Source organism: Actinosynnema sp. NPDC023587, from assembly GCF_040640215.1.
Classification (GTDB): domain Bacteria; phylum Actinomycetota; class Actinomycetes; order Mycobacteriales; family Pseudonocardiaceae; genus Actinosynnema.
In genome coordinates this window covers 57,672-101,717 of record NZ_JBFABG010000018.1, presented here as the reverse complement: position 1 = coordinate 101,717, position 44,046 = coordinate 57,672, and the positions used below count along the sequence as shown (strand labels likewise).

Genomic DNA, 44,046 nt, shown 5'->3' with positions numbered 1-44,046 from the left:
ACTACAACACCCGACGAGCCCACAGCGCCCTCGGCGGCCAGCCACCCATCACCCGACTGACCACCTAAGTGTCAACAACGTCACGAGTCAGTACATCTAGAGCGAGGAGATCAGCCGCTCCACCCGCTCGTCCACCGCGCGGAACGGGTCCTTGCACAGCACGGTGCGCTGCGCCTGGTCGTTCAGCTTGAGGTGGACCCAGTCGACGGTGAAGTCCCGGCCGGCGGCCTGCGCGGCGGCGATGAAGTCACCGCGCAGCTTGGCCCGGGTGGTCTGCGGCGGGGTGTCCTTCGCGGCCTCGATCTCGCCGTCGTCGGTCACCCGGTCCACCTGCCCCTTGCGCTGGAGCAGGTCGAAGATGCCCCGGCCGCGCCGGATGTCGTGGTAGGCGAGGTCGAGCTGGGCGATCCGCGGGTTCGACAGGTCCATGTCGTGCTTGGCCTGGTACCGCTGCATCAGCCGGTACTTGATGGCCCAGTCGATCTCGCGGTCGATCTTGGACAGGTCCTCGGCCTCGACCGCGTCCAGCGTGCGGCCCCACAGCTCCAGCACCCGCTCCGCCATCGGGTCGGGTGCCCGCTTGGCCACGTGCTCCACGGCCCGCTCGAAGTACTCGCGCTGGATGTCCAGCGCGGAGGCCTCCTTGCCGCCCGCGAGGCGCACCGTGCGCCGGCCGGTCAGGTCGTGGCTGATCTCGCGGATCGCGCGGATCGGGTTGTCCAGGCTGAAGTCCCGGAACTGGACGCCCTGCTCGATCATCTCCAGCACCAGGTTCGCGCTGCCCACCTTGAGCAGCGTGGTCACCTCGGACATGTTCGAGTCGCCGACGATGACGTGCAGCCTGCGGTAGCGCTCGGCATCGGCGTGCGGTTCGTCGCGGGTGTTGATGATCGGGCGTGAGCGGGTGGTGGCGCTCGACACGCCCTCCCAGATGTGCTCGGCCCGCTGGGACAGGCAGTACACCGCGCCGCGCGGGGTCTGGAGGACCTTGCCCGCGCCGCAGATCAACTGCCTGGTCACCAGGAACGGCAGCAGCACGTCCGCGATCCGGGAGAACTCCCCGGCGCGCGCGACCAGGTAGTTCTCGTGGCAACCGTAGGAGTTGCCCGCGGAGTCGGTGTTGTTCTTGAACAGGAAGATGTCCCCCCCGATGCCCTCGTCGGCGAGCCTGCGCTCGGCGTCGACGAGCAGGTCTTCGAGGATCCGCTCACCAGCCTTGTCGTGCGTGACGAGCTGGACGAGGTCGTCGCACTCCGCGGTCGCGTACTCGGGGTGCGACCCCACGTCCAGGTAGAGCCGAGAGCCGTTGCGCAGGAAGACGTTCGAGGAACGGCCCCACGACACGACCCGGCGGAACAGATAACGCGCGACCTCATCCGGGGACAGCCTGCGCTGCCCGTGGAAGGTGCAGGTCACCCCGAACTCAGTCTCAATGCCGAAGATCCGCCGCTGCATCCCTCAACAGTAGGCGCATTCGGTGATTTCCTCAGTGATCCAATCGGGCGGCACGCGGATTTCGCGGATAACGTTCCAGTGTGCTCCGACGAGTGAACCGCCTGGACCAAGCCCTGATGGAGCGTTGCGGGATGCTGCCCGCCACGCCCGTCGACCAGGGCATGAAGAGTTTGTCGAAGGCCGCGAACCACAGCGTGCTGTGGCTGGGGGTGGCGGGCGTGCTGGCCCTGCGCAAGGGCCGACCGCGACGCGCCGGCCTGCGCGGCCTCGCGGCCATCGCCGGTGCGAGCGCCAGCGCCAGCCTGGTCGCGAAACGCCTGTTCCCCCGCCGCCGACCAGCGGCGGAACTGCTGGCCGTGCCCCGCCGGCTGACCAAGCGGCCGACGTCGTCGTCGTTCCCGTCCGGGCACGCCGCGTCGGCCGCCGCGTTCACCACGGCGGTCGCGATGGAGTCGCCCGCGCTGGCGGCGGTCGTCGCGCCGATCGCGGCGGCGGTGGCGTACTCGCGGGTGCACACCGGCGTGCACTGGCCGTCGGACGTGGCCGCCGGAGCCCTGATCGGGGTGGGTGCCGGCCTCCTGACCAGGCGTTGGTGGCCGCTCGGGCGGGACGAGCCGGCGTCCGCGCGGGAGTACGCCGCGCTGGAGGCGCTGGAGGACGGCGAGGGCCTCGCGGTCGTCGTCAACCCCAACTCGGGGGTGGGCGGCGACCCGACCGAGGACATCACCCGGGAGTGGCCGAAGGCCCGGATCGTGTCGATCGAGGACCTGGACACGATCGTCGAGGACCACCACCCGAAGGCGATCGGCGTGGCCGGTGGCGACGGCTCGGTGGCCGCCGTCGCGGCGGTGGCGGCGGCGAACCGGCTGCCGCTGGTGCTGGTCCCGTCCGGGACGCTGAACCACTTCGCCCGCGACGTCGGCCTGACCGGCCTGGACGACACGGCCAGGGCCGTCGCGGCGGGTGAGGGGGTGCTGGTGGACCTGTCGGCGGTGACCGTCGACGGCGAGGGACCGCGCTGGTTCGTCAACACCGCGTCGCTGGGCGGCTACCCCGACATGGTCCGGCTCCGCGAGAAGCTCCAGAACCGGTGGGGCAAGTGGCCGGCGGCGGCGATCGCGATGGCCGAGGTGCTGCGCACCTCCCAGCCGTTGCGGGTGGAGCTCAACGGCGAGGAGCACCTGGTGTGGATGCTGTTCGTCGGCAACGGCCCGTACCGGCCGAAGGGCTTCGCGCCCACCATGCGCCCGGCCCTGGACCGGGGGTTGATGGACGTGCGGTACATCCGCGCGGACACCCGCTTCTCGCGGGCGCGGTTCTTCATCGGCGCGTTGCTGGGCTCGCTGAACCAGAGCCGCACCTACCAGCACCTGGAGACCCGCAGCCTGGACGTGAAGGTCCGGGACGGTCGCGGGGTGGCGATCGCGACGGACGGCGAGGTGGGCCCGACCGGCTCCACCTTCGCGTTCCGCGCCCGACCGGCGGCCCTCGCGATCTACCGGCCGTAACCCGCGCCTGACGACCGGCGACGCGGCGAGACAGGCATATGGTTGACCCGGTCAACGGTTCAGTTGAGGGAGTCAACCATGTCGGTCGCGGAGATCAGGGCGTTCAACCGCTTCTACACCGGGGTCATCGGTCTGCTCGACGGCGCGTACCTCAGCTCGCCGTATTCCCTCACCGAGGTCCGCGTCCTGCTGGAACTGGTCTCGGGCACCCCGGACGTCAAGGGCGCGCTCGGCCTGGACGCCGGCTACCTCAGCCGCATCCTGGGCCGCTTCGAGCGCGAGGGCCTGATCACCCGCTCCCCCTCCCCCGAGGACGCCCGGCGGCACGTCGTCGCGGTGACCGGTCGCGGCCACCAGGTGTACGCCGAACTGGATGAACGCTCGAACGCCGAGATCGGCGCGCTGCTCGACCGCGTCCCCGAGTCCGACCGGGCCGCCCTGGTGGCCGCGATGACCCGCATCCGCCGCATCCTGACCGACACCCCGCGCGCCTACCGGCTGCGCCCGGTGCGCCCCGGTGACCTCGGCTGGGTCGTGCACCGGCACGGCGTCCGCTACGCCGAGGAGTACGCCTACGACGGCACGTTCGAAGCGATGGTCGCCCGGATCGCCGCCGACTACGTCCTGAGCCACGACCCCGAGCGCGAGGCGGCGTGGATCGCGGAGGTCGACGGTGAACCGGTCGGCTCGATCTTCTGCGTGCGCGGCGACGCGGAGACCGCGCAACTGCGCATGCTCCTGGTCGAACCGCAGGCACGCGGCCTGGGCATCGGCAAGCGCCTGGTCGAGGAGTGCGTCCGGTTCGCCACCCGGGTCGGTTACCGGCGGATGACGCTCGCGACGGTGGCCGAGGTCGAGGTCGCGCGGGGTATCTACCGGCGTGCCGGGTTCGAACTCGTCCGGAGCGCCCCGGTGCGCAAGTGGGGCAAGGACGTCGTGGAAGAGACGTGGGCGCGCGAGCTCGGACCGACGAGTCCGGCGTAGTCGCGGGTGCCGGCGCACGAGAGCGGCCGGACCACGTCCCGGCGGCGGTGCGCGTGCCCGACGTGCGGTGAGGCCCGGCTCCGGGGGACACCGGGCCTCACGTCATCCCGCTCGCCTGGCGATCAGCGCCACGAGCCCGAGCAGGCACAACTGCCCGGCGATCAGGCCGACCACCGCCCACGCCGGGAAGTCCGGCGGGACCAGTCGCAGCGTGAGACCGGGGCCGACCAGCACCCCGACCGCCGCTGCGGCGTGCGCCGCGGTGGTGAGGAGCCGGGCCGTGTGGCGGGCGGGTACTGCCACCTCCACCGAGAACCCGGTCTTCACCACGCGGATTCGTGCGGCGGGCGTGGGGTCGTCCCCGCCCGCGATGCTCCCGGAGGCGGGTTCGCCCCGATCCGGTTCTGCCGCAGTGCTCATCTCGAACGTCCTCTCGCTGTTGCCGGCCGGTCCCCCGGACCGGTCCGACAGCGACAGCGCGTTCGACGACCACCTAATCGTGCACGCTGGGCACGTCTACCGCAAGGTTCTGACACATTTTCACCACCGAATCGGTGGCTCCTCCGCACCTGCCCTGGCATACTCGGGTCATCGCGGACGAGAGGAACACCCATGTCGACCGAGCGGAGCGCCGAGCGACCGGCGGTCGTGGACCGGGTGAACGTCGCGCTCATCGCCGAGGCGGTGGAGGCGATCGGGAAGCTCCAGGAGCGCACCGGGCTGAAGAAGGTCGACCTGGTCAACCGGGCGCTGCTGATCTACGAGTTCGTCGACGCCGAGCTGCGCGCGGGCAACCAGGTCGTGCTGCGCGACCCCGAGGGGCGCGACCAGCTCGTCAAGATCTTCCTCTGAGCACGCGACAGGCCCCCGGTGAGCGAGAACCGGGGGCCTGTCGCGTGCTCGGGACGGCTACTTCTGGTCGTTCGGCGGGAGGTCCACGTCCGTCACGGCCTTCTTCTTGCCGCCCTTGGCCGGGGCGTCCGCAGGCACGTCGGCGGCAGGTACGTCGGCTGCGGGCACTTCGGCTGGGGGCGCGTCGGCCGGGGCCACGGCGGGCAGCAGCGAGGTCAGCGCCGCGCCGTGGATGCGGCGGAACGCGCGGTGGGGGCGGTCGCGCTCCAGCACGGCCACCTCAAGCTTGGGCTGGTCGAGCAGGTCCGGCTTGCCGTTGCCGGTGCTGGTGCTGCCCGCGCTGAGCGCCTTGACGGCCACCCGCAGCGCCTCGGCCAGCGGCAGGTTCTCGGCGTAGGCGTCCTTCAACGCGGTGCCGGTCGCCTCGGCCTGGCCACCCATCACGACGTACTGCGGCTCCTCCACGATGGAGCCGTCGTAGGTCAGCCGGTACAGCGTGTCCTGCTCCGGGGTACGGCCCACCTCGGCGACGCAGATCTCCACCTCCAGCGGCTTGATCTGCTCGCTGAACACCGAGCCGAGGGTCTGCGCGTACACGTTGGCCAGGGAACGACCCGTCACGTCGCGCGGGTCGTTCTGGTAGCCGCGGATGTCGGAGAACCGGATGCCCGCCTGCCGCAGGTTCTCGAACTCGCTGTAGCGGCCGACCGCGGCGAACCCGATGCGGTCGTAGATCTCCGAGACCTTGTGCAAGGTCGCGGAGGGGTTTTCCGCCACGAACAGCACGCCATCCGCGTAGCGCAGCACGACGACGCTGCGCCCGCGCGCGATGCCCTTCCTGGCGTACTCCGAGCGGTCCCGGAGGACCTGCTCGGGTGAGGCGTACAACGGCATCGTCACTGGTGCGACTCCTGGTGTCGACGGGTGGGGAGAAGTCAGCCCGCGGGGCTGGAGCGACGGGATGCGACCACGGCTTCGGCGATCGCGGCGGTCCGCTCGTCGGGCAGGTGCGCCGCGCCGGCGGCGGCCGTGATCGTGACCACGGTGGGGTAGATCTTCCGGACGATGTCCGGCCCACCGGTACCCGTGTCGTCGTCCGCCGCGTCGTAGAGCGACTCGATCGCCGCCCGCACGGCCGCGTCGGCGTCCGCGTCGGGGTTGTAGAGCTTCTTCAGCGCCGACTTCGCGAACAGCGAGCCCGAGCCCACGGCCTGGTAGCCGAGCGACTCCTCGTACCGGCCGCCGGTCACGTCGTAGGACACGATCCGCCCGGCGCGGTCCGGGTCGGCCGCCTCGGTGTCGAAGCCCGCGAACAGCGGGACCACGGCCAGACCGGCGAGCGCGGCGTCCAGGTTGCCCTTGATCATCGCGGACAGCCGGTTGGCCTTGCCGTCCAGGGACAGCGACACGCCCTCGATCTTCTCGTAGTGCCGCAGCTCGACCGCGAACAGCCGGACGATCTCGATCGCGATGCCCGCGGTGCCCGCGATGCCCACCGCCGAGTAGTCGTCGGTGACGAAGACCTTCTTCATGTCGCGCTGGGCGATGGTGTTGCCCATGGTGGCCCGCCGGTCGCCCGCGAGCACCACGCCGCCCTTGTAGGTCAGCGCGACGACGGTGGTGCCGTGCGGGGCCTGCACCACGGAGCCCTCCGGGTAGCGCCGCGCGGACGGCAGCAGCTCGGGGGCCTGGGCGCGGAGGAAATCGGTGAACGACGACGACCCCGGCCGCAGGTAGGCCGGGGGCAGCGACGCGGCCGGGTGGTGCCCGGTCGAGCTGTGGTCCATGGGTGTGCTTTTCTCCCTACTCCAGCCGGAGGCTGCTACTCGCCGCCCTTTTGCACGTACGCGCGGACGAAGTCCTCGGCGTTCTCCTCCAGGACGTCGTCGATCTCGTCGAGGATCGCGTCCACGTCCTCGCCGAGCTTCTCCCGACGTTCCTGGCCGGCGGCGGTCGCGCCGTCACCGCCGTCGTCGCCGTCACCGCCGCCTTGCCGCTGGACCTGTTCCTGGGCCATGTCGACCTCCCCGCTCATCCGGTCCTCGTGACCAACCCTACCCATCGGGCACGACATCGTGCGCCTGCCACTCGCGTGGCGTTGATCAGCCGCGGGTGAGCGCCTCGACCAGTTGCTCCGCGGTGTCCGAGGCCTCCAGCAGCGCGCCGACGTGCGCCTTCGTGCCGCGCAGGGGCTCCAGCGTGGGGATTCGGACCAGCGATTCACGGCCCAGGTCGAAGATCACCGAGTCCCACGACGCGGCGGCCACCGAGGTCGGGTACCGCTCCAGGCACCGGCCCCGGAAGTACGCGCGGGTGTCCTCCGGCGGCGCGAGGACGGCGGCGCGCACCTCTTCCTCGGCGACCAGGCGCTTCATCGAGCCGCGCGCGACCAGCCGGTTGTACAGGCCCTTGTCCAGCCGCACGTCGGAGTACTGGAGGTCGACCAGGTGCAGCCGGGGCGAGCCCCAGGCCAGGCCGTCCCGGGCCCGGTAGCCCTCCAGCAGGCGCAGCTTGGCGGGCCAGTCGAGCCGGTCGGCGCACTCCTGCGGGTCGCGGCCCAGCGCGTCGAGCACCTCGCCCCACACCCGGAGCACGTCGCGGTCCCCGGTGCCCTCCTGCTCCACGAACCGCGTGGCGCGCTCGTGGTAGGCGTGCTGGAGGTCCAGGCCGGTGAACTTCCGGCCGCCGGCCAGCTCGACCTTGGTCTTGAGGGTCGGGTCGTGGCTGATCTGGTGCACCGCGCGGACCGGTTCGAGCAGCCGCAGGTCGTCGAACCGGCGGCCCGCCTCGATCATGTCCAGCACCAGCGAGGCGGTGCCGACCTTGAGGTAGGTGGAGTACTCGGCCAGGTTCGCGTCACCGATGATGACGTGCAGCCGGCGGTACTTGTCCGCGTCGGCGTGGGGCTCGTCGCGGGTGTTGATGATGCCGCGCTTGAGCGTGGTCTCCAGGCCGACCTCGACCTCGATGTAGTCCGAGCGCTGGGAGAGCTGGAAGCCCGCCTCCTCGCCGGACGGGCCGACGCCGACCCGGCCGGAGCCCACCACGACCTGGCGGGACGCGAAGAACGGCGTCAGGCCGGAGATCACCGCGGTGAACGGGGTGCTGCGCTGCATCAGGTAGTTCTCGTGGGTGCCGTAGCTGGCACCCTTGCCGTCGACGTTGTTCTTGTAGAGCTGGAGCCGGGGCTGGCCGGGGACGGTGGCGGCGCGCATGGCCGCCTCCTCCATGATCCGCTCCCCCGCCTTGTCCCAGATCACCGCGTCCCGCGCGTTGGTGACCTCGGGCGCGGAGTACTCCGGGTGCGCGTGGTCGACGTAGAGCCGCGCGCCGTTGGTCAGGATGACGTTCGCCGCGCCCAGGTCCTCGACGTCGCCGTCGCCGGGGTGGCTGCCGGGAGCGCCCAGGTCGAAGCCGCGCGCGTCGCGCAGCGGCGATTCGACCTCGTAGTCCCAGCGCGCGCGCCGCGATCGCGGTATGTCGGCGGCGGCCGCGTAGGCGAGCACCACCTGTGTCGAGGTGAGCACCGGGTTGGCCGTCGCGTCACCCGGCACCGCGATGCCGTACTCGACCTCGGTTCCCATGATCCGCCGCATAGTGGGCAGCCTACGGCGTGACACCGACATTTCGCGGGGGTCGCGGTCACGTTTCACCCAGCGGCCAGTCCCGCCGCCGGCCGGATGCGGGACGCGCCGCGGGCGGGCCCGAACGCCGCGAGCACCGCCAGCACGACCACGCCCGCCCCGCCGACCAGCAGCGGGACCAAAGCCGCGCCGGGCAGCGCGTACACGCCCACCGCGAGCAACGTCAGCTCGGCGTAGACCAGCCCGAACAACCCGCCGCCGAGCACGCCCACCAGCGACAACAGCACCGCTTCGGCGATCACCCCGCCTTGCAGGCCGCCCTTGGTGACGCCCAGCGCGCGCCGGAGCGCCATCTCCTTGCGCCGTTCCTGCACGGAGATCGTCAGCGCGGTGCCGATCCCCGTCACGGCGACCGCGACGGACAGCCCCAGCAGCACCATCAGCATCGTGATCCCCAGGTCGAGGTACCGCTGGTTCTGCGCGTTCGTGTCGACCTTGGTCCGCACCAGCACGGTCGGCGCGGAGCTCAGCGAGGCGCGCACGGCGTTCTGGAACGTCGCGGGGTCCGCGCCCGGTTTGAACGCGACCAGGATCTTCGACGCGGGAGCCAGTTCCGGGTCGGGCAGGATCACGTCGGCGTGGTCCACCAGCGTGTCCGGTACGGAACCGGCGTAGGTCGCGGTGCGCGACCCGCCGGGCAGGCCCTCCACCGTGACCGGCTGCCCGACCGCCGCACCCAGGGATTGCGCGGTGTGCTCCTCCAGCAGCACCGCGCCGGCGCGGAAGTCGGGCCGGTCAACGCCCTGCGCAGCCAGCCAGTCGCGCATCCGGTCGGCGTCCACGCCGGCCACCCGCGTGGTGTACCGCCCGCCGAGGGCGTCGGCCTGGCTGCCCGTGGTGGTGTGCATGACGACGCTGCCCGCCACCTCGGGCCGCGCGGTGGCGGCGGAGGCGGTCCCGTCGAGCGCGCGACCTCCCGCGTCGGAGATCACCGCGTCGGGCCGGGGCGCGTTGCTGTACTCGTCCTCCAGGTTCTGCGCCGAGCCGACGGTGACCGCGAAGTAGGTGACCATCGCGGCGGCCAGCAGCAGCGGCATGGCGACCGACGCGGAGCGCTGCGGCACCCGCCGCACCTCGGCTGCGGCCAGCTTCCACTGCGCGCCGCCGAACCGGCTCGCCGCCGAGCCGAAGACCCGGCTGAGCGCGGGCACCACGACCGGCCCGAGCACGCCGAACAGGCCCGCGACGGCGGTGATGCCGGAGAACAGGATCAGGAAGATCGCCAGGACCGAACCCTTGGCGAGCACGCCGAGCACCGCCACGACCGCCGCCGCGACGACCAGGACCAGCCCGAACACCCGGCGGCGGCGGACCACCGAGCTGTCCGGCGTCGCGCCTTCGGACGTGCGCAGCGCGGCGAGCGGCGAGATGCGGGCGGCGGCGAGCGAGGGCCGGACCGCGGCGAAGGCGCTGAGCAGCGCGGCCACCAGGACCCCGAGCAGCAGGTAGCCGGCGGAGGGCAGCAGCGACGGGCTCAGCTCGACCGCGCCCATCATCGTGGACAGCCCGGTCGCGTCGAACAGGCGCGCGAGCAGCCACCCGACGGACCCGCCGAGCAGCGAGCCGACCAGTCCCGCGACCGCGCCGGTGAGCAGGGCCTCCAGCAGGTTCGCCCAGACCAGCGGGCCCCGGTGCGCGCCCAGGCAGCGCAGCAGGGCGGTGTGCTTCTGGCGTTGCGCGTACACCGCCCGGAACGTCGCCGACGCCACGAACACGGAGGTGGCCAGCGCGAGGATGCTGAACGGCAGCAGCACGAGGGCCAGGTCGTCGCTCGCCGGCTCGTTCCGCACCGCGTTCGCCGCGTCGACCCGCGTGGTCGTGCCCGCCGCCTGCGCGACGGCCGCCGCGTCACCGCCCAGGACGTGCAGGGCCCGGTAGACGGGCTCGCCGCCGAGCTTGGCGGCGAGCCCCTCCCCCACCACGAGCGAGGACTGTTCGCCCTGCGCGCCGCGCTTGGTGATCCCCCGGACCACGACGTCGAGCGGCTTGCCGGCCGCGTCGGCGATCCGGATGCCCGCGCCGGGGTGCAGGTTGTGCCGGTAGGCGGTGACCCGGTCGAGCGCGACCTCGCCATCGCGGGAAGGCGGGCGGCCCTCCTCGATCGGTACCCGGCGCAGCCCGTCGCGGTCCGGCTCGACGTCGGCCACCGCGCGGGAGCGCGCGTCCACCCGGCCGTCGGTGAGCAACAGGTCGACCTCGACCGTCCGGACCGGCACGACCTCGCGCACACCGGGCACGGCGGCCACCCGGTCGGCGGTCGCCTGGTCGAGGGTCGGCGCGGTGCGCGGCAGCACGCGCACGACGTGGTCCACGCCGGAGGGGACGACCGGCGCGCCGTCGTTGGTCGCCTCGACCATGGCGTCGCTGAGCATCAGCGCGGCCAGGAGGCAGGCGACGCCGACCACCAGGGCGACGCCGGGCAGCACGGCCCGGCCGGGTCGGTTGCGGAACTCGGCCACCGCGAGCCGCAGGGATGTGGGCACAACTCCTCCTCGTGACGCGAACGACGAAACGGTAGGAAAAGAGGTCGTCGGCGTGCGTCGCCCCGAGGTATCACTGGTGGATACGACCTGGGGAGGATCTCGTGGAGCATGTGCTGGTAGTGACCCCGGACGGCGCGCCGGTGGGTTCCGCGACCCGCGCCAGGATGCGCGCGGAGGGCTTGTGGCACGCGTGTTCGGTGATCGTCGTGCGCTCGCGGGACGGCGAGCGGTTGTTCGTGCACCGCCGCACGGAGACCAAGGACGTCTACCCCGGCCTGTACGACCCGACGTGCGGTGGGGTGGTCGCGGCCGACGAGACGCCCGACGAGTGCGCGGTGCGTGAACTGGCCGAGGAGCTGGGTGTCGCGGAACCGCTGGAATTCTGCTTCACGACGCCCTTCGTCGACGGAACCATCCGCTACGTCGCCCACGTTTACCAGGTGCGCTGCGACGGTCCGTTCACCCTGCAACCCGAAGAGGTCGCGTGGGGCGGGTGGATGGACGTGGCCGAGGTCCGCGCGAAGGCGGAGGACCCCGAGTGGCCGGTGGTACCGGACGGTCGGGCACTGATCAGGGAGTGGTTCTCGTGGGAGTGATCTTCGCGATGTCGGTCCCCGGCCTCGCCGTGCTGCTGTTCGCCCTGGCCACGGGAGAGAAGCTGGTGCAGTGGGCACGCCGCCGCGAGGGTCACCACGCCGTGGTGTCGCAGACGGGCCTGGACGAGTTCACCCTGATGCTCTACGGCACGAAGCTCGCCGAGCTGGACCAGCGGCGCACCGAGGTGATGCTCCGCGACGAGGAGGAGGACGGCGCACCGCCGCACGACCGCGCGATCGACCTCGACTCGGGCGCGGTGCGCCTCACGCCCAGGGCAGCGCGGCCCGGGTAGCCCAGTAGGCGGCCGGGTCCTCGGCGAGGTCGAACTCGTCGGGGTCCAGGTCGACCTCGCACGCCCGGAGGTTCGCGTGCAGTTGCTCCGCGCTCACCGCACCGGACAGCACCACGTCCGCCCAGGGCTGGGCGCGCACGGCGGCGAGCGCGATCGCGTCCGGACCGACGTCGTGCTCCTCGGCGAGCTCCCGGATCGGCGCGGGCGGGTCGACCGCGAGCCGGCCGTTGGCCAGGCCCTCCTTGACGAACACCTCGGCCCCGGTCTCGTGCGCCCACGCCAGCGCCGCGCCGGCGGACGGCTCCAGCACGTTCCAGGTGGACTGGACGGCCTCGAACAGCCGCCGCCCCTCCAGCTCCAACTCCAGCGCGCGCCGCACGGTGTCCGCCTGGCGCGGTCCGGACGTGGAGAAACCCAGGCGCACGCCGGAGTCCCGCAGCGCGCCGAGCGCGGCCAACAGCTCCACATCGCCGAACAGGGGGCTGTCGCCGGTCAGCGAGTGCACCTGGTACAGCTCGACGTGGTGGCCGAGCAGCGCCTCGGTTTCACCCCACTGCCGGGTGAACCTGGCCAGGGAGTGCTCCTTGACCTCGTGCACCTCGGCGTCGGGCCGCCAGTCCGCGACGTACTCGTAGCCCCACTTGCCCGACACCCGGACGTCGCGGTGGCCGCGCTCGTCCAGCCACCGGGCCAGGAACTCCTCGGCGCGGCCGTAGGAGCGGGCGACGTCCACCCGCCGCACGCCCGCCGCGTAGGCGGCGTCGAGCACGGCGTGGCACGCGGCGCGCATCGCGTCGACGTCGCGGTGCGCCGGGAGCGCGTCCTCCCGACCGAGGTTGATGTAGGCGGGACGGCCGAGCGCGGCGAGGCCGAGGGCGATGTCGGGCACCCGCACACGGTAACCCGCGGTCCCGGGGGACCGCGGGTCGTCGTGGTCGAGTCGCGCGGTCAGCTCGTCGGGAAGTCGTCGGCGGTGCGGATGCGGTCGCGGATCCACACGCCGGCGGGCTTGAGCCTGCCCGTGCCGGAGAACGAGGTGCCGGAGCAGGTGCCGGGCTTGAACACCGCGCCGGAGCGCTCGTCGTCGGAGAAGTTCCAGTTCACCCAACTGATTTTTTTGGCGTTCATCAGGTCGAGGTACTTCTGCGACTGGCTGAAGTTGTTCGCGCCGTCGCCGGACGCCTTCTGGGTGCCGAACTCGGTGACGAAGACCGGCACCTGGTCGGAGACCTTTGACAGCACGGCGAGGTAGTCGCTGCCGTGGTCGCCCGCGTAGAAGTGGAACGTGTACATGACGTTCGGAGCCGAGAGCTTGTTCCTGACCACGTCCTGCGGGTCCTTGCCGTCGGAGTGCCCGAAGGTGGACCAGCCGCTCGTGCCGACCAGCACCAGGCTGTCCGGGTCCTCGGCGCGGATCACCGGGATGACCTGCTCGGCGTAGGACTTGACCTTCGACCACGACACGCCGTTGGGCTCGTTCGCGATGTCGTAGATGATGTTGGTCTTGTTCTTGTGCCGCTGGGCGATCTCCTTGAAGAACGTCCTGGCGCGCGACGTGTTGTAGTTCGGGTCGCCCGGGTCGAGCTGGTGCCAGTCGACCAGGGCGTACATGCCGCGCTTGGTGGCCTCTTCGATGTACCCGTGCACCAGGTCGGTGAACTTGCGCGGGTTGGTCTCGTAGCCGTCTTCCTGGATGTACATGGAGATGCGCAGGACGTCGGCTTTCCAGTCGTCGGCCAGCGCGTCGAGCGAGGCGGTCTTGACGCACTGCGAGTACCACTGGATGCCGTGCGTGCTCATGCCGCGTAGCTGGATCGGTTTGCCGTGCTCGTTGCACAGCTTGACGCCGCACACCTTCAACTGGCCGTTGACCTCGGCGGGCGAGCCCGCGGGCAGAGCGGCCGACGCCGCTTGCGCGGGCACCCCCACGAGAACACCGGGTAGGACGAGCGTGGCCGCCAGGGCCAGTGCGATCCGGAGCCGTGCCATGCGGCTCTCCCCTCTCGGTCTGGGCGGCGGTGACGGAGCGGAATTAGTCAGGAAACTTTCCTTACTAACAAATCGGACTGTAGTGACCACGTTCCGCGTCCGTCAAGGTGCTCAGGCGTCCCGGCGCACCAGCGCCACCAGCGCGCCGCCCAGGGCCACCACCAGGTACGCCACCATGACCAGGGCCGCTGCCCACGGCGTCAGCGGCGCGTCCGGGACGTCACCGGCGAGCTGGGCCGGCAGGAGCGGGAGCGTCACCGCGCTGACCCGCTCGTCCCACGGCGTCGGCAGCAACAGCGTGATCGCCGGGAACACGAACAGCAGGCCGCACAACGTGACCAGCGTGCCCGCCGTGGACCGCAGCAGGAAGCCGAGCCCCAGCCCGAGCAGGCCGAGCAGGGTCAGCGAGGCGGTGTTGGCCAGCAGCGCGGGCCACGCGTCGGCGAACGAGTCGTAGGCCGAGATCGGCTTCGGCCGATCACCCGTGATCGCCTCGCCCGCCAGGTACGCCAAGAGCGTCACCACCGCGCCCACCAGCGTCGAGACCCCTCCGACCACGACGGTCTTGGCCAGCAGCAAGGACTTGCGCCTCGGCACGGACACCAGCGCGGTCCGGATCATGCCGCTGCCGTACTCCGAGGTGACCGCCAGCGCGCCCAGCACGCCGAGCACGAACTGGCCGAACGTCACCACGACCATGCCGGGGTCGGCGGACCCGAACCGGGCCTGCACCTCCGGCGGCTGGGCGTCGTAGTCGGCGGTCATCAGGTACGACACCAGCACGCCCGCCGCCAGCGTGAGCGCGAGTGACAGCAGCAGGTACAGCGTCGAGCGGACGGTCCGGAGCTTGAGGAACTCGGCGGCGAGGGTGTCGGTCACCGGGCCACCGCCCCGGTGCGGTACTCGACGCTGTCTTCGGTCAGCTCCAGGTAGGCGTCTTCCAGCGACGCCGTTCGCGGGGTCAGCTCGTGCAGCGGTATGTGGTGGTGCGCGGCCACTTCACCGATGTCGTAGGCGGTGAGGCCGTGCACGGCCAGCGCGTCGGCTTCGGGGTGCACTCGCCCGCCCGCCTCCCGGAGCGCGTCGGCCAGTCGGGACCGGCCGGTCGTGCGGACGAGGACGTCCTTCTTGAACCGGTCCGCCAAGTCCTGCATGGACGCCTCCAGGATCAGCCGGCCACGGCCGATGACGATCACGCGGTCCGCGGTCAGCGCCATCTCGCTCATCAGGTGGCTGGAGACCAGGACGGTCCGCCCCTCGGCCGCCAGGTCGCGCATGAGGTGGCGGATCCAGCGGATGCCCTCCGGGTCCAGGCCGTTGACCGGCTCGTCGAACAGCAGCACGCCCGGGTCGCCCAGCAGGGCGGCGGCCACGCCGAGGCGTTGCCTCATGCCCAGGGACAAGGTGGCCACCCGCCGGTGGGCCACGCCCGCGAGGCCCACCTGGTCGAGGGTCTGCACCACGCGTGCCCGGCCGATGCCGTTGCTGCGCGCCAGCACGTGCAGGTGGTTGTAGGCACTACGGCCGCCGTGCACCGCACCGGCGTCCAACAGCGCGCCCACGTGGCGCATGGGGTGGGTGATGTCGGCGTAGTGGCGGCCGTTGACGAGGGCTTCACCGGAGGTCGGGCGGTCCAGACCGAGGATCGCCCGCATGGTGGTGGACTTCCCCGCCCCGTTCGGGCCCAGGAAGCCCGCCACGTAGCCGGGTTTCACCTCGAAGCTCAGGCCGTCGACCGCTCTGGCGCTGCCGTAGCGCTTGGTCAGTTCGCGTACTTCGATCACGAGGACGAGACTCGCGGCTGCGGCGGCCCGCCGGATCGGACCGTGGTCTTCGATCCGAGGTCGGACCACGGTCCGATGTGCCGCCCCGGCGTGCCGGTTAGGTTCGGCGGGTGAGATCCCGTTTCCCGCAGTGGCTGCCCACGGTGTACCTGTACGCGCTCGACGTGGTCGCGGGCGTGGCCGTGGCGGCGGCGTACATGGGGTTCGCCGACCAACGGGCCGCGAGCGTGCCGCAGTGGTTGGGGTACTCCCTGGCGATGGTGATCGGACTGCCGCTCGCGGTCCGGCGGAAGTGGCCGTTGGCGGCGTTCGGCGTCGTGGTGGTCGCGCAGAGCATCGCGACCACGCTCAACATCACCTTGGAGCCGTTCGCGCCCACGGCGTTCGCGCTGTACCTGGTCGCGGCGTCGGTGTCCCGCGTGCGCGCCACCGGGGCGTTGGTCTGCTCGCTGGTGCTGTCAGCCGTGTCGATCTTCATCGCCGAGCCCTGGCCGGACGACGTCGGGCTGGCCGTGTTCGTGGTGCTGCTGCTGAGCGGTGCCTGGGCGCTGGGGCGGTCGACGCAGGTCCGTCGCGGTTACGCCGAGCGCACCGCGGCGGAGCGGGCGTCCCGGGCGCTCGCGGAGGAGCGGATGCGGATCGCCCGCGAACTGCACGACGTGGTCGCGCACAGCCTGTCGTTGATCGCGGTGAAGGCCGGGATCGCCAACCACGTGGCCGCCGAGCAGCCCGAGCAGGCCCAGGAGGCGTTGCGGGTCATCGAGACCGCCAGTCGGAGCACGTTGGTGGAGATGCGGCGGCTGCTGGGGGTGCTGCGCGCCGATTCCGAAACCGAGCTGGCACCCATGCCCGGCCTGCCGGACCTGCCCGGACTCGTGGACCGGGCGTCCCTGGCCGGCGTGCCGGTGGACCTGTCGGTGACCGGCGGCGAGGTGCCCGAGGCGGTCGGGCTGACGGTGTTCCGGATCGTGCAGGAGTCGGTGACCAACGTGGTCAAGCACGCCGCGCCCGCCCGGTGCTCGGTCGCGGTGGAGGTCGGGGAATCGGCGGTGCGGATCTCCGTGGTCGACGACGGCCCCGGGGAACGGGTGCTGGGGTCCGGCGGCGGCGGGCACGGGCTCATCGGGATGAGGGAGCGGGTGGCGGTGTACGGGGGGACGTTCTCGGCCGGTCCGCTCGGCGGGGGCGGGTTCCGGGTGTCCGCCGAGGTGCCGTTCGCGTGATCGACGTGGTGGTGGTCGACGACCAGGCGTTGTTGCGCGGCAGCTTCCGGGTGCTGGTCGACTCGACGCCCGGTCTGCGGGTGGTCGGCGAGGCGGCGGACGGGGCCGCCGCGGTGGCCGTGGTGCGGGAGACCTCGCCGCGAGTGGTGTTGATGGACGTCCGGATGCCGGGGGTGGACGGGATCGCGGCCACCCGGGAGATCTCGGCGTTCTCCTCCGCGCGGGTGCTGATCCTGACGACGTTCGACCTCGACGAGTACGTGTACTCGGCGCTGCGCGCCGGGGCCAGCGGGTTCCTGCTCAAGGACACGCCGCCCGCGGAGCTGCTGGCCGCGATCAGGGTGGTCGCCGACGGCGACGGGCTGCTGTCGCCGTCGGTCACCCGGCGGTTGATCGCCGAGTTCGCGCGGACGCCCGAGCGGCGGGCCGTCCGGTTGACCGGGGTGACCGAGCGGGAGCAGGACGTGCTGGTGTTGATCGCCCGGGGGTTGTCCAACACCGAGATCACCCGGGAGCTGCACCTGTCGGTGGGGACCGTCAAGACCCACATCGGGCGGTTGCTGCACAAGTTGCAGGCCCGGGACCGGGCCCAGTTGGTGATCGCGGCCTACGAGTCCGGCCTGGTCACGCCCACCGGGTGAGCCGGGCACGCGGGAGCCCGCCCGGCGGTGTCGCTGCCGGGCGGGCTCCCGTCGTGGTGGCCGCTAGAGGTACTGGCCGGTGTTGGTCGCGGTGTCGATGGCGCGGCCGGACTCCTGGTTCTTGCCGGTCACGAGGGTGCGGATGTACACGATCCGCTCGCCCTTCTTGCCGGAGATCCTGGCCCAGTCGTCCGGGTTGGTCGTGTTCGGCAGGTCCTCGTTCTCCGCGAACTCGTCCACGATCGCGTCGAGCAGGTGCCGCACCGACAAGCCCGGCTGCTTGGTGTCCAGCAGGCTCTTGATGGCCGCCTTCTTGGCCCGGTCGACGATGTTCTGGATCATCGCGCCCGAGTTGAAGTCCCGGAAGTACAGGACCTCCTTGTCACCGTTGGCGTAGGTGACCTCCAGGAACCGGTTCTCTTCCGACTCCTCGTACATGCGCTCGACGGTGTGCTGGACCATGCCGTCGATGCACGCCGACGGGTCGCCGCCGAACTCCGCCAGGTCGTCGGCGTGGATCGGCAGGTCGGGCGTCAGGTACTTGTTGAAGATGTCCTTCGCGCCCTCGGCGTCCGGGCGCTCGATCTTGATCTTGACGTCCAGCCGGCCCGGCCGCAGGATCGCCGGGTCGATCATGTCCTCGCGGTTGGACGCGCCGATCACGATCACGTTCTCCAGGCCCTCGACGCCGTCGATCTCGCTCAGGAGCTGGGGCACGATCGTCGTCTCGACGTCGGAGGACACGCCGCTGCCGCGGGTCCGGAAGATCGAGTCCATCTCGTCGAAGAACACGATCACCGGGGTGCCCTCGGACGCCTTCTCCCGCGCGCGCTGGAAGATGAGGCGGATGTGGCGCTCGGTCTCGCCCACGAACTTGTTCAGCAGTTCGGGACCCTTGATGTTGAGGAAGTAGCTCTTCGCCTCGCGGTGGTCGTCACCGCGCGCGCGGGCGACCTGCTTGGCCAGGGAGTTCGCCACCGCCTTGGCGATGAGGGTCTTGCCGCAGCCGGGAGGGCCGTAGAGCAGCACGCCCTTGGGCGGGCGCAGCTTGTACTCGCGGAAGAGGTCGGCGTGCAGGAAGGGCAGCTCCACGGCGTCGCGGATCTGCTCGATCTGCCGGAACAGGCCGCCGATGTCCTCGTACTTGACGTCCGGCACCTCCTCCAGCACGAGGTCCTCGACCTCGGCCTTCGGGACCCGCTCGTAGGCGAAGCCGGCCTTGGAGTCGACCAGCAGCGAATCGCCGGACTTGAGCGGGGCGTCCATCAGCGGTTGCGCGAGCCACACGACGCGCTCCTCGTCGGCGTGACCGACGACCAGGGCCCGGCCGATGGACCCCTCGGCGTCCGACTCCAGGACCTCGCGCAGCGTGCAGACCTCGCCGGTCCGCTCGAACTCGCCGCCCTCGACCACCGTGAGCGCCTCGTTCAGGCGCACCGACTGGCCGAGCACGAGCGACGCCGACTCGACGGCCGGCGACACCGAGACCCGCATCCGACGGCCGGAGGTGAACACGTCCACCGTGCCGTCCTCGAACCGCGCCAGGAACACGCCGTACCCGCTGGGAGGCTGGGCCAGGCGGTCCACCTCTTCGCGCAGCGCGAGGAGTTGGCTCCGTGCTTCTCGAAGGGTGTCGATGAGCTTCGTGTTGCGCTCGGTCAGTTGGCTGACGCGTTCCGTCGCCTCCGCGAGCCTCTGCTCCAGCAGGCGGACGTGTCGTGGGGATTCCGTCAACTTTCGGCGCAACAACGCGATCTCGTCCTCCAGGAACCTGATCTGCGCTGTCAGCTCACCAGAGTTGTTGCCCTTGTTCAGCTCGCCGCCCTCATCGGGCCGGCTGCCGGGATGACCGTGCTGCATGTCGGCACCCTCCTCCCGTGTTCGTACGACAACGGTACCGGCGATCACCGACAAAAGCGGTGACCCCGGCCGGTCCCGGAGGTCGTGTGATCACACATCCCCCCGCTCGGCCGGATGAACTGCTCCATACCGGTGCCGGGTGGAACCGCCGACCGGCTACCGTGCGTCCCAGTACGAGTACCACTGTGCGTTCCGGGCAGTGTCCACTGCCACCAGCGGAAAGTCCTAGGAGAATGTGATGTCCGTCCCGCCCCAGCAGCCGGGCCCCTACGGTCAGCAGCCGGGTCAACCCGGCCATCAACCAGGCCAATCCGGCCCCCAGCCGGGGTACGGGCAGCAGCCCGGCGGTTACCCGCCGCCGCCCCAGGGCTTCCCACAGGGTGGGCAGCAGCAACCCGGCTACGGACCTCCGCCGGGCGGTTTCCCGCCCCCCGGCCAGCCGGGTCAGCCCGGTCCCGGCCAACCGCCCTACGGCCCGCCCGGCCAGTTCGGGCAGCCCGGCTACGGCCAACCGGGTGGATTCGGCGACCCGTACGGCGCGCCGCGCAAGAAGAGCCCCCTGCCGTGGATCCTCGCCGGCGGCGGCGTCCTGGTGATCGCCGTCGTGGCGGTCCTGCTGCTCACGCTGGGCGGCGGCAACGGCTCGCCCAAGGACGCGGCGGACAGCTTCGCGGCGGCCATGTCGAGCCAGGACTACGACAAGCTGCGCGCGCTGACCTGCGCCGAGGACCAGAAGGAGATCGACGACCTGAAGAAGGCGTTCGACCCCGAATCGATCAGCAAGGAGATCGAGAAGAGCCTCGACAGCCTGCCGGCGGAGCTCCAGGACAAGATGAAGTCGATGCAGGAGGCGGCGAAGAACATCAAGCTCACCGCCACCGTCGCCAACGTCACCGAGAAGGACGACACGCACGCCGAAGCGGAGATCTCGATCAAGTTGGAGGGTGTCCCGGACGAGCTCAAGGAGCTCATGAAGGGTGACACGACCAACAAGGTCCCGTTCGTCAAGACCGACGACGGCTGGGTGGCCTGCGAGCAGGGGTAGCGTCCGCCGAGAACGGCCCACGCGGTTCGACGCGTGGGCCGTTTTCGCTGTTCAAGGGCTTTTTCAGCCCTTCGACGGGCGGCGCTGGGGACGCGGCGGGGTGACGCCGTCGGCGAGCCGGCGGGTGGTCAGCAGGAACGCCGTGTGCCCGATCATGCGGTGCTCCGGGCGCACCGCGAGGCCGACCACGTGCCACGGGCGGACGAGCGTCTCCCACGCGTGGGGCTCGGTCCAGTGCTGCTGCTCGCGGATGGCCTCGGTCACCCTGGAGAGCTGCGTGGTGGTCGCCACGTACACGACCAGCACGCCGCCGGGGATGAGGCTGCGGGACACCGTGGGCAGGACCTCCCACGGCGCGAGCATGTCCAGCACCACCCGGTCCACCTCGCCCTCGTGCTCGGCGAGGTCGCTGACCGTGAGCGACCAGTTACCGGGGCGCTCGCCGAAGAACTGCTCCACGTTGCGGATCGCGTGATCCGCGTGGTCCTGGCGGACCTCGTAAGACGTGACGCTGCCCTTCTCCCCCACGGCGCGCAGCAGCGAGCACGTCAGCGCACCCGACCCCGCGCCGGCCTCCAGCACCCGTGCGCCGGGGAACACGTCCCCGTACATCACGATCTGCGCGGCGTCCTTGGGGTAGATCACCTGCGCGCCGCGCGGCATGGACAGCACGTAGTCGGACAGCAGGGGCCGCAACGCCAGGAACGACGTCCCGCCGACCGACACGACGACCGACCCCTCAGGCTGGCCGATCAGCTTGTCGTGCAACAACGCGCCACGGTGGGTGTGGTACTCCTTGCCCGGTTCGAGCACGATCGTGTAGTGCCGTCCCTTCGGGTCGGTCAACTGCACCCGGTCTCCGGGTTGGAACGGACCACTGGCGGTGCTCACCGCGGTGAACCTCCTGAGAACAAACCTGCGGACAACGGCGCACGATGGTCGCAGAAGGCCCGGCGGCCCAGCTCAGCGGCCTCGGTCCGCGCGCATCCCGGAGAGGGTCAGGACCGCACCGGCGACGGTGCACGCGAGCGCGCCGGGCACCTGCGCCCACGCCGGCAGGTGCATCACGACCAACCACCCCTTGGTGTCCACGTCCAGCACGAGCAGCACCAACGCCACCAACCCCTGCGGCACGAGCATGATGATCCCGAGTACCTCGCGCATCACTCCCCCCTCCCCACGACCTTGGCGGTCGCCTCCTTCGCCGAGTGGAAGACGGGCCAGCCGACCAGCCAGATCAGGCCGACGAGCGACATGCCCCGCAACTGCCCCCACAGCACCTCCGTGCGCTCCGGCGTGCTCACGACGTAGGTCAGCAGCAGCACCACGGCACCGGTGACAGCCCACGCGAGCAGGAACTTGAACCACTCGCGCCACTCGTGGCGGACGCGCCCGACGCCGTGCTCGGGCGGTTTCACCGGCGGCGGACCACCCGCGAACCGGTGGGCGAACCGCTGGTCGGCCCAGCGCAGCATGCTGTGCCCGAACGCGATGCTGACCCCCAGGTAGATGGCCGCCAGCCCGTGCGCCGTCTTCGCCTCGCCCCCCGATCGCAGGTCGAAGACGGTCGCCACCAGCAGCACCACATCCACCAACGGCGTGCACACCAGCAGCACCGCGCCCAGCTTCGGCCTGCGCAGCACGTACCGGGCGAACAACCCCGCCCCCAGCACCGCCCAGAACCCGATCTCGCACGCCACGACCACAACCAGCAGCAGTTCGCCCACGACGAGAAGACTGCTGGTCGGGGCGGGGACGGCGCGTCGGCGGGCGGATCGACCGGGCGTCATCACTTCGTAGGACGACCGGCGCGCCGGCGGTGTGCTGAGATTCGGGGGTGGAGTTCCGCCCGAAGAGACGCGACCTGCTGGTCGCGGTCGGTTTCTTCGCCGTCGGGATGCTGATCTACCACCTCGGCCTGCACCTGGTGATCGGCGGGAACGAGCGGCCGACCACGCTCGGGGAGCACCTGGCGATCCTGGCGGTGGCCTGCACGGGTGGCGCGTTCCGCCGCAGCCTGCCGGTGTTCGCGCTGGTCACGGTCTCGGTCGCGGTCGCACTGGACCTGACCCGCGGCCTCAGCCTGCCGGTGATCATGGTGTTCATCGACGTGCTGTTCCTGGTGACGCTGGAGGGGCCGCGCCGGCTGCACCTGGCGCTGGTCGGCGTCGTCGCGACCGCCACGCTCGGGCTCACGCTGACCGTGGCGGTGCTGCTGGACTGGCGGGAGTCGCTCTACGCCGGTTTCCAGTTGTTCTCCCTGTTCGGCGTGCCGGTGTGGTGGGCGACGAACATCCGGCAGCACCGGGACGGCGCGGAGCAGGTGGCCCGGATCGCCGAGCTGGACCGGCGGGCTGCGGTGGACGCGGAGCGCAACCGGATGGCCCGCGACCTGCACGACGTGGTCGCCGGGCACCTGTCCGCCATCGCGATCCAGTCCGAGGCGGTGCTGTCCATGCCGGCGGACTCGGAGACCGTGCGGACGGTGCTGAGGTCGGTGCGCGAGAACAGCGTGCGGTCGCTGGAGGAGATGCGCACCATGATCGACGTGCTGCGGGCCGACGACCCGGTGGACGAGCCGGTGGCGGTGCGCCTGTCCGACGCGGGGCGGCTGGTCGATTCCGCCCGCGCGGGCGGGCTGGCCGTGGACTTCGAGAGCGACGACGTGGAGGGGCTGCCGGTCGCGGTGGACGTGGCGGCGTACCGGATCCTCCAGGAGGCTTTGACGAACGCCCTCAAGCACGGCACGTCGGCATCGGTGCGGGTGGAACGGCAGATGAGACGGCTCGTGGTGGTCGTGCGCAACACGGTGCGCGAAGGGCCGGAGGGAGCGGGGACGGGGTTGGTGAGCATGGCGGAACGCGCGCACGCGGTCCGCGGCACGTTCAGCGCGGGCCGGGACGGTGACCGGTGGCTGGTGCGGGCGGAACTGCCGCTGTGACGACCGCTGTGACGACGGTGCTGGTGGCGGACGACCACGCGGCGATCCGCGCGGGCCTGGTGATGATCCTGGGCGGCGCGGACGGCATCGAGGTCGTGGGCGAGGCGGCGGACGGCGCGGCGGCCGTGCGGATGGCCCGCGAGCTGCGGCCGGACGTGGTGCTGATGGACATCCGGATGCCCGGTGTGGACGGGATCGAGGCGACCCGGCAGTTGACCGGGGTGTGCGAGGTGCTCGTGCTGACCACGTTCGACCTGGACGAGTACGTGCACGGCGCGTTGCGCGCGGGTGCGGCGGGGTTCCTGCTCAAGTCCGTGGAGGCACCGGCGCTGGTGGAGGCCGTGCGGCAGGTCGCGGCGGGTGACGGGGTGCTCGCGCCGAGCGTGACGCGGCGGCTGATGCGCGAGTTCGCGTCGTCCGCGCCGCGCCGCCGACCACCGGCGCTGGACGCGCTGACCGACCGCGAGGTGGACGTGCTGAGGTGCCTCGGCGAAGGTCTGTCGAATCACCAGATCGGGCGAAAGCTGCACATCGGCGAGACGACCGTGAAGACGCACGTCTCGCGCGTGTTGACGAAGCTGGACCTGCGGTCGCGGGTGCAGGCGGCGATCCTCGCGCAGGACGCCGGACTGCTCAGCGGCGGTCCAGGGCGGCCTTGAGGTCCTCGCGCCGCAGCACGCCGGCGGGCCGTCCTTCCAGGTCCACCACCAGGTACTCCCAGGCGGCGGTGCTCTGGACGCGGTCGACGACCTCGTCACCGGACTCGTTCTCCAGGAGCACGGTCTCCGGCCGGATCGGCACGGCGGCCTGCTCGGCGGGCGCGTGCGGCGAGATGGCCGCCAACCGCTGCGCCAGGTCGCGGTCGAGCAGCCCGGCGGCGACCCCGTCCGCGCGGACCAGCACCACGCCGCGCCCGGCGGACGCCGTCAGCGCGCCGGACACCGGGCTCTCCGCGGGCAGTTGCAGCACCGGCCGGACCAGCTCGCCCAGGGTGAGCCCCTCCGGCCAGGTGCGCCGGCGCTCGGCGGTCATCTCGCCGCGCGCGCCGGCCAGCACGAACCACGCGGTGACCAGGCAGACCCCGAACCGGACCCAGCGGTCCTCGGTGCCCGCCAGCAGTCCCCAGACCGCCCAGGCGACCAGCGCGGCGGCCACCACCCCGCCGCCGGCCACGGCGGCCTTGGTACCGGTCGCGCGCCGCCCGGTGGCCGCCCACACGCCGGCCCGCAGGATTCGCCCGCCGTCCAGCGGCAGGCCCGGGAGCAGGTTGAACACCGCCACGGCGGCGTTCGCGAACGCCGTCTGGGCGATCAGCAGCCACACCGCGTCCGGCCGCGGGATCGCCATCGCGCCCAGCGCGAACACCCCCGCCAGCGCGATCGACACGGCCGGCCCGGCCGCCGCGATCAGCCCTTCGTGGCCGGGTCGGGTCGGGGCGCGCACCACCTCGGACACCCCGCCGAGCAGGAACAGCCGCAGCCGCCGCACCGGCAGGCCCAGCCGCAGCGCGACCAGGCTGTGCCCGAGTTCGTGGGCCAGCACCGACAGCCCGAGGAAGACCGCGAACGTGGCCGCGAGCAGCACCCCCGCCACCCCGCTGAGACCGGGCGCGATCCGGCTGACCAACGGCGCGTAGAGCGCCACGATCGCGGCCGAGCCGAGCCACCAGGAGGGCGCGAGCAGCACCGGGATACCGGCGGCCCGGAACAGCGGCAGCCCACCGTCCCGACCGACCTGCCGCCGCCAGCTCTCCTTGGTCACCACGGCGAAAGCGTAGGTGCTGACGTGTGTTGACGCTGTGACACACCCGGTCACAGCCCGTCCCGACACAATCCGAAGCACCCCCCGCAGCACCCCTCAGCGCCCCTCGGCAACCCACACAACGCACTCTCCGCACCCCTCGGCCAACCCCGCGACACACTCTCAGCACCCTCTCGGCAACCCCCGCGACGCACTCTCAGCGCACTCTCAGCGCATAGCCCCGAACCCGTCGGTCCCCCGTGGTTCGCTGATTCGCGGGGGACCCGCCGCCCGGGGGCACCCCCGCCCCGCGCTGCCCGATGATCCCGATCTTGTCGGGGGTCTGCCCTATCGTTCTGCCCATGGCCGTGCCGACGATCACCGAGCGCCCTGTACGCAGGCCCGCCCTGTCGCCCTCCCGCGCGGGCGACTTCAAGCAGTGCCCGCTGCTCTACCGCTTCCGGGCGGTCGACCGCCTGCCCGAGAAGCCGACCAGGGCGCAGGTCCGCGGCACCGTCGTGCACGCCGTCCTGGAAGACCTCTTCGCCCTGCCCGCCGCCGAGCGCCTGCCCGAGCGGGCCCGCGCCCTGGTCGAGCCCGCGTGGCAGCGGGTCCGGACCGAGCGCCCCGAGTTCGCCGACCTGTTCGCCGGTGCCGAGGCCGGCGACCAGGCCGACTGGCTGGCGTCCGCGGCCGGGCTGCTGGACGGCTACTTCACCCTGGAGGACCCGCGCCGCTTCGACGCCGACGCCCGGGAGCTGCTGGTCGAGTGGGAGCTCCCCTCCGGCGTCCTGCTGCGCGGCTACGTCGACCGCGTCGACGTAGCCCCGACCGGCGAGATCCGGGTGGTCGACTACAAGACCGGGGCCGCGCCGCGCGAGGTGGGCGAGGCGAAGGCGCTGTTCCAGATGAAGTTCTACGCGCTGGTGCTGTGGCGGCTGCGCGGCGTGGTGCCCCGGCAGTTGAGGCTGATGTACCTGGCCGACCGGCAAGCCCTGGCGTACACCCCGGACGAGGCCGAGCTGAGCCGGTTCGAGCGGACGCTGGAGGCCATCTGGGACGCGATCCTGCGCGCGGCGAAGTCCGGCGACTTCCGCCCGAACCCGGGCCGGCTGTGCGACTACTGCGACCACAAGGCGCTGTGCCCGGCGTTCGACGGCACGCCCCCGCCCTACCCCGGCTGGCCCGAGCCGGACGCGGGGCAGGAGACGGCGCTGGACCGGGCCGACTGACCACGGCGTCCTACCACCCGCTCGACGAGCACCGGTTCACCTCCACCGAACACACCACCGGGCCGTGGACCAGCGCCAACCAGCACTCGGGCCCGGTGCCCGCGCTGAAGATGACGGCAGAACTGGAGCGCCCCGACCAATCGGTGGAGCTGCTGTCCGCTGCGCTGTCGCACGACGGACGCGCGGTGCTGCGCGCCCGCGCGGGGCAGATCGTCGGCGGCGACACGTCGGCGCTGGCCTCCGGCGGGAACGAGCCGCAGGTGTGCGCGCCAATGGCGATCCTGGACGACTGGCGGTGCGGCTACCTCGCCGCGTATCCGGCAGGCTGGACATCGCGAAGTGGTTCGTGCTCGACGCGGAGACGGTGATCGGCGCGACGGGCGTCGGCGTGCGGGCCGCGTGCTGCACGACGAGCGGGGCCGGTGGGGCGCACCGCCCAGTCGCTGTACATGCGGGAGCGGTAACGCGGTCGACAGCAGCACGGCGTCCCCGGGGCAGTCGTGCGTTCGGCCGCGCCGAGCGCCTTCAACGGTTCCAGGACGAGCGCGGGCAGCCGCCACCCGGACGCGGCGATCACCACGCCGAGCAGCGACGGGCGGAACACCTTTCGGAACAGCACCAGACCGATCGTGCCCAAGACGAACGTGCTGATCACGAAAGTCAGGACACCCCGGTTGGCGAGCGACCGGGAGGGCGGCGAGGAACTCGATGACCGTGGGCACCCACATGGGCACGAAGCCTCCGAGCACCCCGGCCATCGGTCACAGGTGCTTGTAGACGTCTTCGAGAGTGAGGCCACGACCGAGCATCAACACCTGCACGCGGTACAGGAGCTGGGAGACCTCCTCGGCCAGCCGCTCGTCCGACTCGTGCTCGGCGGCGATCCAGACCTCGCCCGCTTCCTCCAACACCTTCTTGCCCTGCGCATGTACCCCGTCCGCCAGCGCCGCGACCGTGGCGGACCCCTCGGGGCGGGTGCGGGCGCGCTCGCCCAGCTCGGCGAACAGCTCGTCGAAGGTCTTCACGGGAGCTGATCCTCGCATCCCCCGGACGGCCGCCGGAAACCACCCCGAAAGTGCGTACCCCGAAATCTTGCGGACCCCGCACTTTTCCCCTACCTTGATCACATGGAAGAACCACTGGGCTTGCGTGAGCGCAAGAAGCTGGAAACCCGCCAGGCGTTGAGCTGGGCCGCGCTCCGGCTGGCGGTCGAGCGCGGCCTGGAGAACGTCCTGGTGGAGGACATCGCCGCCTCGGCGGGGGTGTCGCCCCGCACGTTCAACAACTACTTCTCCAGCAAGGCCGAGGCGATCACCTCCCGCCACCTCGACCGTGGTCGGGAGCTGACGGAACAGGTCCGCCGCCGACCCGGGACGGAGTCGGTGTGGGAGTCGATCCTGGAGGCCGCGCTGGCGCAGTACTCGCCGAACGACCGGGTGCCGGATCCGGAGTGGACCGCCGGGGTCCGGCTGATGACCAGCGAACCGACCCTGATCGGCGAGTTCCTGCGGGCCAGCTCGGTGATCGAGCGCGAACTGGCCCAGGCGATCGCCGAGCGCACCCGAACAGACGTGGCGGTCGACCTCTACCCCCGCCTGGTGGCGGCGTCCGTGGGCGCGGCCATCGAAGTGGCGACGGACCGCTGGTTGACCGCCGACCCCCCGATCCCGCTGGGCCCCCTGGTGCGTGACGCCCTGACCCAGGTCGCAGCCGGCCTGCCAGAGCCCTCAACCCACTAACCCGATACCGCCCCACCTCACCCTCACCGCCCCACCTTCACCAGCTCACCCTCACCAGCTCACCATCAACAGCCTCACCCGACGTGGGGCTTATTCAGCGACGCCAAAAGGAGCCCTCATGTCAGCCCCCACCGCACCCATCACCGCGATCACCACCGCCCAGACCGCACCTCCTCCCCCGCCGGACACCGACATCGTCATCGTCGGTGCGGGCCCGAACGGCCTGATGCTCGCCAACGAGCTGCTGCTGGCCGGCATCCGCCCGACCGTCCTCGACGCGCTGCCCGAACGCACGTGCACGCCCAAGGCCAACGGCCTGGTGGGTCGGGTAGTCCAGGCCCTGGACTACCGGGGGCTGCACGAGATCGTCACCGGCAGTCCCTCGCCACCGACACCGGCACCGTTCTTCCAGTTCGGCGCACTGCCGCTGGACATGTCCACAGTGGAGGACCACGCCCTGTTCGTCCTGCCCGTGCCGCAACGGTGGCTGGAGGAACTGCTGGAGCGCCACGCGGGCGTGGAGATCACGCGCGGCCACCGGGTGACGGACCTGACCCAGCACGACGGTCACGTGACAGTGGACGTCTCCGGTCCGGACGGCCCGTACGAGCTCACCGCGCGCTACGTCGTGGGTGCGGACGGCGGCCACAGCGTGGTCCGCAAACGGGCCGGCATCGGCTTCCCCGGCGTGACCGACAGGGGTTTCACCCACCGCACGGGCCAGGTGGTGATCCACGAGCCGATGGCCGACCACCGGACCGGCCGGCTGGAGGTGCCGGGTCTGGGCGGGCTGAGGCCGGGCACGTTCCACCGGACCGAGCACGGCGTCTTCGCGTTCGGCATGTTCCAGCCGGGCATCTACCGCATCGCCATGATCGAGTGGGGGCAGTCCGGCCTGACCGACACGGACGAGATGCCCCTGTCCGAACTCCAGGAGGCCGCGACGCGCGTCCTGGGCATCGAACTCCCGATGAGCGAACCCGACGACGGCCACCCACCGGCGCTCACCCGCCGCGCGGAAGGCACGAACTCCCGCCTGGCCGACCGCTACCGGAAGAGCCGCGTCTTCCTGGTGGGCGATGCCGCCCACGTCCAGTCCGGCGTAGGCGGGCCAGGGCTGAACCTCGGCCTTCAGGACGCCCTGAACCTGGGCTGGAAGCTGGCCGCCGAACTGCACGGCTGGGCACCCCCGGACCTGCTGGACACCTACGAGTCGGAACGCCGCCCGGTCGCCCGACGCGTGATCACCCACAGCCGAGCCCAGTCGGCCCTGCTGTCCGGAGGTCCCGACATCACCGCGCTCCGCGAGGTCCTGACCGAACTCCTCCAGGACGAGACCGCCGTCCGCCGCGTCTCCGACCTGATGTCCGGCGCGGACACGGTCTACGCCATGGACACCGCACCCCACCCGCTCACCGGCCGGTGGATGCCCGACATCCCCCTGCCGGACAACAAGACCTTCGCCCACCTGGCCCGCGACGGCCGCCCGCTACTGCTCGACTTCACCGACGACGCGGCGCTGAGCACCACCGCCATCCCTTGGGCGGACCGGGTGGACGTCCACACCACCTCCACACCGAACCCACCAGCCGACGCGGTTCTGGTCAGACCGGACGGTTACGTGGCCTGGGCGGGCACCACACCGAACGACCTGGCCCACGCCCTGCGCCGGTGGTTCGGCACACCGGCCGCGACAACTCCTCGGTGAACCGCAGCCCCTCGACACCCTTCCCCGACCAGCCGATCGGATGCGCGAGCGAAAGGCCCGGTTCGGGTCGGGTGTCGGTCATCTCGTGGCGGGAGCACTGCGGTCCGGTCAGAGCCCGAAGCGAGGGGTGGCGAACGGCCAGTCGCGGGCGATCCACTCGGGCACGAAGGCATCGAGCGCGCGTTCGAGTTCGGTGCCCGCGTACTCGTCCACCACCCACCACGAGATGAGGGCGTCCTCGGCCGGGTCGATGTACACGCACCCCAGCAACGCGGTCTCGTCGTTGTCGAACAGCGCGTAGTTGAACGACTCGTGCGCCTCGGCTTCCTGGGCGTGGCGGGCGAGGTCGGCGCGGTTCGCTTCGTAGCTCATGGTCGCGGGCGGCCAGTTCCACTGCTCGCCGAAGATCGACCACAGCCGTTCCCGCGAACCCATGACGGCGGGGTAGTCCCGGTCCGCATCGGACTCCTGGATGGGCCTCAGGTGGTGGTCTGCGCCCAGGTCGACGCGGGTGGGGTGGACGAAGTCGGACGGCAGCCAGGACATGGCCGGATTGTGCGTCATCAGAAAGCGCGCCGTAAAGCCGGTGCGGTCTCCGGAAGACGACCTGCGGGAAATCCAGTGGCACGACGAGAGGAGCAGACCCGACACTGCGCGGATGGCCTTGCCGAACGGCTTGACGCTGCGCACCGCCGAACCACGTGATCTGGACCAGATCGCCGCGCTGCTGACCGAGCGCGGCGACCCCGAGGACGCCGTCGACCACCGCTTGGTGGTGTCGGACCCGGACGCCGGGTGGGGGACGTGCGCGGTCGTCGTGGACGGCGATCGGGTCGTGTCCACGATGACGTTGCTGGACGAGGAACTCGTCCTGGACGGGGTGGAGATCCGCGCTGGACAGGTCGAGCTGGTGGCCACCCACCGGGACTACGAGGGGCGCGGGCTGGTCCGGGAGCTGATGGGGTGGGCGCACGAGCGGTCAGCGGCGCGCGGGCAGCGGGTGAACGTGATGATCGGCATCCCGTACTTCTACCGGCGGTTCGGCTACACCTACGCGATCCCGATCGCCCCGACGCGGGACATCGTCGGCACGCCGCCGACGAGTACCGACACGGTGCGCGAGGCGACGTTCGACGACATCCCGGCGATGGCTGCGTTGCAGGATGCCGAGCAACGCCACGCGGACCTGCGGATGCCGCACGGGACCGAACTGTGGCGTTGGCTGGTGGCGCGGGGCGGCAGCACCCAGTGGCTGGTGGAGCGGGACGGCGTGCCGGTGGGCACCGGCCGTTCGACTCCTCCGGAGGAGGGCGTCCAGTTGTGCGAGGTGGCCGCCGTGGACGCCGCCGCCCTGCACGCGCTGATCGCGCACACCGGGGCGAGGTCGGCGAACGAACGGCCGGGGACGGTCGCGGGCGAAGCGCTCGAACCTTTCCTAGGCCCGGTGCCGGAGCAGGCGAAGTCGTACTACGTGCGGGTCGCCGACCCGGTGGCGTTGCTCGACCACCTGCGCCCGGTGTTCGGCAGGCGGTTGGCGGCCTCGTCGTTCGCCGACGAAACGGGCGAGGCCGTCGTGTCGTTCTACCGCTCGCACGTCCGCCTGCCGTTCCACGCCGGCGAGGTGGGCCCGATCGTCCTCGGCGGCGTGATGCAGGCACCGCACGCGGTGGGTGGGGCCGGGGTCGCGCCGGACGTGCTGGAGTCGCTGCTGTTCGCGCCGCACGGCCTGCGCGGGCTGGCCGCGCGGTGCCCGGACGTCTACCCCGGCCCGAACGAGGACCTGATGCACGTCCTGTTCCCGCCGGTCCGGAGCGACCTGCTGACCTTCTACCTCCCGTAGCCGACCGATTCGACGCCCGAGCCGTGCCGGACAGGCCTGACAGTCCGGACAGGCTCGACAGCGGATCGGTGGCGGCGGGCAGACTGGCCACGTGTCCGACTACTCCTCAGTGCTGTCCACCCTGCGTCAGGTTCGCGGTCTCAGCCCGTTCTTCGCCTTGGACGTGGGTCGTCCCGCGCCCGGTGCGGACGAGGGCGGTTGGCGGACCGGCGAGGATCTGCTGGGCGGGGCGGTGCTGCCGGACACCTTGCGGTCCATCGGTGAGCGGTATCGGACCGATGAGGCCCGGGTTTCGGCGTCCTTGTTCTTCCTCGGGTACACCGCTCGGCTGCTCTGCCCGACGGTCGCCGCGCACGCCGTCGACGGGGTCGCGCCGGACATCCGGCCGGGGAACGTGTGGTGGCACTTCGGCCCGGACGGGATGCGGGTGCGGATTGACGAACCCGTGCCGGGCGTGTCGATCTCCGAGTCGTTGGAGCCGGTGGTGGCCGCCATCCGGGAGGTGGTGCCGGTGGCGCGGGGACTGCTGTGGGGCAACGCGGCGTCCTCGATCGCCGGGGCGTTGCGGACGGTGAGTCGCAGTGGCACGGCGTCCGCCGAGCAGTGCGTGGCGTTGGGCGAGCGGCTGTTGGGCGAGCCGCCGTTGCGGGACTCCGGTGATTTCCTCCCGTCCACCGGCGAGGTCGCGTTCCGGCGACGCAGTTGCTGCCTCTACTACCGCCTCGACGGCGGGGGGACGTGCGGCGACTGCCCGTTGCCGCCGCGCTGAGTCCACCTCAACGCATCCACCCGCCTCCACCCGCATCCGGGGCACCGACCAGTCGGGAAGTTCGGACGTGACGTTGACGTCGACGAACCGGAGACGGCGGGGCTGAGCGTGATGAAAAGCCGGAAGCGTGACGAAAAGCGGCCGACAGGGCGTCCGGGTGCGCTTCGGACCACGGAGCCGTCACCTGCGGTGTCGGCCTGATCAATCCAAGAATCAGGACAAAAGCGGCGCTTGATCGTGTGGGGTGCACGTGAGGTGGACAACAACTCGTCTGGTCGGTTGTGCCTGCCCGTGGTGGACATCTACGGTTCCACAGCCGCAGTGGACGGGAAGCCGGTGGGAATCCGGCGCGGTCCTCGCCACTGTGACCGGGGAGCCAACCCGCCGAGAACGTCACTGGTCGCACGGTGCGACTGGGAAGACGCGGGGACGGTAGCGATCCGGGAGTCAGGAGACCGGCTGCGGCGAGAGTTGTCGTTGACCTTCCACGAGGTATGGAGGAGGCCGTCTTGACGAGCCCCGCGCACCCCCTGTCCATCCCCATCCCCAAGTGGGCCTACGCCGTCGCACTCGTCGCCCTGCTGGTCACCTGGCTGGTGCTCCAGGAGAACGGCATCGCACTCGGGCACGCCGCCGAGTCGCTGCACGAGTTCTTCCACGACGGGCGTCACGCGCTCGGCGTCCCGTGCCACTGATGCCGGCCGTGGACACCTACAAGAACGTACTGCTGCGCGGGATCGGCGCGGGTGGCGTCGCCGGTCTGCTCGCGGGTCTGGTCGGCCTCGTCGTGGTCGAGGTGCCGATCCGGGCCGCGCTGGCCGTGGAGGAGGCGCGGGCCGCGACCGAGACCGTCGAACCCGGCGCGCACGACCACGGCGAGATGTTCGGTCGGGGCACGCAGATGCTCGGTGGCGTGCTCGCGGCGGTGATCGTCGGGTTGGCGGTCGGCGCGCTGTTCGCCACCGCCTACGCGGGCTCGCGGCGCTGGTTCGCGGACCGGCCGCCGTTCAGCCGGAGCGTGACGCTCGGGGCGGCGGTGTTCGGGGCGGCGGCGCTGCTGCCGGCCGTCAAGTACCCGGCCAACCCGCCGGCGGTGGGCGACCCGGAGACGGTGGACTACCGGACGGTGCTCTACCTCGGGCTCATCGCGGCCGGTCTGCTGGTGGTGTTCGGGGCGAGCTTGCTGGCATCCCGACTGGCCCACCTGGGCGGGCCGGTCCGGTTCACCGTGGTCGCGCTGGCCGTGGTCGTCGCGTTCGCGGTGATCCTGCTGGTCTTCCCCGGCGCGCCGGACGCGGTGCCGGCGGACGTGCCGAGCAGCGTGCTGTGGGAGTTCCGCCTGGCGTCGCTCGCCGAAACCGCCACCCTCTGGCTGGGTCTCGGCGTCGTGTTCGGCCTTCTGGTCGATCCGTCGGTACGCAGCGGCACCAAGGCGAAAGCCGTCGCCGCCTGATCACGGCTGACAGCACACGGCTGACAGCACTGCGGAAAGCACACAGCAAAACAGCACATGGCGGATGAACGGCACGCCCCTCGCGGTACGCACAACGGGGGACGTGCCGTTTTCGCACGAGTGTGGTGCGAGCTGTCCGAATCAGACTGTCCGAATCAACTGCCCGGATCGAGTTCCCCGATCACACTGCCCCGATCGAGTTGCCCGGGTCAGGCGCGCAGGGCGGCGAGGGCGGTCAGGTCGATCCCGACCAGGGAGTCGCGGAAGATCCTGCGCTCCCCCGCCGGCACCGGCACGTCGCACGGCACGACGAGCACCGTGCACCCCGCCGCCACGGCCGAGGTCACGCCGGTCGGCGAGTCCTCGATCGCGACGCACGCCGCCGCGTCCACCCCCAGCAGGTCGGCGGCCTTGAGGTACGGGTCCGGGAGGGGTTTGTTGCGGCCTCCGACCTCGTCACCGCACACCGTCACGTCGAACAGGTCACGGCCGATGGTGTCCAGCGCGAGTTCGGTCAACCCCCGCTCGGTCGAGGTCACCAACGCCATCGGCACGCCCGACGCCCGCACCGCGCGCAGCGCCTCCCGCGCCCCCGGACGCCAGGGCAGCCCGGCGCGGAACACCTCTTCGGTGCGCCGCAGGATCCACGCCGCGCCGTCCGCCGTCTCCTCCTCGGTCGGCGTCACGCCGACCTCGGCGAACAGGAGCGCCATGGTCGTGGGCATGTTCGACCCGACCATGGCCTGACGGGTCTCCAGCGACAGCGTGCCGCCCAGCTTCTCGGCGAACTCGTAGAGCGGGATGTCCCACAGCTTCTCCGAGTCCAACAGCGTGCCGTCCATGTCCCACAGCACCGCTCCGACGTCCCACCGCACCGCTTCGGCGTTCACCACGGGGCTTCCTCCACCTTCACCACACGGACCTTCCCGCTCTGCACCCCGCACCCCTCTGGTCGGGACCTACCGCCGACGCGGTTCAGCCGAGAGCCGAACACCGGGTTCAGCCGCCGCGCAGGTGTTCGGACCGTCGGACGGTCTCGGCGCGGCGGATCGGGTCGGGTGGCGTCCACCGTTCCGGCACACCCGCCGTGACCTGCGCTGTCGACCAGGGGCGGCGCACCGGGGCGGAACCGGGGGCGGGCCGCGCCGCACGTCGCGACGAGCCGGTCGGCCGGCACGCCCGGGACGGGCGGGGGGACACGAGCCGACATGCCACAAGCCTACGGCGTCGGGTCTGCGGCGGTGGTCGTAGTCTGACCCGGTGACCGATCCGGACCAGGCCGCCAAGATCCCCTTCGACCCCGCGAAACCGCTCACCAACCCGATCATGGTAGCGGCGTTCGAGGGGTGGAACGATGCTGGAGACGCTGCCAGCACGGCGATCGAGCACCTCCAACTGACCTGGGACGCCACGCCGCTCTCGGAGATCGATCCGGACGACTTCTACGACTTCCAGGTGACCCGCCCGACCGTCCGCATGGTCGACGGCATCACCCGAAGGGTGGAATTCCCGACCACGCGCCTGTCGGTCTGCCGGCCGCCGGGATCGGCCACGGACGTGGTGCTGGTGCACGGCATCGAACCGAACATGCGCTGGCGCAGGTTCGCGGGCGAGCTCCTGGGCCACATCGAGGACCTGGGCATCACGACGGTGGTCACGCTCGGCGCGCTGCTCATGGACACCCCGCACACCCGGCCGGTCCCGGTGACGGGCACCGCCTACGACGCGGCGGCGGCGCAGAAGTTCGGGCTGGAGCGGTCCCGCTACGAGGGGCCGACCGGCATCGTCGGCGTGTTCCAGGACCTGTGCGTGCAGGCGGGCGTGCCGGCGATCTCGTTCTGGGCGGCGGTGCCGCACTACGTCTCCCAGCCGCCCTCGCCCAAGGCGACCCTGGCGCTGCTGCACCGGGTCGAGGAGGTGCTCGACGTGGAGGTGCCGCTGGGCGCGCTGCCCGAGCAGGCCGAGGAGTGGGAGCGCACGGTCAGCGAGATGGCCGACGAGGACGAGGACGTGCGCAACTACGTCCGGGCGCTGGAGGAGCGCGGCGACGCGGAGATCCAGATCACCGAGGCGAGCGGCGACGCGATCGCGGCCGAGTTCGAGCGCTACCTGCGCCGTCGCGGTCACGGGCCGGGGCGCGGGCCGACCGGCATCTGACGCTGATCACACCCGGGCCGCGCGCGGGTGCCCGTGGGGGACACTCGGCGGGTGGCTGAGGTGCGGAAGAGCCCTCGACGGCTCGCGGTGGTCGGGCTGTACGCGGGGGGTTTCCTCGGGCCGTTCGGCGGTGCCATGACCTCGTCCGTGCTGCCGGAGATCGGCGGGGACTTCGCGGTCTCGGCGGGTGCGGCGGCGGCCACGCTGACCGGGTACCTGCTGCCGTTCGCCGGGTTCATGCTGTTCTCGGGGACGTTGGGCGAGCGCTGGGGCGCGCGGCGGACGATCCGGGGCGCGTACCTGGTCTACGCGGTGGCGTCCGTGCTGTGCGCGGTGTCGTGGTCGTTCCCGGTGCTGCTCGGCGGGCGGGCGTTGCAGGGCGCGGCGAACGCGTTCACCACTCCCCTGCTGCTGGCGGCGATCGCGGCGGTGACGCCCAAGGAGCGGTTGGGCCGCGCGCTGGGCGTGTTCGCGTCCATGCAGGCCGCCGGGCAGACGTCCGCGCCGCTGGTGGGCGGGCTGGCGGCGGAGGCGTCGTGGCGGTGGGCGTTCGTCGGCGCGGCGGTGGTGGCGGGGTTGCTGGCCGCCGCCGGGGTGCCCGCCGATCAGCCGCGCACCGCGCAGCCGCCGAGGCTGCGCGCCGCGTGGCGGCCGGAGGTGTTGCGGTTGGCGGCGGTCGGGTTCGTCGGGTGGGGGTGCCTGGGCGGGGTGTCGTTCCTGGTCGCGCTGCGGCTGGGCGACGATTTCGGGTTGGGCGCGGGCGAGCGCGGCCTGGTGCTGACCGGGTTCGGCGTGGTCGGGATCATCTGCGCCCGGCTGACCGGGTGGATGATCGACCACGTCGGCCCGCGCCGGTGCGTGCTGCTGGGCACCACGGTCGGCTCGGTGCTGCTGGCGCTGATCGGGATCTTGCCGAGCCTGGTCGCGGTGGGGGTGCTGTGGGCGGCGGCGGGCGCGTTCTCGCAGGCGGTGATCGTGGGGCTCAGCGCGCTGGTGCTGGGAGGTGACGGCGGCAACCGGGGCGGTGCGATCTCGGTGCTCGGGTCGTTCCGGTTCCTCGGCGGGTCGGCGTCGCCGATGGCGTTCGTGCCGCTCTACCACTTCCAGCCGGCCGCCGCCTTCCTCGCGCCGGCCGCGCTGGTGCTGCTGCTGCCGCCGGTCCTGCTGCTGTGGCGACGGGGCCGCGCCCCGTCGTGAGGCCGGCCGGCGCTCCGATCCGGGGTGCTAGGGCGCGGGCAGCGTCACCCGGTTCTCGAAGCCGGACCGGCCGCCGGCGGCGTGTTGCCGGCGGACGGTCAGACCGCCGTTGTCGTCCAGGGTGAACACCACGACCCGGCCGGTCCGGTCGGTGGCCGCTGCGGGCTGGCCGACGAGGAACCCGCCGAGGTCGGTCCACGGCGTGGCGTAGCCACCGTCGGCGGCCTGCCGGGTGGTGCTCACGCCGCCGCCCCGGTTGGTGGTGAACACCAGCACGCGGGCGTCGGCCACGGTCGGCGCGTCGACCACGGCGGGTGCGCCTACCCCGCCCGGCCCGCCGAGGTCGTCGCGCACCGCCGTCCACGAGCCGTCGGCGAGCTGCCAGGTGCGGCCGACGGCCCCGCCCCGCTCGCCGGCCAGCCGGTAGAAGACGTCCAGCCGACCGTCGCGGGTGCGCGCCACCGACGGCGGGCCGGAGGGTTGCGGGCCCGCCGGGTCGGGCCGGAGCGTCAACGGGGTGCCGGACCAGTGCAGGAGCCGCCCGGTCCGGTCGGACACCGCGAACCCGAACACCTCCGGTCCGCCGGACGGGCCCACGCCGACCGCGAGCCCGTCTTGCAGGCCCGTGCCGAACGCGTCCTGCCACACCGCCGGGAACCTCCCGCCGGGCCGCTGGGTCTGGTGGCTCAGCCCGCCGCCGGCGTTCTTCACGAACACCCGGACCAGCCCGTCCGCCCCCCGCGCCGCGACCGGCGTGCCGACCTGGGCGGAGCCGGGATTCGGGCTGCCCAGCGAGACCCACGCGCCGAACGCGGCGTTGGGCGCGCGCTGGGCCGTGGTGACGATCTCGTGCGTGTCCACCCGCCGGCCGACCACCTGGATCCGGCCGTCGCCGGTCTCGGTGACCGCCAGTCCCGCCGCCAGGGGGCCGGGGGTGGCCACGGTGGTGGACGACCAGCCGGACGGGGTCTGCCACCAGGTGGCGAGCCGCTCGCCCTGCACCGAGAACGCCTGGAGGCGGCCGTCCTGGTTGCGGCCGACCCAGTGGGTGCCGGTCGTGTCGCGGTGGATCATCCGCTGCGGCCAGTTCGTGTAGTGGTCGACCGGGTCGGACCACGCGTCCCACAGGTCGTAGGCGGCGAAGTCGCCGGCCTTCTCGGCGCGCGTGCGCGCGTCGAGGTTCACCGGGGACTCCTGGATGTTGTAGTTGCGGTAGGGGACGACGCGCAGCACCCGGCCGTGGCCCCGGGCCGCCTCGGCGGCGAACCGCGCGCCGATCACGTGGTCGTTGTGGTCGTGCAGCCAGTCCGGGTTCTGGTGGCGCGGATCGGGGTCGGGGTCCTGGGTGCGCACGACCGTGGGCCGGTAGCGCTGGTAGAGCGCCTGCAACAGGTGCACGAGGTGGTCCTTGTCGCGCACCGGGTTGCGCACGTCGTCGGCCCACAGCACGGTGCCGCTGGGCACCATGGAGCAGGTGCCGCGCTCGCCGTCCCACAGCCGGTTCAGGCTCGCGCCGCGCAGCTCCGGCGTCCCCGCGCACGGCCGGGAGGCGTCGTCGGTGGTGTCCGCCCACTCCGGGAGGTTCAGGAACACCAACCGGATGTCCGGCCGCGCGGTCAGCGCGTGCTCTTCCGCCCAGTACGGCCCCTCGGGGGTGTCCAGTCGGATCTTGACCTGCGTCCACGAGTCGGCGACGCCCGCCATCCGCGCGTTCGCGGCCCGCGCCCCGAGCTGGCGGCACCGGGCGTAGTCCTCGCGGTCCACGTCCTGGTCGTCGCGGCAGGACGCGAGCGGCGGATCATCCGGTCGGCCCGCGCCGTCACGCTGGAAGGCTTCGCCGGCGGTGAGGAACACCGTCGTGTTGGGTCGCCGGGCGGCGATCGAGTTCCGCAGGTCGGGGTTCAGGAACAGCACGTCGTCGTCCTGGTGGGCGACGACGTTCAGGTAGGACGCCGGAGCGGCGGACGTCCCGCCCGCCGCCGGCGTGATCGCCCCCGCCAGCACCGCCCCCACGCACACCACCACCCATAACCGCATGATCTCCCCCTCAAGAGTCGCGATCCGCCAACTCTAGGGAGGCCCGTCGGGAGATCACGACCACCAAAAGGCCCGCCACCAGGTAGAGCACCGCCTGTACGTCGAGCAGCGCCGTCAGCCCCAGCGGCGCGGTGAGCGCTCCCGCCACGACCATCCCCAACGCCTGGAACCCGTCGTAGAGGCTGCCGAACGTCGCCAGCACCCGTCCCCGCGTCGCGTCGGAGGTGTGCAGTTGCAGCACGGACATCATGCCCACCCCCGATATCACGCCCGGCGCGCCGCACACCGCGAACACGGCGAGGTAGAACGTGAACGCGGTGGTGACGTGCGGGCCGTTCCACCCGACGAAGGAGACAGCGGCGAACGCGATCAGCGACCACGCCAGCAGCCGCCACGCGGACACCCGTCGCGCCACCAGCCCGACCAGCGCGCCGCCGACGAGTCCCCCGACCGCCTGGATGCCGCGCAGCAACCCGACTTCGGCCTCGCCGCCGCCGAGCCGCTCGGTCACGAACACCACGAACAGCACCACGAACACGCCCTGGCTCGACGCCATCAACCCGACCACGGCCACCATCCCGCGCAGCGGCCCCCGGATCTCGCGCAGCCCGTCCAGCCAGGCCCGCCACACCGGTGCGCGCCCCCTCGGTGCCCGCACCAGGCCGAACGGCCGGGCCAACAGCACCGCCGCGACCAGGAACGACACCACGTCGAGCACCAGCACGCCGGGCAGCCCGGACCAGCCGAGCACCAGGCCGCCCAGGGAGGCCCCGAGCAACCGGGCAAGGTTGGCGTTCACGCCGACCAGCCCGTTGGCGGCGGCGAGCTGGTCGCGGCCGACGAGTTCGGGCAGCAGGGCGTTCTTGGCGGGCTCGAACAGCGCGGCCAGGGCTGCCTGCACCGCCATCACGACGTTGACCAGCACCAGGTCGCCGGTCAGCAGCGGCAGCAACGCGACGGCCTGGGCGAGGCTCACCCACAGCATCAGCCTGCGCCGGTCCCACCGGTCGGCGAGCACGCCGGCCAGCGGCGACAGCGCCAGGCTCGGCAGCAGCGCGAGGACGAACGTCGTCGCGGTGGAGCCCACCGACCCGGTGAGCCGGTAGACGTAGACCGGCAACGAGACCATCAGGACCCAGTCGCCGATCTCGGACACGAACCCCGCGAGCCACAGCCGGCGGAAGGCCGGCTCCCGCAGCGGTCCGGTCATCGCGGGAACGCCCGGAGGCCGACGTGGGTGGGCCGCGCGCCGTCGGGGACGTCGGTGCGCAGCGGCACCAGGTAGGGCCGCAGGACGCCGTCGATCACGGCGAGCAGCCCGGCGAGCTCCTCGGGCGTCACGTTCACCGCGTAGCCGTGCAGCCCGGCGGCGTCGAGCCACTCGCGGGGGATCTCGTGCCGCCGGTCGAGGAACCGCTGGGCGAGCCGGTTGTCCTCGTTGAGCTGCCACGCGATCAGCGCGTCCTGCCGGCTGCGCACCGCCGGGTCCTCGGAGAACGCGTCCACCGAGTACCCGACGTCGAGGGCGCGCCACGGCCGTTCCCGCGCGTCGCCCGCGTCGGTCCGGTCCACGAAGCCGGCTTTGGCGAGCCGGCGGAGGTGCCAACTGCAGTTGGACGCCGAGGAGCCGACTTCGGCGGCGCACTCGCTGGCCGTGCGCGGGCCGACCGCCAGCAGGTGGTTCAGCAGCGCCACGCGCAGCGGGTGGGCGAGCGCTTTCAGCGCTTCGAGGTCGGAGATCCGCCGGGGTACGGGAAGGTCCACGCCCCAACGGTAGACCTGAAAGACTCCTTTCGAAAGACCTCTTTCAGACTTGGGGTTGTCCGCGACCGCCTCGCCCGCCGCGTCGCCGGTGCTCGCCTCGGACCGGAGGTCTTGACCGGTCCCGGCACCGGCACCACAGCCCCTCAGGCCACGCGGCGGCGCGGTGATTTCACGAATTCGTGAAATTAAGGAAGCGTATAAACTGTGCCCGCTCGCGGTACGGGACGACATGATTCGGCGGTGAACCAGGTGACGGAGCGGGACGACCAGGCGGTGCTGCGCTTCATCGAGCGCTTCGCGTCGGCGTTCGCGGAGACCGGGATGCCGCGCATGCCGGCCCGGGTGTTCGTCGCCCTGCTCGCCGACGACGACGGCACGATGACCGCCGCCGAGCTCGCCGACCTGCTCCAGGTCTCCCCCGCCGCGATCTCCGGCGCGGTCCGCTACCTCACCCAGGTCAACGTGGTCAGCCGCGAGCGCGAGTCCGGGTCCCGCCGGGACGTGTTCCGGGTGTACGACGACGTCTGGTACGAGGCCATCTTCCGCCGCGACCAGATGATGGCCCGGTGGGGCGGTCCGCTCAAGGAAGGCATCTGCGCGCTGGGTCCGGGCACCCCCGCCGGACGGCGGATCGCGGAGACGCTGGCCTTCTTCGAATTCGTCCACGCGGAGCTGCCGAGCCTGCTGGATCGCTGGCGAACGCACCGGGACAGGCTCTTTAACTCCTGACGGTGTACGCGTGAACTGCGGTTTCGTCCCCACCCGCGCGTCCGGCCGCGCCTGATTACGCCCAACGGCGCTACTCGTCGGGGCTTTTTGTCCCGACCATGCATGTGACCAGGTCGGCACCACCCGTTCGCGCGAACGTCCCTTATCCCTGCACGCCCACCGTCCTGCCACAACCCGGCAGACCGGTCGGGCGAACCTGTCCCTAGGGAGAACCCTGAAATGGGAGACGCCCGCTTGTTCAGAAAGACGGCGGTCCTCGGCCTGGCCGCGATCTCCGCGGCTGCCCTGGCGTTCACGAACGTCGGTGTGGCCGCGGCCGAAGGCCAGGTGTTGGCCGCCGATCGCACCGACGCCGTGCCCAACTCCTACATCGTGGCGCTGAAGGACTCGGCGTCGCCGAGGGCGCTGTCCGCGTCGTCCGCGGGCTCGCTGGTCGCCAAGTTCGGCGGCCAGGTCCGCACGACCTGGCAGCACGCGCTGAACGGCTTCCACGCCACCCTGACGGCGCAGCAGGCGCGCCGCATCGCGGCCGACCCCCGGGTCGACTGGGTGCAGGCCGACCTGCCGGTGAAGATCGCGGGTGTGCAGCCGAACCCGCCGTCGTGGGGCCTGGACCGGATCGACCAGGCGAACCTGCCGCTGGACAACAGCTACACGTACCCGAACGGCGCGAGCAACGTCCGGGCGTACGTCATCGACACCGGCATCAAGATCACGCACCAGGACTTCGCCGGTCGGGCCACCTGGGGCACCAACACCGTCGACAGCCAGAACACCGACTGCCACGGCCACGGCACGCACGTCGCCGGCACCGTCGGCAGCCGCAGCTACGGCGTGGCCAAGGAAGTCAAGCTGGTCGCCGTCAAGGTCCTGAACTGCCAGGGCTCCGGCACCTCGGCGGGCGTCGTGAACGGCGTCAACTGGGTCGCCCAGAACGCCGTGAAGCCGGCCGTGGCGAACATGAGCCTCGGTGGCAGCGCGGACACCGCGACGGACACCGCCGTGCGCAACCTCGTCGCGGCGGGCGTCACCACCGCGGTCGCGTCGGGCAACGACAACCAGAACGCGTGCAACTACTCGCCGGCCCGGGTCCGCGAGGCGATCAGCACCAACGCCTCGAACCGGTCCGACGCGCGCGCGTCCTTCTCCAACTGGGGCACCTGCACCGACCTGTTCGCGCCCGGCCAGGACATCACGTCCACCTGGCACACCAGCGACAGCGCCACGAACACCATCAGCGGCACCTCGATGGCGTCCCCGCACGTCGCGGGCGTCGCGGCGATCTACGTGTCGAACAACCCCACCGCCACCCCGGCCCAGGTCGAGACGGCGCTGGTGAACGCGGCGACCAACGGCAAGATCAGCAACCCGGGCACCGGTTCGGCGAACAAGCTGCTGTTCGTGCAGAACACCGCGCCGAGCAACCCGACCGTGAACAACCCCGGCAACCAGACCACCACCGTGGGCCAGGCGGTCAACCTGACCGTCACCGCGGCCGGTGGCACCGCGCCGTACACGTTCTCGTTCAGCGGTCTCCCGGCCGGTCTGACCGGCAGCGCGTCCGGCCAGGTGACCGGCACGCCGACGACGGCGGGCACGTCCAACGTGACCGTCACGGTGACCGACTCGGCGTCCCGCACGGGCACCGCGAACTTCACCTGGACCGTCCGTCCCACCGCCGGCGGCTGTGACCCGGCCACCAACGACACGGACGTCACCGTCGGCGACAACAGCGACGTGAACAGCCCGATCAGCCTCACCTGCACGGGCAACGCGTCGGCCACCACGCAGGTGACCGTGAACATCCTCCACACCTACGTCGGCGACCTGATCGTCGACCTGGTGGCTCCGGACGGCACGGTCTACAACCTGCACAACCGGACCGGCGGCAGCTCGGACAACATCAGCAAGACGTACTCGGTGAACGCCTCCTCGGAGACGGCCGCCGGCACGTGGAAGCTGCGCGTTCGCGACGTGGCGACCATCGACACCGGTCGCATCAACTCGTGGACGATCGACGCGTGATCTGAATCTCGCGACGTGGTGGGGCCATCCTCCGGGGTGGCCCCACCGCCGTTCAGGGCCGGGAGCGCCGGTCCGGGGGTTCTACAACCCGACGCCCAGCAAGGCGTCCACGGCGTCGCGGAACAGCCCCGGCGCGGTGTCGTCCCCGCCGCCGGTGGACAGCGCCTCGGCGGCCCACGCGTCCAGCGCCGCCAGCGCGGCGGGGGTGTCCAGGTCGTTGCCGAGGTGGTCGCGCAGGCGGGCGACGGTGGCCGCCGCGGGCGGTCCCGAGTCCAGTGCCGCCGCGCGCCGCCAGGCGGCGACGCGCTCCAGCGCCTCGGTCAGCAGCGCGTCGGACCAGGGGCGGTCCTGCCGGTAG

General features: G+C 71.8%; 45 protein-coding genes and 1 riboswitch (1 of these 46 cut by a window edge). Of the genes, 22 read left to right on the top strand and 23 right to left on the bottom strand.

Annotated features, from left to right (window positions below; translation table 11 throughout):
- Positions 1 to 96: 96 nt before the first annotated feature.
- Positions 97 to 1,455: a Pup--protein ligase gene (gene pafA / locus AB0G01_RS31710; protein ID WP_360953325.1), complete on the bottom strand. Its 1,359-nt coding sequence runs from the start codon at positions 1,453 to 1,455 to the stop codon at positions 97 to 99.
- 80 nt (positions 1,456 to 1,535) lie between these two features.
- Here pafA and AB0G01_RS31705 point away from each other — a divergent pair, with 80 nt between their 5' ends.
- The gene (locus AB0G01_RS31705) at positions 1,536 to 2,963 is read left to right on the top strand and encodes a phosphatase PAP2 family protein (protein WP_360953322.1); all 1,428 of its coding nucleotides are present in this window, start codon (positions 1,536 to 1,538) and stop codon (positions 2,961 to 2,963) included.
- A gap of 78 nt (positions 2,964 to 3,041) precedes the next feature.
- Complete coding sequence (locus AB0G01_RS31700) at positions 3,042 to 3,947, top strand: helix-turn-helix domain-containing GNAT family N-acetyltransferase (protein ID WP_360953319.1); 906 nt, start codon at positions 3,042 to 3,044, stop codon at positions 3,945 to 3,947.
- 102 nt (positions 3,948 to 4,049) lie between these two features.
- Here AB0G01_RS31700 and AB0G01_RS31695 read toward each other — a convergent pair whose 3' ends face one another.
- Positions 4,050 to 4,367: a hypothetical protein gene (locus AB0G01_RS31695; RefSeq protein WP_360953316.1), complete on the bottom strand. Its 318-nt coding sequence runs from the start codon at positions 4,365 to 4,367 to the stop codon at positions 4,050 to 4,052.
- 192 nt (positions 4,368 to 4,559) lie between these two features.
- On the opposite strand from AB0G01_RS31695, the gene AB0G01_RS31690 reads away from it, so the two are divergent.
- Positions 4,560 to 4,799, top strand: coding sequence for a hypothetical protein (locus tag AB0G01_RS31690; protein WP_360953313.1), 240 nt, complete (start codon positions 4,560 to 4,562; stop codon positions 4,797 to 4,799).
- Positions 4,800 to 4,856: 57 nt separating this feature from the next.
- Here AB0G01_RS31690 and prcA read toward each other — a convergent pair whose 3' ends face one another.
- From prcA to AB0G01_RS31665, 5 genes are all read right to left on the bottom strand, one after another.
- Complete coding sequence (gene prcA, locus AB0G01_RS31685; protein ID WP_360953310.1) at positions 4,857 to 5,699, bottom strand: proteasome subunit alpha; 843 nt, start codon at positions 5,697 to 5,699, stop codon at positions 4,857 to 4,859.
- A gap of 35 nt (positions 5,700 to 5,734) precedes the next feature.
- Positions 5,735 to 6,586 carry a proteasome subunit beta gene (gene prcB, locus AB0G01_RS31680; protein ID WP_360953307.1) on the bottom strand — a complete coding sequence of 284 codons (852 nt, stop codon included), beginning with the start codon at positions 6,584 to 6,586 and terminating at the stop codon, positions 5,735 to 5,737.
- Between the two features lie 35 nt (positions 6,587 to 6,621).
- Positions 6,622 to 6,816 (bottom strand): ubiquitin-like protein Pup, encoded by a 195-nt coding sequence (locus tag AB0G01_RS31675; protein ID WP_360953331.1) that lies wholly within the window; start codon positions 6,814 to 6,816, stop codon positions 6,622 to 6,624.
- Between the two features lie 85 nt (positions 6,817 to 6,901).
- Positions 6,902 to 8,395: a depupylase/deamidase Dop gene (gene dop / locus AB0G01_RS31670; protein ID WP_360953304.1), complete on the bottom strand. Its 1,494-nt coding sequence runs from the start codon at positions 8,393 to 8,395 to the stop codon at positions 6,902 to 6,904.
- Between the two features lie 53 nt (positions 8,396 to 8,448).
- Positions 8,449 to 10,926, bottom strand: coding sequence for an FtsX-like permease family protein (locus tag AB0G01_RS31665; protein WP_360953301.1), 2,478 nt, complete (start codon positions 10,924 to 10,926; stop codon positions 8,449 to 8,451).
- Positions 10,927 to 11,027: 101 nt separating this feature from the next.
- Here AB0G01_RS31665 and AB0G01_RS31660 point away from each other — a divergent pair, with 101 nt between their 5' ends.
- Together AB0G01_RS31660 and AB0G01_RS31655 are read left to right on the top strand one after the other, a co-directional pair.
- On the top strand, positions 11,028 to 11,522 hold the full coding sequence (locus AB0G01_RS31660; RefSeq protein WP_360953298.1) for an NUDIX domain-containing protein: 495 nt from the start codon (positions 11,028 to 11,030) through the stop codon (positions 11,520 to 11,522).
- A complete protein-coding gene (locus AB0G01_RS31655) occupies positions 11,513 to 11,815 on the top strand; it encodes a DUF6191 domain-containing protein (RefSeq protein ID WP_360953295.1) in 303 nt (100 codons plus the stop codon). The genes AB0G01_RS31660 and AB0G01_RS31655 overlap by 10 nt, the downstream gene beginning before the upstream one ends.
- Here AB0G01_RS31655 and AB0G01_RS31650 read toward each other — a convergent pair.
- The 4 genes from AB0G01_RS31650 to AB0G01_RS31635 form a co-directional block, all read right to left on the bottom strand.
- A complete protein-coding gene (locus AB0G01_RS31650; protein WP_360953292.1) occupies positions 11,787 to 12,704 on the bottom strand; it encodes an aldo/keto reductase in 918 nt (305 codons plus the stop codon). The genes AB0G01_RS31655 and AB0G01_RS31650 overlap by 29 nt on opposite strands.
- 59 nt (positions 12,705 to 12,763) lie before the next feature.
- Entirely contained in the window at positions 12,764 to 13,804 is a 1,041-nt protein-coding gene (locus AB0G01_RS31645; protein WP_360953289.1) for a glycoside hydrolase family 5 protein, read from the bottom strand.
- A gap of 111 nt (positions 13,805 to 13,915) precedes the next feature.
- Positions 13,916 to 14,683 carry an ABC transporter permease gene (locus AB0G01_RS31640; RefSeq protein WP_360953286.1) on the bottom strand — a complete coding sequence of 256 codons (768 nt, stop codon included), beginning with the start codon at positions 14,681 to 14,683 and terminating at the stop codon, positions 13,916 to 13,918.
- Entirely contained in the window at positions 14,680 to 15,588 is a 909-nt protein-coding gene (locus tag AB0G01_RS31635; RefSeq protein WP_360953283.1) for an ATP-binding cassette domain-containing protein, read from the bottom strand. Before AB0G01_RS31635 ends, AB0G01_RS31640 begins: the two co-directional genes overlap by 4 nt.
- Positions 15,589 to 15,698: 110 nt before the next feature.
- Here AB0G01_RS31635 and AB0G01_RS31630 point away from each other — a divergent pair, with 110 nt between their 5' ends.
- Both AB0G01_RS31630 and AB0G01_RS31625 read left to right on the top strand, forming a co-directional pair.
- Positions 15,699 to 16,811: a histidine kinase gene (locus tag AB0G01_RS31630; RefSeq protein ID WP_360953280.1), complete on the top strand. Its 1,113-nt coding sequence runs from the start codon at positions 15,699 to 15,701 to the stop codon at positions 16,809 to 16,811.
- On the top strand, positions 16,808 to 17,452 hold the full coding sequence (locus AB0G01_RS31625) for a response regulator transcription factor (protein ID WP_360953277.1): 645 nt from the start codon (positions 16,808 to 16,810) through the stop codon (positions 17,450 to 17,452). The genes AB0G01_RS31630 and AB0G01_RS31625 overlap by 4 nt, the downstream gene beginning before the upstream one ends.
- 63 nt (positions 17,453 to 17,515) lie before the next feature.
- Here the strand turns inward: AB0G01_RS31625 and arc are convergent, their stop codons facing one another.
- Positions 17,516 to 19,312, bottom strand: coding sequence for a proteasome ATPase (arc, locus tag AB0G01_RS31620; protein ID WP_360953274.1), 1,797 nt, complete (start codon positions 19,310 to 19,312; stop codon positions 17,516 to 17,518).
- A 238-nt stretch (positions 19,313 to 19,550) separates the two neighbouring features.
- Here arc and AB0G01_RS31615 point away from each other — a divergent pair, with 238 nt between their 5' ends.
- Positions 19,551 to 20,357 (top strand): hypothetical protein, encoded by an 807-nt coding sequence (locus tag AB0G01_RS31615; protein WP_360953271.1) that lies wholly within the window; start codon positions 19,551 to 19,553, stop codon positions 20,355 to 20,357.
- A 63-nt stretch (positions 20,358 to 20,420) separates the two neighbouring features.
- Here the strand turns inward: AB0G01_RS31615 and AB0G01_RS31610 are convergent, their stop codons facing one another.
- The 3 genes from AB0G01_RS31610 to AB0G01_RS31600 form a co-directional block, all read right to left on the bottom strand.
- Positions 20,421 to 21,248: a tRNA (adenine-N1)-methyltransferase gene (locus AB0G01_RS31610; protein WP_360953268.1), complete on the bottom strand. Its 828-nt coding sequence runs from the start codon at positions 21,246 to 21,248 to the stop codon at positions 20,421 to 20,423.
- Between the two features lie 72 nt (positions 21,249 to 21,320).
- Positions 21,321 to 21,521, bottom strand: coding sequence for a hypothetical protein (locus AB0G01_RS31605; RefSeq protein WP_360953265.1), 201 nt, complete (start codon positions 21,519 to 21,521; stop codon positions 21,321 to 21,323).
- Positions 21,521 to 22,084 (bottom strand): hypothetical protein, encoded by a 564-nt coding sequence (locus tag AB0G01_RS31600; protein ID WP_360953262.1) that lies wholly within the window; start codon positions 22,082 to 22,084, stop codon positions 21,521 to 21,523. The genes AB0G01_RS31605 and AB0G01_RS31600 overlap by 1 nt, the downstream gene beginning before the upstream one ends.
- 110 nt (positions 22,085 to 22,194) lie before the next feature.
- Here AB0G01_RS31600 and AB0G01_RS31595 point away from each other — a divergent pair, with 110 nt between their 5' ends.
- The gene (locus AB0G01_RS31595) at positions 22,195 to 23,298 is read left to right on the top strand and encodes a histidine kinase (protein WP_360953259.1); all 1,104 of its coding nucleotides are present in this window, start codon (positions 22,195 to 22,197) and stop codon (positions 23,296 to 23,298) included.
- Positions 23,295 to 23,957 carry a response regulator transcription factor gene (locus tag AB0G01_RS31590; RefSeq protein WP_360953256.1) on the top strand — a complete coding sequence of 221 codons (663 nt, stop codon included), beginning with the start codon at positions 23,295 to 23,297 and terminating at the stop codon, positions 23,955 to 23,957. Before AB0G01_RS31595 ends, AB0G01_RS31590 begins: the two co-directional genes overlap by 4 nt.
- Here the strand turns inward: AB0G01_RS31590 and AB0G01_RS31585 are convergent.
- The gene (locus tag AB0G01_RS31585) at positions 23,932 to 25,062 is read right to left on the bottom strand and encodes a site-2 protease family protein (protein WP_360953253.1); all 1,131 of its coding nucleotides are present in this window, start codon (positions 25,060 to 25,062) and stop codon (positions 23,932 to 23,934) included. The two genes, AB0G01_RS31590 and AB0G01_RS31585, sit on opposite strands and share 26 nt — an antisense overlap.
- A 338-nt stretch (positions 25,063 to 25,400) precedes the next feature.
- On the opposite strand from AB0G01_RS31585, the gene AB0G01_RS31580 reads away from it, so the two are divergent.
- Both AB0G01_RS31580 and AB0G01_RS31575 read left to right on the top strand, forming a co-directional pair.
- Positions 25,401 to 26,270: a RecB family exonuclease gene (locus AB0G01_RS31580; protein ID WP_360953250.1), complete on the top strand. Its 870-nt coding sequence runs from the start codon at positions 25,401 to 25,403 to the stop codon at positions 26,268 to 26,270.
- Between the two features lie 95 nt (positions 26,271 to 26,365).
- Positions 26,366 to 26,638, top strand: a complete 273-nt coding sequence (locus AB0G01_RS31575; RefSeq protein ID WP_360953247.1) for a hypothetical protein — start codon at positions 26,366 to 26,368, stop codon at positions 26,636 to 26,638.
- Between the two features lie 393 nt (positions 26,639 to 27,031).
- Here the strand turns inward: AB0G01_RS31575 and AB0G01_RS31570 are convergent, their stop codons facing one another.
- A complete protein-coding gene (locus AB0G01_RS31570; protein ID WP_360953245.1) occupies positions 27,032 to 27,295 on the bottom strand; it encodes a phosphoribosyl-ATP diphosphatase in 264 nt (87 codons plus the stop codon).
- Between the two features lie 102 nt (positions 27,296 to 27,397).
- Here AB0G01_RS31570 and AB0G01_RS31565 point away from each other — a divergent pair, with 102 nt between their 5' ends.
- Positions 27,398 to 28,009, top strand: a complete 612-nt coding sequence (locus tag AB0G01_RS31565) for a TetR family transcriptional regulator (RefSeq protein ID WP_360953242.1) — start codon at positions 27,398 to 27,400, stop codon at positions 28,007 to 28,009.
- A gap of 118 nt (positions 28,010 to 28,127) precedes the next feature.
- On the top strand, positions 28,128 to 29,717 hold the full coding sequence (locus AB0G01_RS31560; protein WP_360953239.1) for an FAD-dependent monooxygenase: 1,590 nt from the start codon (positions 28,128 to 28,130) through the stop codon (positions 29,715 to 29,717).
- 108 nt (positions 29,718 to 29,825) lie between these two features.
- Here AB0G01_RS31560 and AB0G01_RS31555 read toward each other — a convergent pair whose 3' ends face one another.
- Positions 29,826 to 30,263 carry an N-acetyltransferase gene (locus tag AB0G01_RS31555; protein ID WP_360953236.1) on the bottom strand — a complete coding sequence of 146 codons (438 nt, stop codon included), beginning with the start codon at positions 30,261 to 30,263 and terminating at the stop codon, positions 29,826 to 29,828.
- A gap of 112 nt (positions 30,264 to 30,375) precedes the next feature.
- On the opposite strand from AB0G01_RS31555, the gene AB0G01_RS31550 reads away from it, so the two are divergent.
- The 4 genes from AB0G01_RS31550 to AB0G01_RS31535 all read left to right on the top strand — a co-directional run bounded on the left by AB0G01_RS31550 (position 30,376) and on the right by AB0G01_RS31535 (position 33,779).
- The gene (locus AB0G01_RS31550; protein WP_360953233.1) at positions 30,376 to 31,557 is read left to right on the top strand and encodes a GNAT family N-acetyltransferase; all 1,182 of its coding nucleotides are present in this window, start codon (positions 30,376 to 30,378) and stop codon (positions 31,555 to 31,557) included.
- Positions 31,558 to 31,648: 91 nt separating this feature from the next.
- A complete protein-coding gene (locus AB0G01_RS31545; protein WP_360953230.1) occupies positions 31,649 to 32,326 on the top strand; it encodes a (2Fe-2S)-binding protein in 678 nt (225 codons plus the stop codon).
- 288 nt (positions 32,327 to 32,614) lie between these two features.
- Positions 32,615 to 32,805, top strand: a riboswitch (cobalamin riboswitch).
- Between the two features lie 30 nt (positions 32,806 to 32,835).
- Positions 32,836 to 33,021 (top strand): CbtB-domain containing protein, encoded by a 186-nt coding sequence (locus AB0G01_RS31540; protein WP_360953227.1) that lies wholly within the window; start codon positions 32,836 to 32,838, stop codon positions 33,019 to 33,021.
- Positions 33,021 to 33,779 carry a CbtA family protein gene (locus tag AB0G01_RS31535; protein ID WP_360953224.1) on the top strand — a complete coding sequence of 253 codons (759 nt, stop codon included), beginning with the start codon at positions 33,021 to 33,023 and terminating at the stop codon, positions 33,777 to 33,779. The genes AB0G01_RS31540 and AB0G01_RS31535 overlap by 1 nt, the downstream gene beginning before the upstream one ends.
- A gap of 209 nt (positions 33,780 to 33,988) precedes the next feature.
- Here the strand turns inward: AB0G01_RS31535 and AB0G01_RS31530 are convergent, their stop codons facing one another.
- The gene (locus AB0G01_RS31530; RefSeq protein WP_360953221.1) at positions 33,989 to 34,672 is read right to left on the bottom strand and encodes an HAD family phosphatase; all 684 of its coding nucleotides are present in this window, start codon (positions 34,670 to 34,672) and stop codon (positions 33,989 to 33,991) included.
- Between the two features lie 367 nt (positions 34,673 to 35,039).
- Here AB0G01_RS31530 and AB0G01_RS31525 point away from each other — a divergent pair, with 367 nt between their 5' ends.
- Together AB0G01_RS31525 and AB0G01_RS31520 are read left to right on the top strand one after the other, a co-directional pair.
- Positions 35,040 to 35,936 carry a PAC2 family protein gene (locus AB0G01_RS31525; protein ID WP_360953218.1) on the top strand — a complete coding sequence of 299 codons (897 nt, stop codon included), beginning with the start codon at positions 35,040 to 35,042 and terminating at the stop codon, positions 35,934 to 35,936.
- A 51-nt stretch (positions 35,937 to 35,987) separates the two neighbouring features.
- Positions 35,988 to 37,133, top strand: coding sequence for an MFS transporter (locus tag AB0G01_RS31520; protein ID WP_360953215.1), 1,146 nt, complete (start codon positions 35,988 to 35,990; stop codon positions 37,131 to 37,133).
- 27 nt (positions 37,134 to 37,160) lie between these two features.
- On the opposite strand, the gene AB0G01_RS31515 is transcribed toward AB0G01_RS31520, so the two are convergent.
- From AB0G01_RS31515 to AB0G01_RS31505, 3 genes are read right to left on the bottom strand one after another with little or no spacing between them, the layout of a single operon-like run.
- The gene (locus AB0G01_RS31515; RefSeq protein WP_360953212.1) at positions 37,161 to 39,170 is read right to left on the bottom strand and encodes a PIG-L family deacetylase; all 2,010 of its coding nucleotides are present in this window, start codon (positions 39,168 to 39,170) and stop codon (positions 37,161 to 37,163) included.
- Between the two features lie 10 nt (positions 39,171 to 39,180).
- On the bottom strand, positions 39,181 to 40,380 hold the full coding sequence (locus AB0G01_RS31510) for an MFS transporter (protein WP_360953209.1): 1,200 nt from the start codon (positions 40,378 to 40,380) through the stop codon (positions 39,181 to 39,183).
- Positions 40,377 to 40,934 carry a winged helix-turn-helix domain-containing protein gene (locus AB0G01_RS31505; protein ID WP_360953206.1) on the bottom strand — a complete coding sequence of 186 codons (558 nt, stop codon included), beginning with the start codon at positions 40,932 to 40,934 and terminating at the stop codon, positions 40,377 to 40,379. Before AB0G01_RS31505 ends, AB0G01_RS31510 begins: the two co-directional genes overlap by 4 nt.
- Before the next feature lie 240 nt (positions 40,935 to 41,174).
- Here AB0G01_RS31505 and AB0G01_RS31500 point away from each other — a divergent pair, with 240 nt between their 5' ends.
- Together AB0G01_RS31500 and AB0G01_RS31495 are read left to right on the top strand one after the other, a co-directional pair.
- The gene (locus AB0G01_RS31500; protein WP_360953203.1) at positions 41,175 to 41,663 is read left to right on the top strand and encodes a MarR family transcriptional regulator; all 489 of its coding nucleotides are present in this window, start codon (positions 41,175 to 41,177) and stop codon (positions 41,661 to 41,663) included.
- Between the two features lie 234 nt (positions 41,664 to 41,897).
- A complete protein-coding gene (locus AB0G01_RS31495; protein ID WP_360953200.1) occupies positions 41,898 to 43,688 on the top strand; it encodes a S8 family serine peptidase in 1,791 nt (596 codons plus the stop codon).
- 81 nt (positions 43,689 to 43,769) lie between these two features.
- Here AB0G01_RS31495 and mshC read toward each other — a convergent pair whose 3' ends face one another.
- Positions 43,770 to 44,046: the 3' portion of a cysteine--1-D-myo-inosityl 2-amino-2-deoxy-alpha-D-glucopyranoside ligase gene (gene mshC, locus AB0G01_RS31490; RefSeq protein WP_360953197.1), read on the bottom strand. 962 nt of this gene lie beyond the right edge of the window; 277 of the gene's 1,239 nt are visible here — the last part of the coding sequence; its start codon lies beyond the right edge, outside the window — the gene reads right to left on this strand; its stop codon occupies positions 43,770 to 43,772.

Coding starts and splice junctions, on each gene's coding strand:
- pafA (WP_360953325.1), bottom strand. CDS start 1,455: ATGCAGCGGCGGATCTTCGGCATTGAGACTGAGTTCGGGGTGACCTGC.
- AB0G01_RS31700 (WP_360953319.1), top strand. CDS start 3,042: ATGTCGGTCGCGGAGATCAGGGCGTTCAACCGCTTCTACACCGGGGTC.
- AB0G01_RS31695 (WP_360953316.1), bottom strand. CDS start 4,367: ATGAGCACTGCGGCAGAACCGGATCGGGGCGAACCCGCCTCCGGGAGC.
- AB0G01_RS31690 (WP_360953313.1), top strand. CDS start 4,560: ATGTCGACCGAGCGGAGCGCCGAGCGACCGGCGGTCGTGGACCGGGTG.
- prcB (WP_360953307.1), bottom strand. CDS start 6,586: ATGGACCACAGCTCGACCGGGCACCACCCGGCCGCGTCGCTGCCCCCG.
- AB0G01_RS31675 (WP_360953331.1), bottom strand. CDS start 6,816: ATGGCCCAGGAACAGGTCCAGCGGCAAGGCGGCGGTGACGGCGACGAC.
- dop (WP_360953304.1), bottom strand. CDS start 8,395: ATGCGGCGGATCATGGGAACCGAGGTCGAGTACGGCATCGCGGTGCCG.
- AB0G01_RS31645 (WP_360953289.1), bottom strand. CDS start 13,804: ATGGCACGGCTCCGGATCGCACTGGCCCTGGCGGCCACGCTCGTCCTA.
- arc (WP_360953274.1), bottom strand. CDS start 19,312: ATGCAGCACGGTCATCCCGGCAGCCGGCCCGATGAGGGCGGCGAGCTG.
- AB0G01_RS31615 (WP_360953271.1), top strand. CDS start 19,551: ATGTCCGTCCCGCCCCAGCAGCCGGGCCCCTACGGTCAGCAGCCGGGT.
- AB0G01_RS31605 (WP_360953265.1), bottom strand. CDS start 21,521: ATGCGCGAGGTACTCGGGATCATCATGCTCGTGCCGCAGGGGTTGGTG.
- AB0G01_RS31580 (WP_360953250.1), top strand. CDS start 25,401: ATGGCCGTGCCGACGATCACCGAGCGCCCTGTACGCAGGCCCGCCCTG.
- AB0G01_RS31565 (WP_360953242.1), top strand. CDS start 27,398: ATGGAAGAACCACTGGGCTTGCGTGAGCGCAAGAAGCTGGAAACCCGC.
- AB0G01_RS31560 (WP_360953239.1), top strand. CDS start 28,128: ATGTCAGCCCCCACCGCACCCATCACCGCGATCACCACCGCCCAGACC.
- AB0G01_RS31555 (WP_360953236.1), bottom strand. CDS start 30,263: ATGTCCTGGCTGCCGTCCGACTTCGTCCACCCCACCCGCGTCGACCTG.
- AB0G01_RS31550 (WP_360953233.1), top strand. CDS start 30,376: ATGGCCTTGCCGAACGGCTTGACGCTGCGCACCGCCGAACCACGTGAT.
- AB0G01_RS31535 (WP_360953224.1), top strand. CDS start 33,021: ATGCCGGCCGTGGACACCTACAAGAACGTACTGCTGCGCGGGATCGGC.
- AB0G01_RS31515 (WP_360953212.1), bottom strand. CDS start 39,170: ATGCGGTTATGGGTGGTGGTGTGCGTGGGGGCGGTGCTGGCGGGGGCG.
- AB0G01_RS31510 (WP_360953209.1), bottom strand. CDS start 40,380: ATGACCGGACCGCTGCGGGAGCCGGCCTTCCGCCGGCTGTGGCTCGCG.